Annotated in this window: 48 protein-coding genes and 1 tRNA gene; 27 read left to right on the plus strand and 22 right to left on the minus strand. The window is 49.3% G+C overall.

All coding sequences use genetic code 11. The annotated features are described in order from the left end of the window. Positions 1–106 precede the first annotated feature (106 nt). From OGV94_RS03520 to phoH, 5 genes are all read left to right on the plus strand, one after another. Positions 107–1,132, plus strand: a complete 1,026-nt coding sequence (locus tag OGV94_RS03520; protein WP_286522466.1) for an IS110 family RNA-guided transposase — start codon at positions 107–109, stop codon at positions 1,130–1,132. A 720-nt stretch (positions 1,133–1,852) separates the two neighbouring features. Then, positions 1,853–2,686, plus strand: coding sequence for an iron uptake transporter permease EfeU (efeU, locus tag OGV94_RS03525; protein WP_043015860.1), 834 nt, complete (start codon positions 1,853–1,855; stop codon positions 2,684–2,686). A 58-nt stretch (positions 2,687–2,744) separates the two neighbouring features. After that, positions 2,745–3,872 carry an iron uptake system protein EfeO gene (efeO, locus tag OGV94_RS03530; protein WP_043015861.1) on the plus strand — a complete coding sequence of 376 codons (1,128 nt, stop codon included), beginning with the start codon at positions 2,745–2,747 and terminating at the stop codon, positions 3,870–3,872. Positions 3,873–3,877: 5 nt separating this feature from the next. Continuing rightward, positions 3,878–5,161 (plus strand): iron uptake transporter deferrochelatase/peroxidase subunit, encoded by a 1,284-nt coding sequence (efeB, locus tag OGV94_RS03535; RefSeq protein ID WP_043015862.1) that lies wholly within the window; start codon positions 3,878–3,880, stop codon positions 5,159–5,161. A gap of 522 nt (positions 5,162–5,683) precedes the next feature. Further along, positions 5,684–6,472: a phosphate starvation-inducible protein PhoH gene (gene phoH / locus OGV94_RS03540; RefSeq protein WP_003036052.1), complete on the plus strand. Its 789-nt coding sequence runs from the start codon at positions 5,684–5,686 to the stop codon at positions 6,470–6,472. 175 nt (positions 6,473–6,647) lie between these two features. Here the strand turns inward: phoH and OGV94_RS03545 are convergent, their stop codons facing one another. The 6 genes from OGV94_RS03545 to OGV94_RS03570 are packed head-to-tail and all read right to left on the minus strand — an operon-like array spanning position 6,648 to position 12,902. Then, on the minus strand, positions 6,648–7,865 hold the full coding sequence (locus OGV94_RS03545; protein ID WP_087050880.1) for an amino acid deaminase: 1,218 nt from the start codon (positions 7,863–7,865) through the stop codon (positions 6,648–6,650). Continuing rightward, positions 7,862–9,346 (minus strand): sodium:solute symporter family protein, encoded by a 1,485-nt coding sequence (locus OGV94_RS03550; protein WP_043015864.1) that lies wholly within the window; start codon positions 9,344–9,346, stop codon positions 7,862–7,864. Before OGV94_RS03550 ends, OGV94_RS03545 begins: the two co-directional genes overlap by 4 nt. 36 nt (positions 9,347–9,382) lie before the next feature. After that, positions 9,383–9,775 carry a RidA family protein gene (locus OGV94_RS03555; RefSeq protein WP_043015865.1) on the minus strand — a complete coding sequence of 131 codons (393 nt, stop codon included), beginning with the start codon at positions 9,773–9,775 and terminating at the stop codon, positions 9,383–9,385. 12 nt (positions 9,776–9,787) lie between these two features. Beyond that, positions 9,788–11,227 carry an N-acyl-D-amino-acid deacylase family protein gene (locus tag OGV94_RS03560; RefSeq protein ID WP_043015866.1) on the minus strand — a complete coding sequence of 480 codons (1,440 nt, stop codon included), beginning with the start codon at positions 11,225–11,227 and terminating at the stop codon, positions 9,788–9,790. Next, entirely contained in the window at positions 11,224–11,868 is a 645-nt protein-coding gene (locus OGV94_RS03565) for a 2-dehydro-3-deoxy-6-phosphogalactonate aldolase (protein ID WP_286522602.1), read from the minus strand. Before OGV94_RS03565 ends, OGV94_RS03560 begins: the two co-directional genes overlap by 4 nt. Next, positions 11,865–12,902 (minus strand): 2-dehydro-3-deoxygalactonokinase, encoded by a 1,038-nt coding sequence (locus OGV94_RS03570; RefSeq protein WP_286522604.1) that lies wholly within the window; start codon positions 12,900–12,902, stop codon positions 11,865–11,867. Before OGV94_RS03570 ends, OGV94_RS03565 begins: the two co-directional genes overlap by 4 nt. Positions 12,903–13,151: 249 nt before the next feature. Between OGV94_RS03570 and OGV94_RS03575 the strand changes: the two genes are divergently transcribed. Then, complete coding sequence (locus OGV94_RS03575) at positions 13,152–13,922, plus strand: IclR family transcriptional regulator (protein WP_043015867.1); 771 nt, start codon at positions 13,152–13,154, stop codon at positions 13,920–13,922. A gap of 130 nt (positions 13,923–14,052) precedes the next feature. On the opposite strand, the gene OGV94_RS03580 is transcribed toward OGV94_RS03575, so the two are convergent. Then, positions 14,053–14,140 (minus strand) — tRNA-Ser (locus OGV94_RS03580). A gap of 235 nt (positions 14,141–14,375) precedes the next feature. On the opposite strand from OGV94_RS03580, the gene ghrA reads away from it, so the two are divergent. The 4 genes from ghrA (at position 14,376) to OGV94_RS03600 (ending at position 17,424) form a co-directional block, all read left to right on the plus strand. Continuing rightward, the gene (ghrA, locus tag OGV94_RS03585) at positions 14,376–15,314 is read left to right on the plus strand and encodes a glyoxylate/hydroxypyruvate reductase GhrA (RefSeq protein WP_286522606.1); all 939 of its coding nucleotides are present in this window, start codon (positions 14,376–14,378) and stop codon (positions 15,312–15,314) included. A 211-nt stretch (positions 15,315–15,525) separates the two neighbouring features. After that, positions 15,526–16,263: a phosphatase gene (locus OGV94_RS03590; protein WP_043015869.1), complete on the plus strand. Its 738-nt coding sequence runs from the start codon at positions 15,526–15,528 to the stop codon at positions 16,261–16,263. A 23-nt stretch (positions 16,264–16,286) separates the two neighbouring features. After that, the gene (locus tag OGV94_RS03595; RefSeq protein ID WP_047412164.1) at positions 16,287–16,841 is read left to right on the plus strand and encodes a TorD/DmsD family molecular chaperone; all 555 of its coding nucleotides are present in this window, start codon (positions 16,287–16,289) and stop codon (positions 16,839–16,841) included. A gap of 100 nt (positions 16,842–16,941) precedes the next feature. Next, a complete protein-coding gene (locus tag OGV94_RS03600) occupies positions 16,942–17,424 on the plus strand; it encodes a DUF1097 domain-containing protein (RefSeq protein WP_047412162.1) in 483 nt (160 codons plus the stop codon). Between the two features lie 45 nt (positions 17,425–17,469). Here OGV94_RS03600 and csgG read toward each other — a convergent pair whose 3' ends face one another. From csgG to csgD, 4 genes are read right to left on the minus strand one after another with little or no spacing between them, the layout of a single operon-like run. Beyond that, positions 17,470–18,303 (minus strand): curli production assembly/transport protein CsgG, encoded by an 834-nt coding sequence (gene csgG / locus OGV94_RS03605; protein WP_003036082.1) that lies wholly within the window; start codon positions 18,301–18,303, stop codon positions 17,470–17,472. A 25-nt stretch (positions 18,304–18,328) separates the two neighbouring features. Beyond that, positions 18,329–18,742 carry a curli production assembly/transport protein CsgF gene (csgF, locus tag OGV94_RS03610; RefSeq protein ID WP_043015872.1) on the minus strand — a complete coding sequence of 138 codons (414 nt, stop codon included), beginning with the start codon at positions 18,740–18,742 and terminating at the stop codon, positions 18,329–18,331. A gap of 25 nt (positions 18,743–18,767) precedes the next feature. Next, on the minus strand, positions 18,768–19,160 hold the full coding sequence (gene csgE, locus OGV94_RS03615; RefSeq protein ID WP_043015873.1) for a curli production assembly/transport protein CsgE: 393 nt from the start codon (positions 19,158–19,160) through the stop codon (positions 18,768–18,770). A 4-nt stretch (positions 19,161–19,164) separates the two neighbouring features. Then, complete coding sequence (gene csgD / locus OGV94_RS03620; protein ID WP_003036091.1) at positions 19,165–19,815, minus strand: biofilm master transcriptional regulator CsgD; 651 nt, start codon at positions 19,813–19,815, stop codon at positions 19,165–19,167. Positions 19,816–20,573: 758 nt separating this feature from the next. Between csgD and csgB the strand changes: the two genes are divergently transcribed. The 6 genes from csgB (at position 20,574) to OGV94_RS03650 (ending at position 24,451) form a co-directional block, all read left to right on the plus strand. After that, positions 20,574–21,029: a curli minor subunit CsgB gene (gene csgB / locus OGV94_RS03625; protein ID WP_043015874.1), complete on the plus strand. Its 456-nt coding sequence runs from the start codon at positions 20,574–20,576 to the stop codon at positions 21,027–21,029. A 40-nt stretch (positions 21,030–21,069) separates the two neighbouring features. After that, on the plus strand, positions 21,070–21,519 hold the full coding sequence (csgA, locus tag OGV94_RS03630) for a curli major subunit CsgA (RefSeq protein WP_043015875.1): 450 nt from the start codon (positions 21,070–21,072) through the stop codon (positions 21,517–21,519). Positions 21,520–21,580: 61 nt separating this feature from the next. Beyond that, positions 21,581–21,913, plus strand: coding sequence for a curli assembly chaperone CsgC (gene csgC / locus OGV94_RS03635; protein WP_043015876.1), 333 nt, complete (start codon positions 21,581–21,583; stop codon positions 21,911–21,913). A gap of 151 nt (positions 21,914–22,064) precedes the next feature. Then, complete coding sequence (locus OGV94_RS03640; RefSeq protein WP_043015877.1) at positions 22,065–22,385, plus strand: YmdA family protein; 321 nt, start codon at positions 22,065–22,067, stop codon at positions 22,383–22,385. Positions 22,386–22,485: 100 nt separating this feature from the next. Then, the gene (gene ymdB / locus OGV94_RS03645) at positions 22,486–23,028 is read left to right on the plus strand and encodes an O-acetyl-ADP-ribose deacetylase (RefSeq protein ID WP_047412151.1); all 543 of its coding nucleotides are present in this window, start codon (positions 22,486–22,488) and stop codon (positions 23,026–23,028) included. Then, positions 23,012–24,451 (plus strand): phospholipase D family protein, encoded by a 1,440-nt coding sequence (locus OGV94_RS03650; RefSeq protein WP_286522608.1) that lies wholly within the window; start codon positions 23,012–23,014, stop codon positions 24,449–24,451. The genes ymdB and OGV94_RS03650 overlap by 17 nt, the downstream gene beginning before the upstream one ends. A 24-nt stretch (positions 24,452–24,475) precedes the next feature. On the opposite strand, the gene mdoC is transcribed toward OGV94_RS03650, so the two are convergent. Then, on the minus strand, positions 24,476–25,636 hold the full coding sequence (gene mdoC / locus OGV94_RS03655; protein WP_087050874.1) for a glucans biosynthesis protein MdoC: 1,161 nt from the start codon (positions 25,634–25,636) through the stop codon (positions 24,476–24,478). A 271-nt stretch (positions 25,637–25,907) separates the two neighbouring features. Between mdoC and mdoG the strand changes: the two genes are divergently transcribed. The 3 genes from mdoG to OGV94_RS03670 all read left to right on the plus strand — a co-directional run bounded on the left by mdoG (position 25,908) and on the right by OGV94_RS03670 (position 30,267). Next, on the plus strand, positions 25,908–27,443 hold the full coding sequence (gene mdoG, locus OGV94_RS03660) for a glucans biosynthesis protein MdoG (RefSeq protein ID WP_087050897.1): 1,536 nt from the start codon (positions 25,908–25,910) through the stop codon (positions 27,441–27,443). Further along, complete coding sequence (mdoH, locus tag OGV94_RS03665; protein ID WP_032941800.1) at positions 27,436–29,964, plus strand: glucans biosynthesis glucosyltransferase MdoH; 2,529 nt, start codon at positions 27,436–27,438, stop codon at positions 29,962–29,964. The genes mdoG and mdoH overlap by 8 nt, the downstream gene beginning before the upstream one ends. Positions 29,965–30,039: 75 nt before the next feature. Beyond that, positions 30,040–30,267 carry a YceK/YidQ family lipoprotein gene (locus OGV94_RS03670; RefSeq protein WP_047413529.1) on the plus strand — a complete coding sequence of 76 codons (228 nt, stop codon included), beginning with the start codon at positions 30,040–30,042 and terminating at the stop codon, positions 30,265–30,267. Here OGV94_RS03670 and OGV94_RS03675 read toward each other — a convergent pair whose 3' ends face one another. After that, positions 30,268–30,645 carry a MysB family protein gene (locus OGV94_RS03675; RefSeq protein WP_043017882.1) on the minus strand — a complete coding sequence of 126 codons (378 nt, stop codon included), beginning with the start codon at positions 30,643–30,645 and terminating at the stop codon, positions 30,268–30,270. It abuts the gene before it with no gap. Between the two features lie 692 nt (positions 30,646–31,337). Between OGV94_RS03675 and OGV94_RS03680 the strand changes: the two genes are divergently transcribed. Continuing rightward, positions 31,338–32,669, plus strand: a complete 1,332-nt coding sequence (locus tag OGV94_RS03680) for a sensor domain-containing diguanylate cyclase (protein ID WP_213733558.1) — start codon at positions 31,338–31,340, stop codon at positions 32,667–32,669. Between the two features lie 61 nt (positions 32,670–32,730). On the opposite strand, the gene mdtG is transcribed toward OGV94_RS03680, so the two are convergent. Continuing rightward, positions 32,731–33,951: a multidrug efflux MFS transporter MdtG gene (gene mdtG, locus OGV94_RS03685; protein ID WP_043015885.1), complete on the minus strand. Its 1,221-nt coding sequence runs from the start codon at positions 33,949–33,951 to the stop codon at positions 32,731–32,733. Positions 33,952–34,106: 155 nt separating this feature from the next. Beyond that, positions 34,107–35,027, minus strand: coding sequence for a Kdo(2)-lipid IV(A) acyltransferase (locus tag OGV94_RS03690; protein ID WP_043015886.1), 921 nt, complete (start codon positions 35,025–35,027; stop codon positions 34,107–34,109). 220 nt (positions 35,028–35,247) lie between these two features. Between OGV94_RS03690 and trhO the strand changes: the two genes are divergently transcribed. Continuing rightward, positions 35,248–36,300 (plus strand): oxygen-dependent tRNA uridine(34) hydroxylase TrhO, encoded by a 1,053-nt coding sequence (gene trhO, locus OGV94_RS03695; RefSeq protein WP_043015887.1) that lies wholly within the window; start codon positions 35,248–35,250, stop codon positions 36,298–36,300. 45 nt (positions 36,301–36,345) lie between these two features. On the opposite strand, the gene OGV94_RS03700 is transcribed toward trhO, so the two are convergent. The 7 genes from OGV94_RS03700 to pyrC all read right to left on the minus strand — a co-directional run bounded on the left by OGV94_RS03700 (position 36,346) and on the right by pyrC (position 41,295). Next, positions 36,346–36,921 carry a YceI family protein gene (locus tag OGV94_RS03700; RefSeq protein ID WP_043015888.1) on the minus strand — a complete coding sequence of 192 codons (576 nt, stop codon included), beginning with the start codon at positions 36,919–36,921 and terminating at the stop codon, positions 36,346–36,348. Position 36,922: 1 nt separating this feature from the next. Beyond that, a complete protein-coding gene (locus OGV94_RS03705; RefSeq protein ID WP_043015889.1) occupies positions 36,923–37,489 on the minus strand; it encodes a cytochrome b in 567 nt (188 codons plus the stop codon). A 261-nt stretch (positions 37,490–37,750) separates the two neighbouring features. Next, complete coding sequence (locus OGV94_RS03710; protein ID WP_003846814.1) at positions 37,751–37,864, minus strand: YceO family protein; 114 nt, start codon at positions 37,862–37,864, stop codon at positions 37,751–37,753. Positions 37,865–37,915: 51 nt separating this feature from the next. Further along, on the minus strand, positions 37,916–39,034 hold the full coding sequence (gene solA, locus OGV94_RS03715; protein WP_286522611.1) for an N-methyl-L-tryptophan oxidase: 1,119 nt from the start codon (positions 39,032–39,034) through the stop codon (positions 37,916–37,918). Positions 39,035–39,342: 308 nt separating this feature from the next. After that, positions 39,343–39,597, minus strand: coding sequence for a biofilm formation regulator BssS (gene bssS, locus OGV94_RS03720; protein ID WP_003036154.1), 255 nt, complete (start codon positions 39,595–39,597; stop codon positions 39,343–39,345). Positions 39,598–39,937: 340 nt separating this feature from the next. Further along, complete coding sequence (dinI, locus tag OGV94_RS03725; RefSeq protein ID WP_043015891.1) at positions 39,938–40,183, minus strand: DNA damage-inducible protein I; 246 nt, start codon at positions 40,181–40,183, stop codon at positions 39,938–39,940. 65 nt (positions 40,184–40,248) lie between these two features. Beyond that, a complete protein-coding gene (pyrC, locus tag OGV94_RS03730) occupies positions 40,249–41,295 on the minus strand; it encodes a dihydroorotase (protein ID WP_047412125.1) in 1,047 nt (348 codons plus the stop codon). A gap of 275 nt (positions 41,296–41,570) precedes the next feature. On the opposite strand from pyrC, the gene tssK reads away from it, so the two are divergent. The 6 genes from tssK to OGV94_RS03760 all read left to right on the plus strand — a co-directional run. Continuing rightward, positions 41,571–42,911, plus strand: a complete 1,341-nt coding sequence (tssK, locus tag OGV94_RS03735; RefSeq protein ID WP_286522613.1) for a type VI secretion system baseplate subunit TssK — start codon at positions 41,571–41,573, stop codon at positions 42,909–42,911. Then, positions 42,908–43,555, plus strand: a complete 648-nt coding sequence (gene tssL, locus OGV94_RS03740) for a type VI secretion system protein TssL, short form (protein WP_181633914.1) — start codon at positions 42,908–42,910, stop codon at positions 43,553–43,555. The genes tssK and tssL overlap by 4 nt, the downstream gene beginning before the upstream one ends. Positions 43,556–43,708: 153 nt before the next feature. Beyond that, entirely contained in the window at positions 43,709–46,009 is a 2,301-nt protein-coding gene (locus OGV94_RS03745; protein WP_286522615.1) for a type VI secretion system Vgr family protein, read from the plus strand. 2 nt (positions 46,010–46,011) lie between these two features. After that, positions 46,012–46,926 (plus strand): hypothetical protein, encoded by a 915-nt coding sequence (locus OGV94_RS03750; protein ID WP_286522617.1) that lies wholly within the window; start codon positions 46,012–46,014, stop codon positions 46,924–46,926. A gap of 13 nt (positions 46,927–46,939) precedes the next feature. Continuing rightward, a complete protein-coding gene (locus tag OGV94_RS03755) occupies positions 46,940–50,029 on the plus strand; it encodes a T6SS effector BTH_I2691 family protein (protein ID WP_286522619.1) in 3,090 nt (1,029 codons plus the stop codon). 10 nt (positions 50,030–50,039) lie between these two features. Then, the coding region (locus tag OGV94_RS03760; RefSeq protein ID WP_353622565.1) for a DUF6708 domain-containing protein at positions 50,040–50,560 on the plus strand (521 nt) is incomplete at its 3' end.

Consider the following 50,560-nt stretch of genomic DNA (forward strand, 5'->3'; position numbering starts at 1 on the left):
TCAGGGCGCGCTTTGCAGGGATAATGAGATGGACGCTCCAGATTTTGCGGCATCAAAGTACCAGACTGGATCGTTGCAATACGTCCTGAAAATGAGGAGCGTCCACATGAAAGTATCAACTCTTGGTATCGACCTGGCAAAGAACGTTTTCCAGCTTCATGGTGTCGATCACGAAGGTCATACTGTTTTGCGTAAGAAGCTGACCCGGGCTAAGTTCGTTCAGTTTGTCATTCAACTGGAACCTTGCCTGATGGGCATGGAAGCCTGTTCATCCAGCCATCATTTTGCACGGTTATTCAGTCGCCACGGCCATGAGGTAAAACTCATTCCTCCGCAATATGTGAAGCCCTATGTCAAAACGAACAAGACGGATGCAGCAGATGCTGAAGCTATCTGCGAAGCGGTAACCCGCCCGAATATGCGTTTTGTACAGATAAAAACCGAAGAGCAGCAGGCCGTTTTAGCGTTACACACTGAACGGGGAATACTTATCCGTGAGCGGATCGCCTGTTCCAATAGTTTAAGAGCCACACTTGCTGAGTTTGGTATTACGATTGCAGCCGGACAAAGCCATTTAACCCGTGAGCTGCCAGCCATTCTGGAAGACGGCGAAAATGGTTTATCTCCCTTTGTCAGAACCAGCATCTACAGACAGGCTCACCATATCCGGGAACTTGAGGAGCAGGTTAAACAGGTAGAAGAATCTCTGGCCTCCTGGTACAGAACGCAGGAAGCCTGCAAGAGAATGGCCAAAATCCCGGGGGTTGGCATGCTAACGGCCACTTATGTGGTGGCAGCAGTGGGTAATGCCCGACAATTCAGCACCGCAAAGCAGTTTGCTTCATGGCTGGGGCTGACACCAAAGGAGCATTCCAGCGGCGGGAAACAGCAACTGGGAGGGATCAGCAAACGTGGCGATGGCTATTTCCGATACCTCCTGGTTCACGGCGCACGCGCACTTACCGCCTGGGTCAACCGGAAAGGCTCAGTTGAGGAGAACACCTGGCTTCAGGGATTGCTTGAGCGAAAGCACTACAATGTAGCTGTTGTCGCCATGGCGGCAAAAACATCAAGAATTATGTGGTCAATGTTGACACGTAACACGGAATATCAGCCTCGCCAGCCCGCCTGACACAAGGTCAGACAGTCTGACGAGGTGCTGAAAAAGAGTTAACGTCCTGGTAGGTGCAGGTGACTTCAGAAGATGGCAAAACAGGTAAGACCGCAGGCAGGATACACCGAGAGGTAGCAAGGGCAAGTCAGCCCGCAGAGGATGATTGGTACCTGCCTGGCGGATTTCATCATGGTTCGGGATAAATAAATCCCATCAGAAACCGGATATATGGCTGCATCTACCCGTTTTATCACTTAACTGAAAAATAAATTGCATCCCGGGAGCGTCCATATATGCTACCTCGCGCCCGGCCCGGTCGCCTGGAGGAATAAACGGAGGGGACCGCGGAGCGGCAATTTTCCCGCCGGGAGCCGGGATTGTAAAGGGCGTGGCGGAGAACGCCCTTTACACGTTCACAGGAATCGGTGCTTCAGAGAAACGATGTACATGAGGTGAACGGAATCCTTTCTCTGAAATAGCATGTTCATTACCTTCGCGAATACAGGTTGATGCTTTCTGATACACAGGCGTTAACTTAATGACATTGCCGCATGTGGGGGCTTTTATTACCTACGCTGCAAGCTCGCTATAACCGTTACCCGCCTAACTGTTTACATTAAGTCATCATTCTCAAAACATTCTGCTTGAGTTTTTCTTTACTGTAATGATAATCACTATCACTGTAATTTACTTTTCTTTTCATCAATTGACCGAGAATAACGTTTAAGGGTTCTTCGCATGTTTGTTCCATTTCTAATTATGTTGCGCGAAGGGTTAGAGGCCGCGCTGATTGTCAGCCTGATTGCCAGCTACCTGAAACGGACTCAGCGTGGTCGATGGATTGGTGTGATGTGGATTGGTGTTCTGCTGGCGGCAGCGTTATGCCTGGCGTTAGGGGTTTTCATCAACGAAACCACCGGTGAATTTCCGCAAAAAGAACAGGAGCTGTTTGAAGGCATCGTGGCGGTCATTGCCGTGGTGATCCTCACCTGGATGGTGTTCTGGATGCGTAAAGTTTCGCGCAACGTCAAAGTCCAGCTTGAACAGGCTGTCGATAACGCGTTGCAGCGTGGCAACCATCACGGCTGGGCGCTGGTGATGATGGTCTTTTTTGCCGTTGCCCGTGAAGGGCTGGAGTCGGTGTTCTTCCTGCTGGCCGCATTCCAGCAGGATGTAGGTATCTGGCCGCCGTTAGGCGCGATGCTGGGACTGGCTACCGCAGTGGTACTGGGATACCTGATTTACCTCGGCGGCATTCGCCTCAACCTCGGGGCATTCTTTAAATGGACCAGCCTGTTCATTTTGCTGGTGGCTGCCGGTCTTGCCGCTGGGGCGATCCGCGCTTTCCACGAAGCCGGTTTGTGGAATCATTTTCAGGATGTGGCGTTTGACCTGAGCAGTGTGCTGTCGACGCATTCGCTGTTTGGCACATTGATGGAAGGCATTTTCGGCTATCAGGAAGCGCCAAGCGTGAGTGAAGTTGCTGTTTGGTTTATCTACCTGATTCCGGCGTTGATTATGTTTGCGCTACCGCCGCGTTCAGGCACTACGGCATCGCGTACCGCACCTTGATCAAAACGCGATGCAGAATATCTTTTAGTTACAACATACTTATTTATAGGGCCAGGTTATGACGTTTAATTTTCGCCGTAGTGCGCTGCAGTTGGGTATTGCCGCGCTGTTTGCCTCCGCTTTTACTGCACAAGCCGCCGATATTCCGCAGGTGAAGGTCACGGTTAACGACAAACAATGTGAACCGATGACGATCACGGTAAACGCCGGGAAAACGCAGTTCATCATCCAGAACCACAGCCAGAAAGCGCTGGAGTGGGAAATTCTTAAAGGCGTTATGGTGGTTGAAGAACGCGAAAACATTGCGCCAGGCTTTAGCCAGAAAATGACGGCTAACCTGCAGCCCGGTGAATATGATATGACCTGCGGTCTGTTGACTAACCCGAAAGGTAAACTGATCGTAAAAGGCAGTGCAACAGCGGATGCCGCACAAAGCGATGCTCTGCTGAGTCTGAGCGGCGCGATTACCGAATACAAAACCTATGTGACAGCAGAAACCGCGCAATTGGTTGCGGGGACCAAAGCCTTCACCGATGCGATTAAAGCCGGCGATCTGGAAAAAGCGAAATCGCTGTACGCGCCAACCCGCCAGCATTATGAACGTATTGAACCGATTGCTGAACTGTTCTCCGATCTCGACGGCAGCATCGATGCGCGTGAAGATGATTATGAGCAAAAAGCTGCCGATCCCAAATTCACCGGCTTCCACCGCCTGGAGAAAGCGCTGTTTGGCGACAATACCACTCAAGGTATGGACAAGTATGCCGACCAATTAAACAGCGATGTTCTTGACCTGCAAACGCGTATTAGCGAGCTGGCTTTCCCACCGTCTAAAGTGGTTGGTGGGGCAGCAGGGCTGATTGAAGAAGTCGCTGCCAGCAAAATCAGCGGGGAAGAAGATCGCTACAGCCATACCGATTTGTGGGATTTCCAGGCCAACGTCGATGGTGCGCAGAAAATTGTCGATCTCCTGCGTCCTCAGTTACAAAAATCCAATGCTGAGCTGCTGGCGAAGGTGGATGCGAACTTCAAAAAAGTCGATACCATTCTGAGCAAATATCGTACCAAAGACGGCTTTGAAACCTATGACAAACTGACCGAAGCCGATCGAAATGCGCTGAAAGGGCCAATCACGACGCTGGCGGAAGACTTGTCGCAATTACGCGGTGTTTTGGGTCTGGATTAAGCACTATGCAGCAAGATAATGAAAACGGCGTGAGCGAACCGTCACGCCGACGTTTACTGAAAGGGATGGGCGCCCTGGGTGGCGCGCTTGCGCTTGCCGGGGGATGTCCGGTTGCCCACGCGCAAAAACCGCAAAGTGCACCGGGAACGCTGTCCCCTGATGCACGTAGTGAAGCGCAACCGTTTTATGGCCAGCATCAGGCGGGCATCCTGACGCCGCAGCAGGCATCGATGATGCTGGTGGCGTTTGATGTTCTCGCCAGCGATAAGGCCGATCTCGAACGTTTGTTTCGGTTGTTGACCAGCCGGTTTGCGTTTCTGACCACCGGCGGACCGGCTCCGGATACGCCGAATCCGCGTCTTCCCCCTATGGATTCAGGTATCCTCGGCGCATACATTGCGCCAGACAACCTGACGATGACGTTGTCAGTCGGCTCCTCGCTGTTCGATGAACGCTATGGCCTGAAATCGCAGATGCCAAAAAAGCTGCAAAAAATGACCCGTTTCCCGAATGATTCACTGGACGCGGCGCTGTGCCATGGCGATATGCTGCTGCAGATTTGTGCCAACACGCAAGACACTGTCATCCACGCGCTGCGCGATATCATTAAACATACGCCCGATCTCCTCAGCGTGCGCTGGAAACGTGAAGGGTTTATTTCCGATCATGCCGCGCGTAGCAAAGGTAAAGAGACCCCGGTTAATTTGCTTGGCTTTAAAGACGGCACCGCGAATCCGGACGCTACGGATGCGAAGTTGATGCAAGACGTGGTGTGGGTTACGGATGGGCAGGGCGAACCTGCCTGGGCGCAAGGCGGAAGCTATCAGGCCGTCAGGCTCATTCAGTTCCGCGTTGAGTTCTGGGATCGTACGCCGCTGAAAGAGCAGCAAACGATTTTTGGTCGCGATAAACACACCGGCGCGCCGCTGGGTATGCAGCATGAGCACGATGTACCTGACTATGCCAGCGATCCCGAGGGTGAGGTGATTGCGCTCGACAGCCATATTCGCCTGGCGAATCCGCGCACGAAAGAGACCGACTCCAGCCTGATGATGCGCCGTGGCTACAGCTATTCGCTCGGTGTGACCAATTCCGGTCAACTGGATATGGGACTGTTGTTTGTCTGCTATCAACACGATCTGGAAAAAGGCTTTTTGACGGTGCAGAAACGCCTGAACGGCGAAGCGCTGGAAGAGTATGTCAAACCGATTGGTGGGGGATACTTCTTTGCTTTGCCGGGTGTCAAAACTGCAGATCGCTATCTGGGACAGTCTTTGCTCGAAGCCTGATAATTATGCCCCGTTGTACAGCGGGGCTTTTCCTGACATCTTGATGAATCAACAAATTATTTTTTATGATCGGTATGGAACTGAAATAATTCTGTCATCTCTGGGCAAGAAACTGTCTCTGGTGATAAGATAGAATTTAAGTTAACAACAAGTAAAAATATTGTTGCATTAACGAAAGGTTATGATGTAATTATAAGTAATAGCGGTAGTTCCCGGCGGTGATAGTCGTTCACTATGGAGATCGCGAATGGAAAAGTCCTGTATTGGACACGTTTTTCACAGTAGTCGCAGTACTTTACGCGGACGTTTCTCTTCCGGTAGCCTCCTCGTCACCGCTAAATCTCTCTCTCATTCACTTCTTATCCTTGTTACTGACGCCCTGTACGGTGCGCGTAGCTGTGCGTGGCGTCTTATCCGAAAGCAAGCAATGGCTTACAAGGAAGCCAACCCTCAGATGTTCGTGCGCATAATCGTGCCGCCAACGGCGCGTGTGATGTATACCTACAACTCAAGGTGCTATCCATGGGAAGACAAAAAGCAGTGATCAAAGCTCGTCGTGAAGCAAAACGTGTGCTGAGGCGGGATTCGCGTAGCCATAAGCAACGTGAAGATGAATCGGTCACCTCGCTTGTGCAGATGGGCGGCGTAGAAGCGATTGGTATGGCGCGTGACAGTCGCGACGCCACGCCAATCACGGCGCGAAATGAAGCTCAGGCGCACTACCTGAATGCTATTGAGAGTAAACAGCTGATCTTCGCCACCGGTGAAGCCGGGTGTGGTAAAACCTGGATCAGCGCGGCAAAAGCAGCAGAGGCTCTGATCCACAAAGACGTGGACAGGATCATTGTAACCCGTCCAGTTCTGCAAGCTGATGAAGACCTTGGCTTCTTACCTGGGGATGTTTCCGAGAAGTTTGCTCCCTATTTTCGTCCAGTGTATGACGTGCTGGTGAAACGTCTGGGAGCCTCCTTCATGCAATATTGCCTGCGACCTGAGATTGGTAAGGTGGAAATCGCGCCGTTCGCCTATATGCGTGGACGTACATTTGAAAATGCAGTGGTTATTCTTGACGAGGCTCAGAACGTCACTGCTGCGCAAATGAAGATGTTTTTAACCCGCCTCGGGGAGAATGTGACGGTGATTGTGAATGGGGATGTGACCCAGTGCGATCTACCAGCCCACGTTCGCTCAGGGCTTAGCGATGCGCTGGCCCGTTTCGAAGAAGATGATATGGTTGGGATTGTTCGTTTCAATAAAGACGATTGCGTCCGCTCTGCGCTCTGTCAGCGGACGCTTAACGCTTACAACTGATAAGTACGCCGTCTTCAAGGCCCGGGAAACCGGGCTTTGTTATTTGACGTTAACACATGACTTTCTTTTGCTGCTCCCGTAGCTGACGCAGGCCTGGTAAAACGGTTACTGTTTAGGCCGAATAAGGCTCTTGCCATTCGCTACTTGCGCTCTTTATTACCAGAATTGAGAGTATTTAAAATGCTGTGCGCAGTTCCTCCAACACATTGTATTCCTCATCAACTAAATACAGGGCTTTCCATTTATCAAAGGTCAGGCAGGGGTGGGACGTGCCAAAAACAATAATGTCACCAACCTGGATGTTGCAGCCTGGCGCCAGAGATAGCATACAGTGTTGATCCATTATTCCTGTACTGGTGATTGCACCGGATTGAAATGGCAGCGCTTTGCCATTGCGATACAGGGCTACCGGTTGGGGTAATCCTGCATCAAAAGCTGCATCACGTTTGCCAAAATTGACCACGGCAAGTGAAGGTTCCGGTACCGACTGCACCATAGCCATCAGTTCCAGGGCGGGGGCTAAATCGCCGCCCAGATGGCTGGCAATGCTGTCGCGTGCCATTAATTCCTTTTGCGCCTGCTGGTAAATACCATTGTCATGCGTAATGTAACAACCCGGACGAATAACTATCCGGCAATGGGAGGGGGTTTTTGCTGCCAGCCAGATGTTACATACCACGTCATACCAGACGGTACCTGCGCCAGTGAGAACAAACTCGCCGTCGACATATTTTTCCATCTGACACGCCAGCAGCGCGGCGTCGCAAAGCAGCGTTTCAATTTGCGGCTGGGGATCGTGGCTGTGCAGCACGCCTTCATATAGTTCCAGTCCACGCAGGCGCAAACCTGACATCTGTGAAATTTCGGCGGTAAGCGCGAGCGCTTCTGCGGTCGTGCGGCATCCGCTGCGCCCGCCAGAAACGCCCAACTCGACCAACACATCCAGCGTTTGCTGATGCTCGTTAAAGAATCTGGCCAGCGTTCTGGCATTGTCCAGGCTGTCGACCAGACAGAGATAATCAGCGTCCGGATATGTGTTTTTTAACTGTGATACCAACAGCATGTTGGCTTTGCCCACCAGTTGGTTGGCCATCAGCACCCGCTGGATACCACATGCCATGGCTGCCTGCGCCTGCCAGGCGCTCCCTACGCCAATTGCCCATGCGCCCGCTTGCTGCTGCTGACGGAATATCCATGGAGTCATGGATGTTTTCCCGTGGGGAGCCAACGATACGCCTCGGGTATCTGCGTAACGCTGCATCCACAAAATATTGTTCTCCAGCGCCTGGGCCTTTATCACCGCGGCGGGCAAACAAACATCCTCATTCAGCACGCAGGCCCGGGCGGAAGAGGGGGTCAGCATAATGGCTGATTTATGTGCGGCAACTGTCATTCTGCGCTCCTTACGGGCGTTGCGTCCGAACGTGGCGTATGGCTGGTGTTTTCACGTTCATCAGTGATCATTTTTAGCACCTCTTCACGGGAGAGCTTATTCTGCGGCGTCAGCAACGTTACCACCACGGCGGCAACCAGGCTGACAGACAGCGCAGGAATCACCGGATTACCTAATGCTTTTGACCATACCGGTGAAAGGATCACCGCCAGCGAGGTCAGGCTTCCTCCCAGCAACGCGGCAATGCAGCCCTGCCAGTTAAAACGCAGCCAGAATTTGCCCAGTAATACGGTGACGCACATACCGGACATGATCATCGAGATCATTTTGGTGATGTAGCCAATGATATCGTTCGAGGTCAGGGCAAAAACCAGTGCCAGCGCGATGACGCACAGCAGGAAAATGCGTGACAGGTTAATTGCTTTTTCCGGCGGCGGCATTTTGCCTGTCACCATGGTGTATATATCACGCAGAATAATGGAAACCCCGGCGATGGCATCCGAGCTGCCGGATGACAGGTTAGCGGACATCCCTGCTATTAACACCACCATGGCCAGAACATACGGGAGCGAGTTTGTCGCGTAGAGGAATGCAAAACTCGGATTTTCAAGACCAGGATCCATCACATGGGTAGCCATACCGATAATCGCGGGAAGGAAAGAGAATCCCATGTAAAGCAGACCCGTTATCACAAACGATTGACGAATCGCGCGGGTCGAGGCCGCAGAGTATATGCGCTGGCGGTATGATGGCGTTGCCAGCACGCCAATGCCAATAACGATCGACAGCGAAATGGCGGGGAGAAGTCCCAGTTTGCCGATCCCAAACAGCGTGAATGCCTGTGGATCGGTCTTTGCGACCACGACATCCCAACCGCCGACGTAGCTGACGGACATTGCTGCTAACATGATAAACCCAAGGAACAGAACAATGGATTGCAGCGTGTCGATCCAAGAGACGGCTTTGTATCCGCCAATTCCGACGTAGAAAATAAAACCCACGGCGATAATAATTTTTGCTGTGGTGATATCGATGTTCGCTGCCCATGCTAAATACAGGCCGCCGCCGAGGATATGCGCGCCCAACCAGCCAATCGATGCGAGAAAAATCAACAGTGCCACCAGATTTTTGACGATTCGGCTACCACCTGTGTAATAGCAGATCTCCTCGCTCATGGTCATGAAGCGCATTTTGCGAACGGGCGCAAATAGCCAGGCTGTCAGCAGGATCCCCGTCGCGCCGCCAATACCGTACAACATTCCCGCCCAGCCGTTACTGTAGCCAAAGCTGACAGCGCCGATGCTGGAACCTGTGCCAACCATTGTACCGACGGTCGAACCCAGGGTTAACAGCATGGGTAACTTTCGCCCGCCGAGAATAAAATCCTCCCCGGTTTTTTGATGGCGAGTCACGTACCAGCCAACAAACATCATGGCGAAGGCGTAGATCAAAAACCACATCAGGAAATTTTCGTGTAGCATAATAGATCCTTGTTACTGAAGAGTGATCGTCAACAGTCAGCTTTTGAATTTTGAGTTGAAGCAGGTGATGTCTACTTCGACCATACAGTCGACGACCAGGTCGGCAACGCAGCACACGCGAGCCGGTGGATGTTCGGCAAAGAAGCTTTTAAAGACCTTGTTGAACGACTGGAAGTAACGGGCATCGGTAAGAAACACCTTCATATGCACAATATCTTCTTTGCCGAACCCGGCTTCAGTCATGATGTCGAGGCAGTTCTGAATGGCCTGCGTTGACTGCGCAACGATGCCGCCATCGATGATTTCACCATCGACCATTGGCGTTTGGCCTGAGACATACAACCAGCCGTCGGCAGCAACCGCTCTGGAAAAGGGTAATGCTTGTCCGCCAGTCCCTTCAGAGCCTTCAGTTCCGTATCGTTTAATCATTTTTATCTCCCGTTATTGTTCTTTTCTGCTTAAGAATTTGCCTGCGCGCAGGCCTGTCATTTGCTTATGGCTCCAGGTAAGGACGCCGTTAACGAACACGTGTTCAATCCCGTCGGCTGTCTGCTTAGGGTTCTGGAAGGTGCCGGTTTCGTTGATTTTCTGCGGATCAAAAATGACAAGGTCAGCGAAATTACCTTCCCGGACCAGTCCACGTCCCGTCAGGCCAAAACGCCAGGCGGACATGCCTGTCATCTTGTGAATGGCCGTGGTGAGTGGAAAGAGCTTCTCGTCGCGACTGTAGTGGCCGAGAACGCGTGGAAAGGTTCCCCATAAACGTGGATGTGGGTTGGGGTCGCACGGCAGACCGTCTGAGCCCACCATTGATGAGGGGTGTTGTAAAACCCGGCGAACATCGTCCTCGTGCATCTGAAAATAGATTGCGCCAGCAGGCTGCAACCGGGCGGCTGCGTGGTGAATATCTGTCTCCCACTGTTGCGCTATCTGTTGCAGTGTTTTACCGGACATCTCCGGATACGGTGTGGACCACGTGATCAGGATGTCGTAGTCCTCAGTGACTTGTTTCAGGTCGAGGTTGGAAGAGCCAGCTCGGTAAGGATAGACATCGCAGTTGATCTCCTGGCGTTGCTGATATTTCTCGATCAACGCAAGCGTTTCAGTGGTTCGTCCCCAGTTATTGGCACCTGCACATTTATGATGGGAGATCTGAACGGGAACCTGGCCATGACGACCGACCTGGAATGCTTCCAGCATGGCATCGATAATACCGTCGTATTCTGTGCGCATATGGGTGGTATAAAGGCCCTGATGTTCAGCGAGTAGTTCGGCGAGCGCGCAGATCTCTTCTGTAGAAGCATTAACGGCATTGCCATACGAAAGACCTGTACTCAAACCCAAGGCACCCTGCTGCAGGGCCTGATTAAGCGTCTCGCGCATACTGTTGATATTGTTTTCGTTGGCGGGTTCAAGCAGTGATTCCACGCAGTTATTGCGCAGCGTGGTATGACCAATCAGCGTGGCAACATTCACTGAAGGAGTTACAGCATTGATGCGCTCACGATAACGGGCAACGTCCGGGTAGTGAAACTCGTCCAGTTCACCCAGCAAATTGATTGGGTCCGGCACCTCATCTTTTAGGGTTGCGCAGGCGGCGCTGATACCGCAATTTCCGACAATAATGCTGGTGACGCCCTGGGACGTCTTCTCGATATAGTCTGGTTTTCTGATGACAACCAGATCGTCATGGGTATGGACATCAATGAACCCTGGGGACAGCACTAACCCGCGACAATCAATAATATTTTCTGCAGCGGTGGTGATGGATGGCGCGATAAGGACAATCCGATCCCCTTCAACCGCGACATCAGCCTGGTATTCCGTATTTCCTGAACCATCAACGACGGTGGCGTTTTTGAACAACCAGTTAATCTTCATATGTGCTCCATAGTTCGGGAGGATTGGGTAATAAAATGCTGATAGGCGGCGATAAAAGCCTGCGCCTGTTGCTGGGTGCGAGTGGGGGATTGTCCGGCACGATAGAGATCGCTGCCGAGCCCGGCTCCAGCACAGCCTGCGTCAAGATAGAGTTGAATGTTGTCTGGCGTGATCCCGCCAACCGCATACAGCGCGGTATGTGAGGGCAGGACAGATTTCAGTGCCCGTACATAATCCGGTCCAAACTGGCTGGTGGGGAACAGCTTGATTTGCTGAGCGCCGGCATCAATGGCACTGAATGCTTCCGTTGGCGTCGCGCAGCCCGGCAGAACCTGCATCCGATGTTCCAGTGCCCGGCGAATCACATCGGGTCTGGTATTCGGGGTGACAATCAGCTGGCAACCTAATTGCGCCAGGCGGTCCACATTTTCTACGTTGAGGACAGTACCCGCCCCGATTGTGGCCTGCTCGCTATATGTATGAACGGCCTGCGCGATGCTGACTTCCCATTGTGGAGAATTCAGCGGAATTTCAATCGCGCGGAAACCAGCCGCAATCAGTAAAGGAATATGGATATCAATTTCTTCAGGCCGTATGCCGCGCAAAATAGCGACAAGGGGGGCGATGTTATGGTTATTCATGTTGGAATTCCCTGATGTAGGACACTGGAAAATGGCGGCTGGCTAACGGTGTGGCGGCAGAGAATTGTTTCCATAAGGGCGAGGGCGCCAACGCCAGATAGAGGGCGCAGAGGATCGTCATCTGCCTGTACAATGCTGCCGGTAAAAAAAGAATCGGTAGAAATCAGCGATGCCAGCGCTTCTTTAAGCACTTGTTTACCGCTGATGATGATGTTGGTTTCAGGTGAGAGATTCAGGGCCATACTCTGCTTTATCGCCTGCAGGTCAGAGTAAAGTGTTGCCCCCAATAAATAGCTGGCTCTCTGGTTATGCGTGGACTGAGTAAACAGATCGAGCAGTCGCACGGTGAAGCAACTGCGCGCCAGCCCTACCCGGCGGCAGGATGCAGCCCCTTTTAGCAGGTAGTCGTTGTCCAGTTTGGTGACAAACTGGCCGTCGAGTGAATTCGCCAAAATGGTCTGATGAGTGAGGACATCCAAAAGCTCTCCTGCCATTGTGGTAACGCAACTGACGATCTGCTTTTTTTCATCCGTCAGAATAAACTTGGAGTGGGAACCGGGAAGCACGATCAGTGCCGGCCCTTTAACGTTGTGTTGCATCAGCAGACCAAATGTTTCAACTTCTTCGCCACGCATAACGTCCATGGCATCAATGTTTTCGACATCTACCGTAGCCACCGCATTTTTAACGCCAGGAATAAACCAGATGGGTTGTGCTGAAACTTCTGGGATTGTATGCGCAACGGTTCCCTCAACCAGGTCGTTGAATGAGACAGGTACGCTGAGGTGCGGGACGCAATAGAGTCCAACGTCTGACGTGATCATCCCTGACGCCACAATCTCATAAGGTTCGCTGATACCTGCCAAAGCGCGATCCAGGGCTTTTTTTACACCGTTAATCAGCTTGTTTCGATTTCCGGTTATCGCCGTATCACGCACTCCGACGGACTCACTGGTATCTGAAATTACCCGGCTATCCTTCCAGACACGGACTCGTGTGTTGGTCGTACCGGCGTCGATAGTGACAATAAGCATGCCGTTTCCCCTGCGTGAATTTTGTTTGGAATGACGTTCCGTTTATTTGAGGTTATTGATCAATTAACGGAATGTCATTCCGTATTTTTTGATTTGGTGATAGGATTCACAGAATACGAGGACGGTTAACTGCGTCGTAGATCGCAAATTACATGGTTAAAAAAGAGGTAACTGTCTAAAAATGAATGTGTTTTGCGGGTTATGGCATTACAGTTACAATAACGGAACTTTTTTATTGGGGATGAATGAATGTCAAACGGTGAAAATGCAAATTCCTCCGGTGTTGACAAGGTTCTGACGATCCTGGAAGAGATTAGCGAGCATTCCGACGGTATATCTCTGGCGGAGTTAGTCAAACGAACCGGGATCGCAAAGACCACAGTATTTCGTACGCTGGAGACGCTCAAGGAACGACAGTACGTTATGCAGGATAACGGAACTGAGCGTTATCATTTGGATCTGAAAAGTCTTGAGTTGGGAATCAAAGGATTGATGAACGTGAATCTGGTAGAGGTATCTATTCCTTACCTGAAAACGCTCTCAGCAAAAACCGCAGAAACCTGTTTTCTGGGGGTCTATAACAGTGGTCATGTTGTGTATTTGTATAAGAGTGAGGGAACGCTTTCTATACAGACTAATGCCCGTCTTGGTGCCAGATTGCCTGCATACTGTACAGGGATTGGCAAAGCGTTATTGGCTTTTCAGCCGTTGGAAGAGATTGATCGGGTGCTGAGTGAGCCGCTTATCCCATTTACTGAGAAGACGGTTGTTGATCGTGTTTCGTTGTATGAAACTCTGGCCGATATTCGGTTGAAGGGGTTCTCGCTGGATAATGAGGAAAATGAAGAAGGGTTAACGTGTGTCGCCCGGCCTGTGTTTAATTATACCGGTACCGTCATTGGCGCACTCAGCGTGGCAGGCCCCACGCACCGAATGCAGCGTAAAATTGATGATGTTAATGATGAACTGGAGCTGGTCTGTTCACTCATTTCTCGACGGTTGGGTTTTATTAACCGCTAACACAACACGCTTTTATGTAAAAGCCTGCTGTTATGTAACATACAGGCCGGATAAGGCGCTAATGCCGCATCCGGCAAATGAAATACGCGAAAAAAAAGCCCGTACTTGCGTACGAGCTCTTCTTTAAATATGGCGGTGAGGCGGGGATTCGAACCCCGGATACGTTGCCGTATACACACTTTCCAGGCGTGCTCCTTCAGCCACTCGGACACCTCACCATATTGTTGTTCCTGTGCTACCGGAACGGGCGCTAATTTAGGGAAATACCGCTCCGGCGTCAATCAACTTTTTGAAAAAAACGTGCATTTACACAAACTTCAATCAATATGCAGCTTAAATAAGCGGGAATTGTTTTTTTTGCCAGCATCCTAAAATTTGTTACTCTGATGTTCCCTCGGAAAATGATGATAATAAGTGCGAGAAAGTTCCGCATAACAATGTTCAGGAGACTCTATGGATATAATTTTCTATCACCCAACATTCGATACGAGCTGGTGGCTTAATGCGCTGACAAAGGCCATACCTGGCGCGAACGTCCGTGAGTGGAAAACGGGTGATAATGCGCATGCTGACTACGCGCTGGTCTGGCATCCTCCGGTTGAAATGCTCGCCGGAAGAAAATTAAAAGCCGTATTCGCGCTGGGGGCGGGCGTTGATTCTATTCTTAGTAAACTGAACGCTCATCCGGAAATGTTGGATGCTTCGATCCCACTTTTCCGTCTGGAAGATACGGGTATGGGCCTGCAAATGCAGGAATATGCGGTCAGTCAGGTACTGCACTGGTTTCGCCGCTTTGATGATTATCAGGCATTAAAAAACCAGGCGAAATGGCAGCCGTTGCCAGAATATTCCCGCAATGAGTTTAGCGTCGGGATCATGGGGGCAGGGGTATTGGGCGCAAAAGTTGCAGAAAGTCTGCAAGCATGGGGGTTCCCGCTACGCTGCTGGAGCCGCACGCGTAAATCCTGGTCTGGTGTGGAAAGCTTTGCCGGTACCGAGGAACTGGGCGCGTTTTTGAGCCAAACTCGGGTGCTTATCAACCTCCTTCCCAATACAGCAGAAACCGTAGGCATTATTAACGCGAGTTTACTCAACCAATTGCAGGACGGAGCCTATGTGCTGAACCTGGCGCGTGGTGTTCATCTCAATGAAGACGATCTTCTGGCATCACTGGACAGCGGCAAAGTGAAAGGCGCTATGCTGGATGTCTACAGCCGCGAACCGCTGCCGGAAACCAGCCCGCTATGGAAACATCCGCGTGTGGCAATGACGCCGCATATTGCCGCGATAACGCGCCCGGCAGAGGCGGTGGACTATATCTCCCGTACGATTATGGGCCTGGAAAGTGGCAAATCCGTCACCGGTCAGGTCGATCGCGTGCGGGGATACTGATGGTAACCCGGCAAGTGCCGGGTTTCAGCTAAACTACCCGTCATACTTCAAGCTGCATGTGCGTTGGCTACGTTTGTTCCCCCGCAACACTTACTGCAGTAAGTGATGTGGGTGTCACTCCCTTGCCGCCTGCCTGCAACTCGCATTATTTAGGGTATTAATGCCGGCGATACCTGCTATCCTTGACGGAAAATGACTACAGGAGAGAGTTATGTATCCCGTTGACCTGCATATGCATACCGTCGCCAGCACCCACGCCTACAGCACCTTAAGCGATTACATCGCTGAAGCCCGTCGCAAAGGCATCAAGCTGTTTGCCATTACCGATCATGGACCGGACATGGCGGATGCGCCTCATCACTGGCACTTTATTAATATGCGCATTTGGCCTCGTATTGTGGACGGCGTAGGGATCCTGCGCGGCATTGAGGCGAATATTAAGAATATTGAAGGCGAAATTGACTGCTCAGGTCCTATGTTTACCTCCCTGGATCTGATCATTGCGGGCTTCCATGAGCCGGTTTTTGCACCTCACGATAAAGACACTAATACCCAGGCGATGATCGCCACGATGGCCAGTGGTCATGTGCACATCATCAGCCATCCGGGAAATCCAAAGTATCCCGTTGATATCACGGCGATTGCGCAGGCGGCGGCAAAATATCAGGTCGCGTTGGAAATCAATAACTCCTCGTTTTTGCATTCACGTAAAGGCAGTGAAGACAATTGCCGCGCGGTCGCTGCGGCTGTGCGTGATGCCGGGGGCTGGGTGGCGTTAGGATCGGATTCACATACCGCTTTCACATTGGGAGAATTTGGCGAATGCCGTAAAATTCTCGATGATGTAAATTTCCCGGAAGACAGAATTTTAAACGTCACACCCAAACGCCTGCTGGCGTTTCTGGAATCGCGAGGCATGGAGCCGATCGCGGAATTTGCTGAACTGTAATTGTTACTAACTGGAATAAATGAATGAACGAGTTTTCTATCCTGTGTCGTGTACTGGGCTCGCTGTTTTACCGCCAGCCTCAGGATCCTTTACTGGTTCCCCTGTTTACCCTGATTAGCGAAGGTAAACTCTCCGCCAACTGGCCGCTGGAACAAGACGAATTACTTACTCGCCTGCAGAAAAACTGCGATATGCCTCAGTTGGCTGCGGATTACAACGCGCTTTTTGTCGGCGACGAGTGTGCGGTGCCGCCTTATCGTAGCGCCTGGGTAGAAGGGGCGAAAGAATCTGATGTTCGTGCATTTCTTTCTACCCGCGGCATGCCGCTGGCAGATACGCCTGCAGATCATATTGGTACGCTGTTGCTGGCGGCTTCATGGCTTGAAGACCAGTCTGCGGAAGATGAAAGTGAAGCACTAGAAACCTTGTTTGTGGAGTACCTGTTGCCCTGGTGTGGTTCGTTCCTTGGCAAAGTTGAAGCGCACGCAAACACGCCATTCTGGCGTACCATGGCACCGTTAACGCGTGATGCTATTGGCGCGATGTGGGATGAATTGCAGGAAGATACGGAAGAATAAATGTGATGTAAGTCACTTTAAACTGCAACGCAATTCATCACTTGCATAAATTGTGTGCACGATCTCATTCCTATGCCGTTTTTCTGCTAAGATACGCGGCATGAACATACTTCTCTCAATTGCAATCACAACGGGCATTCTCTCTGGGATCTGGGGATGGGTGGCCGTTTCTCTTGGCTTACTCAGTTGGGCTGGCTTTCTGGGCTGCACGGCCTATTTCGCCTGTCCGCAGGGTGGGCTGAAAGGGCTGTGGATCTCGGCGTGTACGCTGCTAAGCGGTGTGGTGTGGGCGTTGGTGATTATTAACGGTAGCGCGCTTGCCCCACATATGGACGTTATTGGTTATGTCATAACGGGAATCGTCGCGTTTCTGATGTGTATCCAGGCAAAGCAATGGTTGCTTTCATTTGTGCCAGGCACGTTTATTGGCGCATGTGCAACGTTTGCAGGGCAGGGGGACTGGCAGTTGGTCGTGCCGTCTCTGGCGCTAGGTCTGGTATTCGGCTATGCGATGAAAAACAGCGGGCTGTGGCTGGCGTCTCGCCGTGAAAATCGACTATCGTCTACGCTGACCAGTAAATAAAAAAGCGTGAGGGGTTCCTCACGCTTTTTATGCCAGAGAGAGCACTCAGGATTCCGGAGGTACCGACATATGGCGGTATTTAACCAGAATGTCATTATCAACCTGTTTCTTGTCCTGCAAATCCCACAATCCGCGATCAATCCCATCATTAATCAGGAAGATAACACCGGTTTCGATTGCTGACATCAGACACAGCATGACCGGTTCGTTAGAGGTGTAACCAATTTCACCTTCCAACAGTCGCTGGTAGTCAATGAAACGGAATACCCCAGCCTGTACTTCATAAGATAAAATAGTTTTGCTGGTATTCACCGATGAGAGAATTTCGCCGGTGCTGACGTTAACCACGCGCAGGTTCACCGCTATCTGGTCGAGCTGGTATTGCGTATCGGCGCCAATACCGAAATAGCGTGCACCAACACCTCCCGATTTAACGTTGCTTTCATAACCAATAATTGACCCTTCCACCATGACGTTTGCTGCGGTCAAAGATTGCAAAGGGATGCGGTTATTAATGGCAACAGTGCCGTTTTCCTGAGCCGCACGAATGATTTTTCGTTCGTTAAGCAGGTTCTGTAACCCCTGACGTTCCAGTGGGACGAACCAACGAGAATCCTTCAACGCGGTGACTAGCATAGCCGTTGCGCTTTGCGGGACGGCGGTTGAGAAGTTACTCGCAGGGTAAGGTTTAAACTGACCCGTTTCATCCTGGATATTGTAAACCGACACAAAGATCTTACCTGTAGGCATGGGCAGATGCGTCAAGTCTTTATAGCTTTGGGCTCGGGGCATTAATGTCGGCTTAGCGGCTTCTTGCGGCGGGGCTGTTAGACATCCGCTGAGTAAAATTACTGCCACCATGATAAGTAAGCGCTGCATGATTTTTTCCTTTCGTGGCTATAATTTAGAAATCGGTCGACTGATTTTGTAAACCCGACACTTCGATAGTCGACGTTCTCCCCGTTTTCCTGTCCGTGACATTCAGTTGCAGTTGCCCATCCCGGTTGGCGATATCAATGATAAAATCATTGGTTACCATCCTCCCCGGCTTACCGGTATTGATATTGGTGAGTAAGCCACCGAGTATTTGCGACTGTATCGCCTGGGTAAAGTTATCCAGCGCAGATGGCGTTTCAATCCCGAAATCATCGCCACTCGGATCTTTATACGAGTTTTGTGCCTGGGCGCTGTTGAGTAAAAAAGAACCGTTGTTTGGGTTGCCACCAAAGTTAGGGTTGCGGAACTGGAACGTCATATTTCCGGCCCAACTTAATGGTGAAATCAGCATGAGCAAAACCACTGCATGTTTGACACGCATGAAAGCCTCCGGACAAAATCATGTTTTAGAATTCATCGCGCGCTAAATCGCTCGTGCTTAATAGTGTTTGATCTATTTGCCGACGATTTAATGCTTCCTCAGTTTCTGCCAATGCAAAGACCACAATTTTGTCGAAGTCTCTTTTCGTCGGGAATAAAAAAGTCTGGAAGATAACGTCCTGATTGACCGTTATGGTGATCCAACTTCCCCAACGTGCACTGGGTCTTTCATTAATGGTTAAGTTTCCTGTGTACTCGCTTTCCCACTTGTCACTAAAGGCCCGGTAGAAATCATGGCCAATGGAAGAGACCGTGTGGTCAGTTAACAGTCCGGGAACCTCCACCTCTACAGCCGCGTGTAGATTCCCGGCAGCAAAGAGCAAATTTGCTGCCACAATCCAGGTCAAATAGCGTTTCATGGCTTTATCGCCTGAGGTTATCATTGGCCCACGAGACCGCCTGCGTACGATTTTTGACAGCTATCTTTTTGAAAAGATTATAAAGATGTGTTTTCACCGTATTTTCACTAATAAATAGTGAACGTGCGATTTCAATATTTGAGGCACCGATACGCAGTTTATTAAGGATCTCTTTTTCACGGTGAGTAAGTAATGCCGACTCCGTGCTGTTATAGCGGTAGTTCCCGGAATGCGTGATTAGGTAGCTGGCTAGCTTTTGCGAGAAGTAGCATTCGCCACGCAACACCCCTTGCAATCCGCTGACTACACGCTGTTCATCTTCAGTTGCGTAGAATACGCCATTGATGTGCGGCCAGTTTTCAATATCCCGGTAAGGATAATCATCTGGGGTATTCAACAATAAAGTCTTTATATTGTTGTTTTTTCTGCTCAAATTATCTTGCCAGTAATGGATCAGTTTTTTATCTGCCTCCATCATATCCAGTAAAACAATGCAGCTGGAGGAAATATCATCCAGAGAACGTTGAATATTATGTAGTTTTCCGGTTAACGCCAGCGACTGCTTTAAATGCTGTAATAACGCAGTTGCCTGCAGGGATGGTTTAGTGATCAACAATAATGTATGACCATGAATACTATGGACTTCATTAAACATGATGAAACTCCACTTTTTAGTCGCACACCTGACAGCTGTCTCTACTAAAATAGAGGCACCAGAAGTACTGACAGATGTTGCACTGCTGTGTAGAAATAAAATATCGACCCAATGGGGTGAAAATATTAAAACAAATGGACTTCAACTGATTTCAATCTAGCTATTACAAATCTTAAAGCAAGTGTTAAACATGTAACTGGATGTAAATTTATATATTAAATTGTGATTTTTGGGTTTTTGTGTAGTTTAGATTTGATAGTAAAGTTGTACATTTTAGCGTTATTGCATAGATTTAAAAAATCATACAAATTATAATATGTTGTTGATTTTTAATGGTTAAAACTATAATTAGATGGTTTTAGATTTCTAATGAATTCTGATCTTTTTGTCTCACTTTAAGTTGAACAATTTTAGATAGAAAAAAATGATGCTTGTCACGACTTGTACCGAGCACTATCCCGGAACCATCTGCAAGGCCCAGAAAACGCGGGAGAGGCGTTTTTTTGTTACTGCATAGAAATTCAATCTTCAGGTTACAGAAGAAATAAAAAACAGCGAAGTAATGGTGTTCTCTGCTGTTAATTAGTACTTTGGTGTGAATCTGGATATAAAAATACAACTGGCGGGTGAGTTATTTAAAATGTTTCAACGGACATACTCTTCATCGTAACGTGGCGTTAACAAATGTAAGTCACGTTAACAACAATTTGAGTGGTAAATAATTTAACCTTATGTACGACCAGGTCCAGGGTGACAACATGAAAAACAAGTTGTTATTTATGATGTTTACAATGCTGGGTGTGCCTGGGATTGCATCCGCAACAAGTTATGACTTGGCTAATTCAGAATATAACTTTGCGGTAAATGAATTAAGTAAGTCTTCATTTAATCAGGCAGCCATTATTGGTCAGGTTGGCACTGCGAACAGTGCAAATATTCGCCAGGGGGGCTCGAAGTTATTGTCGGTTATTTCGCAAGAAGGTTCTGGTAACCGAGCGAAAACAGACCAGACGGGATCATATAACTTTGCATATATTGATCAAACGGGTAGTTCCAATGATGCGAGTATTAAACAAGGGTCATACGGTAATACGGCGGTGATTATCCAGAAAGGCTCTGGTAATAAAGCCAATATTACTCAGTACGGTACACAAAAAACAGCAGTTGTGGTGCAGAGACAGTCGCAAATGGCAATTCGCGTTACTCAACGCTAATCCATTAACGACGTTTAAATCAATCCGATGGGGGTTTACCATGAAACTTTTAAAAGTGGCAGCATTCGCAGCAATCGTAGTTTCTGGCAGTGCTCTGGCTGGTGTTGTTCCGCAATGGGGCGGCAATCATCATGGTGGCGGTAGTAACTATGGCCCGGACTCTTCAATGAGTATCTACCAATATGGGACTGGCAACGTAGCGAATGCTCTGCAAAGTGATGCACGTAAATCAGATGTCACCATCACACAAAACGGGCGTGGCAACGGGGCTGTAGTGGGTCAGGGCGCTGATGACAGTACCATTAACCTGAAACAGACTGGCTTCCAGAACAGCGCTACTATCGATCAGTGGAATGCTAAAAATGCTGATATTAGTGTAACCCAGTTCGGTGGCCGTAACGGTGCGCTGGTTAATCAGACTGCGTCTGACTCCAACGTTCTGATCCGCCAGGTTGGATTTGGCAACAACGCCACAGCTAACCAACACTAATTCAGTTTTATGACTGATAATAAACAGGGCGTGAGCCCTGTTTTTTTTTCGGGAGAATAAGATGCATACGTTATTACTCATTGCCGCGCTGGCAAATCAAATAACATTTAATACAACTCAGCAAGGTGATATGTACACCATTATTCCTCAGGTGACGTTAACCCAGCCTTGCGTATGTGAGGTTCAGGTCCTTGCCGTACGCAAAGGGCAGGGGGGACAAAGCCAATCGCAGCAGAAAACAAGCCTTTCGGTCCCTGCTAATCGGCCGATTGAATTAACCAAACTGAGCTTTAATATTTCACCTGAGGATTCGGTCAAAATTATCGTTACCGTTTCAGATGGGCAGTCTCTGCATCTATCACAACAATGGCCTGACTCAAACAGTCATCCATAATTTTTTGCTTTATTTGCATTAAGGGTGTGGCTGGGAATGCGGTGCTGTTCTATGAATATAGAAACGTGTGAACGTTTGTATTTGATCGTTAATCGCAGCGGTGAAGGATCATTTCGATCCCTCAAGGATGGCTAATCATTGAGGAACCCTTATGTGTACATTATTAAAGCGTATTTTAAGTGCCAGTTTGTGTACTTTTTCTCTTTTGACTCTCCCCACAATGGCGCAGCAAATCACAACCGGCGGGGTTATTCATTTTCGCGGTGCAATCGTTGAATCGCCTTGCGACGTGAACACCCAGCAGCAGCAAATTGAATTATCATGTATGCGTGACGGCACTACCCGGAATAGCCTCTACAATCAACAACAGCTCGCGACAACCTCTCAGAACGTGCAACAAATTGCCACAGTCAAAATGCACTACCTCAATGAACAAAAAAACATGGCAATTCTTAATATTGAATATAAATGAGTCGCTGTGGCGTAGATATGCACACTTGCGGTTAAAAAGTGAGATTTCAAGGAAAACCCTGCTGTACACTTAACGAATAGTGTTTTGTCAGGGGGTACTTATGCAATCGCGTGTTCATGTGTTACATGGCGATATTACGACGGTCGCTGTTGATGTGATTGTCAACGCGGCCAATTCATCACTACTGGGCGGCGGTGGCGTTGATGGCGCGATCCATCGCGCTGCCGGACCCGCATTATTGGCAGCCTGCAAACAGGTAATCCAGCAACAAGGAGAATGTCCGACGGGGCATGCGGTTATCACTCTGGCGGGGGACCTTCCGGCAAAAGCGGTCATCCACACCGTAGGACCTGTCTGGCAAGGTGGAGGTCATCATGAGGCCGAACGACTCGAGGAAGCTTACTTAAACACGCTGCAACTGGCCCTGGCTAATGGGTATCAATCCATTGCTTTTCCGGCGATCAGCACCGGGGCTTATGGCTATCCCCGCGCCGCAGCGGCAGAAATAGCGGTAAAAACGGTGTTGAAATTTATTACCCGCCGCGCACTTCCTGATCAGATATACTTCGTGTGCTTTGATGAAGAAAACGCTCAACTTTATAAGAGGTTGCTAACACAACAAGGCGATGATAACACGGACTGATATGACCCGACTTGAGCGCGCCATCACGCCACTTTGCGAAAACCACCCGGGAGAATGCGGCATTCTTGCGTTGGATGATAGCCTCGATGCGTTTGCAGCTCGCTATCGGTTAACGGAAATGGCGGAACGTACCCTTGATGTGCAGTATTACATCTGGGAAAACGACATGTCCGGGCTATTGCTATTTTCCGTTTTGCTGGCTGCGGCGAAGCGGGGCGTCCGGGTGCGTTTGTTGCTGGATGATAACAACACGCCAGGTCTGGATGACACGCTGCGTCTGCTGGACAATCACCCTAATATTGAAGTTCGCCTTTTTAATCCCTTTTCCTTTCGCATTCTGCGCGCGCTGGGCTATTTAACCGATTTTGCCCGGCTTAATCGGCGCATGCACAATAAAAGTTTTACCGCTGACGGTGTCGTGACTCTCGTTGGTGGACGTAATATTGGCGATGCTTATTTTGGCGCGGGTGAACAACCGCTGTTTTCCGACCTGGACGTCATGGCTATCGGACCGGTTGTCAAAGATGTTGCGGATGATTTTGAGCGTTATTGGCACTGCCGCTCGGTTTCAACGTTGCAAAACGTGCTTGAGATGTCTGAGTCAGATTCTGTGCAACGTATCGAGCTACCTGAATCCTGGTATAACGATGATATTACCCGTCGCTATCTGCATAAGCTGGAAACCAGCCAGTTTATGTCCAGTGTCGATCAACGTTCGCTGCCGCTGATTTGGGCGAAAACACGTTTGCTGAGCGATGATCCTGCAAAAGGAGAAGGGAAAGCGCCGCGCCACTCGCTATTACCGCAGCGTTTGTTTGACGTGATGGGCTCGCCAACCGAACGTATTGATATTATTTCTGCCTACTTTGTGCCGACTCGCGCCGGCGTGGCGCAGCTCCTGAGACTGGTAAGAAAAGGCGTCAAGATTGCTATTTTAACCAATTCACTGGCGGCGAATGATGTGGCGATCGTCCATGCTGGCTATGCGCGCTGGCGAAAAAAACTGCTGCGCTACGGTGTAGAATTGTACGAACTTAAACCGACCCGCGATCGCGTTTCGGTCGTTCACGATCGTGGATTAACAGGTAATTCAGGCTCCAGCCTGCATGCGAAAACGTTCAGTATTGACGATCGAAAAGTGTTTATCGGCTCGCTTAATTTTGATCCCCGTTCGACGCTACTCAATACGGAAATGGGATTTGTGATTGAAAGTGAAGTGCTGGCCGGATTGATTCATAAACGGTTTATGCAAAGCCAGCGTGATATGGCCTGGCAGCTGCGTCTTGATCGTTGGGGAAGAATTAATTGGGTTGACCGACTTGCCGGCAGTGAACAGGTATTAAAAAAAGAACCCGCCACAGGATTCTGGAAGCGGGTTCTGGTAAAGCTGGCATCCGTGTTACCCATTGAGTGGCTGCTTTGAGCCACACGATGAATGCGAGAAAATCTAGCCTGCCACGGCCTTGTTTTTATCCTGCTTCACGGGCGGTTTACCCGAGAAGAGAAACTTCAGCACCGGTATACGTAAATGGATTTCGTACAGTATGACCGCAATCCCAACCACAAACAGCAAACCGCAAAGAAAACCCAGCAGATTCGACGAGATATGCGGTGTGATGTAAGCGCCAAAAAACAGCGTTAACGGGTGGTGCACCAGATAGATAAACAGCGACGCGTTGACAAAATAAGTCACGCGGGCCGACTGGAAATTAAGCAAACGGTGACCCAACGAAAAGACGACGTTCACCATCCACAGTCCCATGACCATGGTAATGACATATTCGGTTTCATACATCCAGGCATCACCATTGCCGTAACGCTGATTGAGCAGGTATGCAACAAATGCGAATGCAGCGCCCAGGGTGCAACCGCGCGACGGCGTGGTAAACAACGCCTTCAGATTCGGGTTGATAAACGCCAGTGCGCCGAGCATAAAGAAAGGCACATAGAACAGCGTTTGCATAACGATAAAATTGAACATGCCATCGCTGAGAATCGAAGGGTAAAGGATGAAAATCGTCCTTCTGACGGCGGCATAGCCGACACCCAACAAGATAAAAATCAGCGTTAATTTAGCCATTGACACCGCAGGCGCGCTGGCGGAATCGCTTTGCGTAAGCCTGTTTTTCATCAGGGTGAACACCCACATGCTCACGGTCGTTAACACCACCAGAACCAGTAGAAACCACAGATGGGAAATCAGCTCCCAGGCCAGCGCATTGTACTTATCGTAACCGCTGAGAGTATGCCAACTGTCTGCTTTTCCCTTTACATATTGCAGCATGATAAATTGCGGCAGCGTAAGCAATGGAATGGCGGTGAGCATTGGGATCCCCACGCGTTCTACACGCACCTTCCACCAGCGCTTTAAGGGATAGCGCAAAAACAGCATGTAGGAAAAATAACCTGAAATGACAAAGAAGACCTGCATGCGAAAAGCATGGATAAAGTCGTTAAACAGAGTCAACCACCACGACGGTTCCGCGCTGTTCACGTGCCAGGTGTGGGTCGAGTAAATCAATGAAATATGGAATGGGATCCCTAACAACATTAGCCAGGCACGGATGGAATCAAGAAAATATTCGCGTGGTGGTGATACAGAGCTCATAGACAGTTATGTATTCTCAGACTTTTCGTCTTATCCCTAAGACGAATAATGGTTACATTCGAGGGCAACCCTACACGAAGTCCAACAACCTGTCTCCAGGATAAGCACGCAAAGTGAAAACAGGTAGTTGAACCTGATTAAACCATGAGCCAGCGCGCGAACAATACAGGGATTCAGTTGTCGGAATACCCGATTATCCATTAAAATGGATCGGATCAATATAAGCACACAAAGGGGGAAGTGCTTACTAATTATGAAACATAAACTACAAATGATGAAAATGCGTTGGTTGGGTGCAGCAGTTATGTTAACGCTGTACACATCATCGAGCTGGGCGTTCAGCATTGATGATGTTGCAAAACAAGCTCAATCCTTAGCCGGTAAAGGCTATGAGGCGCCAAAAAGTAACTTGCCCTCCGTTTTCCGCGACATGAAATATGCGGATTATCAGCAGATCCAGTTTAACCGCGATAAAGCCTACTGGAGCAATCTCAAGACCCCATTTAAGCTCGAGTTCTACCACCAGGGTATGTACTTCGACACGCCGGTCAAAATCAACGAAGTTACCGCCACCGCGGTGAAAAGAATCAAATACAGCCCGGATTATTTTAATTTTGGCGATGTTCAGCATGATAAAGACACGGTAAAAGATCTCGGTTTCGCCGGGTTCAAAGTGCTGTATCCGATCAACAGCAAAGATAAAAACGACGAAATCGTCAGCATGCTCGGTGCCAGCTATTTCCGTGTTCTGGGTGCAGGCCAGGTCTACGGTCTGTCTGCGCGCGGTCTCGCGATTGATACCGCTCTGCCTTCTGGCGAAGAGTTTCCCCGCTTCCGTGAGTTTTGGATCGAGCGTCCGAAACCAACTGATAAACGTTTGACCATTTATGCCTTGCTGGATTCTCCGCGTGCAACCGGAGCGTATCGCTTTGTCATCATTCCTGGCCGTGACACGGTAGTTGATGTTCAGTCCAAAGTTTATCTGCGTGACAAAGTAGGCAAGTTGGGCGTAGCACCGTTAACCAGTATGTTCCTGTACGGACCAAACCAGCCTTCTCCGGCGACTAACTATCGTCCGGAACTGCATGATTCTAACGGTTTGTCCATCCACGCTGGCAACGGCGAGTGGATTTGGCGCCCGCTGAATAACCCGAAACATCTGGCGGTCAGCAGCTTCGCCATGGAAAACCCGCAAGGTTTCGGCCTGCTGCAGCGTGGCCGTCAGTTCTCTCGTTTTGAAGATATCGACGATCGATACGATCTGCGCCCAAGCGCCTGGATCACGCCAAAAGGTGACTGGGGTAAAGGTAAGATTGAGTTAGTTGAAATCCCAACTAACGATGAAACTAACGATAACATCGTTGCGTACTGGACGCCGGATCAACTGCCAGAAGCCGGCAAAGAGATGAACTTCAAGTACACACTGACGTTCACGCGTGATGAAGACAAGCTTCATGCGCCTGATAGCGCCTGGGTACAGCAGACTCGTCGTTCTACCGGTGATGTAAAACAGTCCAACCTGATTCGTCAGCCTGACGGTACCATCGCGTTTGTGGTGGACTTTACCGGCACAGATATGAAAAAGCTGCCGCAGGATACCCCGGTTACCGCACAAACCAGTATTGGCGACAACGGCGAAATCGTTGAAAGCACCGTGCGCTACAATCCGGTATCTAAAGGTTGGCGTTTGATGCTGCGCGTGAAAGTGAAAGACGTGAAGAAAACCACTGAAATGCGTGCTGCCTTGGTCAATGCCGATCAGACGCTGAGTGAAACCTGGAGCTACCAGTTACCTGCCAATGAATAAGACAACTGAGTATATTGACGCAATGCCGCTTTCGGATATCGAAAAAGCGGCACTGCCGAAAACTGACATCCGCGCCGTTCATCAGGCGCTGGATGCCGAGCATCGTACTTACTCGCGCGAAGATGATTCACCGCAGGGTTCTGTAAAAGCTCGCCTTGAGCAAGCATGGCCGGATTCTCTGGCTAAAGAGCAGTTGGTTAAGGATGATGAGGGCCGCGATCAACTGCAGGCGATGCCAAAAGCAACGCGTACCTCTATGTTCCCCGATCCCTGGCGTACCAACCCGGTTGGCCGTTTTTGGGATCGTCTGCGTGGGCGCGATGTGACTCCGCGTTATCTTTCTCGGTTGACGAAAGAAGAACAAGAGAGTGAGCAAAAATGGCGTACCGTAGGCACCATTCGCCGCTATACGCTGTTGATCTTAACTCTGGCGCAAACGGTCGTAGCAACCTGGTATATGAAGACGATCCTTCCGTATCAGGGGTGGGCATTCATTAATCCTGTAGACATGATGGGGCAGGATTTGTGGGTCTCCTTTATGCAACTGCTGCCCTACATGCTCCAGACCGGCATTCTGATTTTGTTCGCCGTGCTTTTCTGTTGGGTATCAGCGGGATTCTGGACCGCGCTGATGGGCTTCCTGCAACTGCTGATTGGGCGAGATAAGTACAGCATCTCCGCCTCAACGGTTGGTGACGAACCGCTGAATCCCGAACATCGTACGGCATTGATTATGCCTATCTGTAACGAGGACGTAGACCGCGTATTTGCGGGACTTCGCGCCACGTGGGAATCGGTCAAAGCAACGGGCAACGCTGAGCATTTCGATGTTTATATCCTGAGCGACAGCTACAATCCTGATATCTGCGTGGCAGAACAAAAAGCATGGATGGAGCTGATTGCCGAAGTGCAGGGCGAAGGGCAGATTTTCTATCGCCGTCGTCGTCGTCGTGTGAAGCGTAAAAGCGGCAACATTGATGACTTCTGCCGCCGCTGGGGAAATCAGTACAGCTACATGGTCGTGCTGGACGCGGACTCCGTGATGAGCGGCGACTGTCTGAGCGGGCTGGTGCGCCTGATGGAAGCGAATCCAAATGCCGGGATTATTCAGTCTTCACCGAAGGCTTCCGGTATGGATACACTGTATGCACGCTGCCAGCAGTTTGCGACCCGTGTTTATGGACCGCTGTTTACCGCCGGGCTTCACTTCTGGCAATTGGGTGAATCGCACTACTGGGGTCATAACGCGATTATTCGCGTGAAGCCGTTTATCGAGCACTGCGCACTCGCGCCGTTACCGGGCGAAGGCTCATTTGCGGGCTCGATCCTCTCCCATGACTTCGTGGAAGCGGCATTGATGCGTCGTGCTGGTTGGGGCGTGTGGATTGCCTACGATCTGCCGGGCTCTTATGAAGAGCTGCCGCCGAACCTGCTGGATGAACTCAAGCGTGACCGTCGCTGGTGTCATGGCAACCTGATGAACTTCCGTCTGTTCCTGGTGAAGGGGATGCACCCGGTTCACCGCGCGGTGTTCCTGACTGGCGTTATGTCCTATCTGTCGGCACCACTCTGGTTTATGTTCCTCGCGTTGTCGACCGCATTGCAGGTGGTGCATGCGTTGACTGAACCGCAGTACTTCCTGCAACCGCGTCAGCTATTCCCGGTATGGCCGCAATGGCGACCTGAACTGGCAATCGCGCTGTTTGCCTCAACGATGGTCCTGCTGTTCCTGCCGAAGTTGCTGAGTATTTTGCTCATCTGGTGTAAAGGAACGAAAGAGTACGGTGGGTTTATCCGCGTTACGCTGTCGCTGCTGCTGGAGGTTTTGTTCTCCGTCCTGCTGGCGCCGGTGCGTATGCTGTTCCATACCGTCTTCGTCGTGAGTGCTTTCCTCGGTTGGGAAGTGGTGTGGAATTCGCCGCAGCGTGATGACGATTCGACCCCGTGGGGTGAAGCGTTTATGCGTCACGGGTCTCAGTTGCTGCTGGGGCTGGTGTGGGCGGTGGGTATGGCCTGGCTGGATCTGCGTTTCCTGTTCTGGCTGGCGCCGATTGTCTTCTCGCTGATCCTGTCGCCGTTTGTGTCCGTTATTTCCAGCCGTTCTACGGTTGGGTTACGTACCAAGCGCTGGAAGCTGTTCCTGATCCCGGAGGAGTATTCTCCGCCGCAGGTGCTGGTGGATACGGATACCTATCTGGTGATGAACCGCAAGCGTACGCTGGACGACGGTTTTATGCATGCGGTGTTTAACCCGTCATTTAACGCACTGGCAACGGCAATGGCGACTGCGCGTCACCGTGCGAGTAACGTACTTGAGATTGCCCGCGACCGCCATGTGGAGCAGGCGCTGAATGAAACGCCGGAGAAACTAAACCGTGACCGCCGCCTGGTGCTGTTGAGCGATCCGGTGACGATGGCGCGTTTGCACTATCGCGTCTGGAATTCACCTGATAAGTATTCTTCATGGGTGAATTACTATCAGGGGCTGACCCTGAATCCGCTGGCACTCAGGAAAAAATAAGCGTTATGTAATGTGAAAATACCGGCCTGGTGCCGGTATTTTTTTATACTGAATAAAAGAGGCGGGAGATATCAGGTGCGAATAGTAGCCGTGGGAATTATGGTGATCTTCTTGAGCGGATGCGGCAGCATTATTAGCCGAACTATCCCAGGACAAGGGCACGGAAACCAATACTATCCTGGTGTGCAATGGGACGTACGCGACTCCGCGTGGCGTTACGTCACCATCCTCGACCTGCCATTTTCGCTGGTATTTGATACGCTGCTGCTACCGCTCGACATTCACCATGGACCTTACGAATAACTATCGCTCGTCCCATTCATCGGCTGCGGTCTGACCTTCTTCGGTATCCAGGGGAGGCTCCAACTGGAATTCACCTTCATCCCATTCGTGAAGCGTGTTTTCTTCCTGCCACTCCTGACGAATCTCAATTTCATCGTAGTCACCATCAAAAACACTTTGCGCGGCTTCGCCACTCAACATTGGCAGGCATTCACCATCTACATCATCCTCGTCAGCAAAGAATTCCGCCTGCCACATAATGTCACCATCCTGTAGCACGTATTTTTGGACGCTTAGCTGTTGAACGCTGGCGTCGTCTGACTCAAGGTCAGGGTTATCAGCGAGAAACACTTCCCGAGCCGCATCAATAGCCTCTTCCAGCGTGGCATAAAAATTCATGTCATTCTTTGCCATATTCCTTCTCCTAAGGCGAACAATAAAGGGTGATGATTCAATCTATAGACGGCGATTCGCAGAGCGTCAAACCCGTTGGCAGCGTGGCTAACTCAATCAGATGATCACCGCCTGCAATGTCTATGAAGCTGGATAAAAGTAATCTCGGTAGTTTATGCAAAAATTTACATTGGCAGATACTGAAGCCGACGTAATATCAGGAAAAAAAATCAAGAAAAAATAGTAATGTATGTGGTTTGCAATGTAGTAATGAAAATCAAAAAAATAAAAGCGGACGTCATATAAGAAAACCTTTATCACCAACAGGCTTTTGCTAAGGTTTTGTGTGGATTCCTGCAGGCAGTCATGCACTGAATTTTTTATAACACTCTTAAATCAAAGGAGAAAATTAATTTTACGGTCAGGAGTATTGCATATGCAATTATTGAAAAACAATAAACCAGCAAGCATCAATGGTAATGCTAAGGTATCCTTAGTGTATGGACTTTGTTAAAGCTTTGATGAGCGTTTCAAAAGCATACATAATAATAGATGATTAATACCAGATGTTATAAATCTATATAAAATCATTAATTTGGGAATGAATCAATATCATTGAACTTGTGCTGTTATAATGTTTGCAAAAATTAATGCTTTAATATATAAAATGCAGAATTAAGAATTCTCCTAAGGTTGTTATGGATAACAGTAATTCAAATAATGGAAGGTTGATGGCTTTCTATGTAGTCTGTTTGGCTGGTTATATTCTAGGGGGGGTGTGTCTTACACAATTTAAATTAACAATACAGAGTGTACCGCAAACAGTATATTTAATTATAATTGTAGGCCTATTCTTTTTATACGGAATAATTTTCCTGTTTATGTTGTTCCAGTATCTTTGTAGAAAAGATCTCACCTGCTTAATGATACTAGGAATGGCATTTCTTGGGAATGATGTTTTTTTTGCTGAGACTATCTACATCGTTCAAAATTTGATTAATGACAATGTTTCGATCGAAAAAAGAACAAACGATATTGCTATATTCTATTATTTTCGACAGGTCAGTTTTATAGCATTGTTATTCATATCTTTAAAGTCTTACAAAGAAACTTCGACAGTTATTGAAACCAACGAAAGAGAACCTTGCTATATCGTTCTGGCTTTTTTAATCATGCTGGTAATCGCTGTTGTGGCGCACATTCTGGCCAGTTACAACCCTAATTTTACAATCGAGATCACAAGCCTGAAACCTGATAATGTCACGGTGCACTGGCATATTGGGTATATTTATTCACTTATTGTGTCCTGGAGTCTGGTTCTGTTGTATTTAATCATTAAAACCAGAATGAAAAATATATTGTGGAAAAGCATAGGGTTGCTGTGTTGCTCGGGAATATTAACCAACGTACTACTTCTGAGTCTGGATGAATACAGCATGTATATTTGGTATGTCAGCAGGGGCATTGAGGTGATAAGTACCCTGTGTATAATATCAATACTTATGTACAACACCTTCATTATCCTGAAAAAAGAAACGGATTCAGCTATTAAAGACGCAATGACGAAAATATATAACCGTAAACTGTTCTACAGGTCATTAAAATCAGCGTTAGCAAAAGGCGTAGTGAGTGTAATGGTGTTGGATATTGATAAATTTAAACGGATTAACGATACCTACGGTCATCAGGAAGGTGACAGAGTAATAATCAGTGTTGTCAATATTATCAATAAATCAATTAGGGATACGGATATTTTTGCAAGGGTAGGTGGCGAAGAATTTGCGATCCTGCTTAAGTGTAACGATAAAGATGAAGCTATTGTGATAGCGGAACGGATTAGACGGAATATTGAGAATGGTACGGCAATACCAAATGCGTATGAGTTGAAAGAAAAAATGACGATAAGTATTGGCGTATATTGTAGCAAAACTGCTGATGAATCAGCGGACAAAGTCGTTTCATATGCAGATGCTGCGCTGTATGAGGCCAAAAATACTGGCAGGAATAAGGTATGTTACTATTACAATTAAGACTTAAATGAGTGTCGGGTGAAAAATATCATTCGATTCTGAGAAGATAAATACACTCAAATCATCCTGCGGCCTCAGGACTCCGGCGACGGCGCAGGCTATTCCATGAATAGAGGGCGTTAAATAGTACGACGCCCGCGGTCACACAGAAGACGGCGCGAAAACCATAGTTGGCAGATATCGCCGCCCCCATTAATGGTCCTGTTACGTTGCCGATGTCGCGAAATGACTGGTTATAACTGAAAATCCGCCCGGCGATCTGATTCGTTGAGTTATAGACCAGCAGCGTTTGTACCGCCGGGAGCAAAGCCCCATCGGCGGCACCCAATAAAAAGCGCAGAACCCCCAATTGCCAGGGCGTCTGTACGAATGACATTGGAATAAGTAACAGCACGGAGATGACCAGAGCCACAATCAGGATCTTCTCCGGGCCAATTCGATCACCGAGTTTACCAAGCCTTGGGGCGCTTATTAACGCAGCGACACCCGGAACGGAGGCAATCATCCCGCTGATAAAAGCGATGTTACTGACGTTACCAGCCAGCTCGCGAACGTACAGCGTCAGAATGGGTGCAATAGAGCCGGTTGCTACCTGAATGATAAGCGTAGTGACAAACAGGCTCAGCACCAGTTTTGGGTTCTTTAAAGAGGTTACCACTTCGCGAATGTGCAGCATCTCTTTCTTGCTTACCGCCTGGAAACGCTCGCGGATAAAAAATAGCGTCAGGATAAAACAGACCAGCAGCACGCTGGCAGTGATGAAAAATACCGGGCGTAAACCGTACTGATCCGCGAGCAGCCCGCCGGCTAACGGTCCGAGCAGCGCGCCGCTGACGCCTCCGGTTGAGAGCGTACCCAGCGCCCAGCCGCTTTTGTTGCGCGGAACCTGGGTAGCGATCAGCGCATTAGCGTTGGGAATGAAACCGCCGAGAAGACCTAACAGGGCGCGCAGGATCAAGAACTGCCAGATATTTTGCGCCAGGCCCATCAGCAGCATCACAATAGCCATGCCCAACGCGGAACGCAGCAGCATGATTTTTCGCCCTTTGCGATCGGCAAGGCCACCCCAGAAAGGAGAGGCGATGGCGGAAAAGAGAAACGTGATGCTGAAGACCAGGCCTGACCACATGTTCAGGGCGCTATGACCCGTGACGCCCAGACTCTCGACATAGAGCGGCAAAAAGGGCATAACCAGGCTAAATGCTGCGCCGGTTAAAAAACAACCCAGCCAGGCAACGGTGAGGTTGCGTTTCCAGTTTATGGGAGCATCTGAGGGTGACATAGCGTTCCGCAGTGTGACGCGCTGTTTGCGCTATCGATTGAATATAAGTAAGCAGACTAATTATGCGCCTGGTTGATAGTTGCTGCAATGCGGATAGCAGTTAAACCTAAAGCGGGCAGGGAAAGTGTTGCAGCCCTCAGGGCTGCAACAGCGATTTAATACAGGGAAGGGGAGCCTTCGGGGCGCGTCTTGAAGCGACGGTGCAGCCACATGTACTGCTCAGGAGCCATCATGATGCATTGCTCAACAATCTTATTCATCCACGCAGCCGTAGTTTCCGCGTCGTCTAACGGCGGAGAACACTCCGGAGGCAGCATAATCAATTGATACCCTTTACCGTCAGGCTTGCGGCGAGGAACAAACGGGACCAGACAGGCATTGGACATACGCGAAAGCATCCAGGTCCCGGAGGTCGTTGCGGCTTGTTCAACAGCAAAAAGCGGTACGAACACGCTGGCGCGAGGACCGTAGTCATGATCCGGCGCATACCAGACCACTTCGCCTTTTTTCAACGCTTTAATCATTCCTTTCAGGTCTTTACGGTCGAGCATTGATTTATTCGAACGCATACGGCCCCAGGTTTGTAGCCAGTCGAGCAGCGGGTTGTCGTTAGGGCGATACACACCAATACCTGGCTCCTGCAAACCAAACTGACGCGCACCCAGTTCAAGGGTCAAAAAGTGCAGACCCACCAACAAAATTCCCCGCTTTTGTGCCTGAACGTCGCGGATATGCTCCATCCCGATAACTTCCGTCCAGCGTGAAATACGCTTGTCGGACCAAAACCAGGCCATTCCGGTTTCCATCACGCCCATGCCAACGGACTCAAAGTTTTTGACGATCATCTGCTGGCGTTCCTGCTCGCTCATCTGCGGAAAGCACAGTTCCAGATTGCGGGATACAATTTTTACCCGACGTTTCATCAAACGTAACGCCAGGCGACCTAATGCGCAGCCCAACTTATAAAGAATCGGGTAGGGTAACTGCACGATTAACCAAAGGATGCCAATGCCCAGCCAGGTTAACCAATAACGTGGATGCAGTAACGCAGCCGAAAACTTGGGTAAATTCGTCATGTCTATCCTGTCTTCAAACGACCAATTCCCTGTATTGTCGCATTTTTTCGTGCATTTCAAAAATTTGTGACGGGAGAACGGTGATTAAACCAACAATTGTTGTCGCGCGTTTATATTGAAGTAAGAAATGTAGCGCAAAATGTGTGGATGTAAATTGGCGATGTTTGCTTTATGATGCCGCCGATTTCCATTTACTTCCAATTTGCAGGATACGTACACCATGCCAGTGTTACACAACCGCATTTCGAACGACGCCCTCAAAGCCAAAATGCTGGCCGAGACTGAGCCGCGCACGACGATCTCATTCTATAAATATTTCACTATTACCCACCCTCAGCACACACGTGATGCACTGTACCAGATGTTCACCGCATTGAACGTCTTCGGGCGCGTCTATCTTGCTCATGAAGGAATCAACGCACAAATCAGCGTACCGCAAAGCAACGTCGAGACATTTCGCCAGCAGCTTTATGCGTTTGATCCCGCATTAAACGGATTGCGTCTGAATATCGCGCTGGATGATGACGGTAAATCGTTCTGGGTGCTGCGTATGAAAGTACGTGAACGCATCGTGGCGGATGGGATTGACGATCCGCAATTTGACGCCAGCAACGTGGGGGATTACCTGAAGGCGGCAGAAGTAAACGCCATGCTGGACGATCCTGACGCGGTATTCATTGATATGCGCAACCACTATGAATATGAAGTGGGCCATTTCGAGAATGCACTGGAAATTCCGGCAGACACGTTCCGCGATCAGTTACCGAAAGCGGTTGAAATGATGCAGGCGCATAAAGATAAAAAAATCGTTATGTATTGCACGGGCGGGATCCGTTGTGAGAAAGCCAGCGCCTGGATGAAACACAACGGATTTAGCAAAGTCTGGCACATCGAAGGCGGTATTATTGAATATGCCCGCAAGGCGCGTGAACAGGGACTTCCGGTACGTTTTGTCGGTAAAAACTTCGTTTTTGACGAGCGTATGGGCGAAAGAATTTCTGAAGATGTCATTGCGCATTGCCATCAATGCGGAACGGCGTGCGACAGCCATACCAATTGCAAAAATGATGGCTGCCATCTGTTGTTTATCCAGTGCCCGGCCTGCGCGCAGAAGTATAACGGCTGCTGTAGCGAGTTGTGCAGCGAAGAGAGTGAGTTGCCGGAAGAAGAGCAACGTCGTCGTCGCGCTGGCCGCGAAAATGGCAACAAAATCTTTAATAAATCCCGCGGTCGCCTGAATACCAAGCTGGGCATTCCGGATCCCACGCAATAAAATGATGCCGGCTGAGGGGTAAGACCTCATCCGGCAACTCATGTTTTACTTCTGCTGGACACCTTCCACTGAGATTATCAGATCCACTTCCTGTGACGCCGGACCGAGATCGGTGGTGATGTTGAAGTCCTTCAGTTTAATTTTCCCTTGTGCTTCAAAACCAGCGCGCGTACCGCCCCACGGATCGCCGCCCTGACCTATCAGCTTCGCGTCCAGCGTAACCGGCTTAGTGACGCCGTTCAGGGTCAGATTACCGGTGATATCCAGATCGTTCCCTTCTTTTTTCACGCTGGTGGAGCTAAACGTCGCCTGTGGGAATTTGGCCACGTTAAGGAAATCTGCGCTGCGCAGGTGCTTGTCGCGTTCAGCGTGATTGGTGTCAACGCTGTTGGTGTTGATGGTCACGTTGACCTTATCGGCTGCGGGATTTTTCTCATCAAAGGTAAATGTACCGTCGAAATCTTTAAAGGTGCCGTACAGCCAGCTGTAACCCAGATGCTGGATACGGAAATTAACAAAGGCATGCTGTCCTTCCTTGTCAATCTTGTAATCTGCCGCCACGGCCGAGCCAGCGGTGAATAACAAAGCGGCGAGTGTCAGTCCAGGCAGGTTTTTTTTCATTTTAAGCTCCATTGTCAGATGACGATTTTCCCAACATGCGATTGAGGGTATCGTCGTGATCGATAAAGTGATGTTTCAGGGCCATCAGTCCGTGCAGAAGCGATAAAACCACCACGGACCATGCAAGCCACAGGTGCAGGCTACCTGCGAGGTCGGCCTGAGCGCCCGCATTGGCAAGGGTCGCTGGGATGTCAAACCAACCAAATACGCTTATCGCTTTGCCATCAGCGGTGGAAATCAAATATCCACTGATGACAATAGAAAAGAGCAATGTGTATAGCGCGAGGTGACCCACTGCCGCAGCGATGCGGGTTAAACGGGAATAATTTGTCAGCGCAGGAGGTGGAGGGGAGAGCAATCGCCAGACGACGCGGATGACTAATCCCATCATAAGCAGAACGCCGATGCTTTTATGCAGTTCAGGGGCCTGGTGATACCAGCCGTCGTAGTAGCTGAGCGTGACCATCCATAAACCCAGCGCGAACATGCCATATACAACAATCGCAGTCAGCCAGTGTAATACGGCAGACACTATGCCATAGCGTTGTGGACTATTATTGAATTGCATAAGCACACCGTTAGATATTTCAGAAGTGAATGAAAATGGCGCGGAAAAGACATTAATGCAACTAATAAATAACAATGGCGCTGATATTTATTGTTAACTCAAAATAATTGATTGACTTGTGAAGTTATCATCAGGCATTTAGAGAGGAATGCGAGTATCAAGGCCTGCTTTCGGGGTTTGTAGGTTTTTTTCTTATTCAATTTAATGCAATGAAAATTCAACTAACATCAGTTTATGTCAATTAATGTCAGCGTAATGAGATCAAAAAAACATAATATATATAACATCCATAATTGCCAGTAGCGACCATAAAATAATGTAGAGCATAAAATGCTCGCGAATATTATTAACCAGATAGTGAAAGATGCGGCGCATCGATGTTATTCCTGTCATTAAAAATGGCCTCACCAACGAGGCCATCATTTATTATCGCTTAAAACGGCTTAGCCTGAAGGGGGTCAGGTCAAAGTCAGACTGTTTGTCCTGGGCGAAGTTTGCCGCAATCTCTCCCAGCACGGAGGCAAACTTAAAGCCATGTCCGCTCAACCCGGTTATGATTAGCGTGTTGTCATGCTCCGGCAGAGTATCAATAATAAAGTCTTCATCCGGTGAGTTATCATAGGTGCAGGACGCACCGTGCAGACAGCAACCAACGCCTGGCAGAATTGTGCGCAGGAATGGGAAGGCTTCAGATCCATCGCTGGCAACAGCGGCAAACGGCTTACGCTCTTCTGTAGAATGAATTACCTGTCCACCATTGTGCTTGCCAATTTTTAGCTCATCGTTTTCTGCCGGGAAACCGTAATACTGATCGCCATTTGGCAGCTCTCCGGTGAAGGCAGGGAAGTTATTCTTGACGCTGTAACGTCCATCGGCCTGATACCATGCGAACACCTTGCGCACGGGCTGTATCGGAAGTTCGGGGACTAAAGCCTGCACCCAGGTACCGGCGCTGATCACCACTTTTCGCGCGTGATAGTCACCGTCGGCGGTTTCTACCGTGACGCCATCATCACCGTGACGAATTGCGCTGACCGGGCATTTAAATAGCTGCGCGCAGCCTGCTTCTTCCGCCAGACGGATCCAGGTTTTAATCGCTAACTCACTGCGTAAAAAACCTGACTCGGCTTCAAACAGGCCGATATAGTTTTCAGGTACGCGAATCTCCGGCCAGCGCGCCATGATGGCTGCAGCATCCAGTTGTTCAACGTTGAGTTGCCACTGTTTTGCGCTTTGTGCCGCGGTCGCTAAGAAGGTTGAATCTGCCGGGCCGAGGTTGATTACACCAGAGCGAACAAAAATCGGTTCTTCATTTTGGGTGGACAGTTCATCCCACAATGTCTGCGCCCGCAGTACCAGAGGAACGTATTTTTCGCCTTCGCCATAAGCATGACGAATTAATCGAGTGTCGCCGTGGTGGCAGCCCTGCTGATGCGGGGGCATATGCGCATCGATCATCAGAACCTTCAGACCGGCGCGAGTGGCATAGTATCCGGCTGCGGCGCCTACCGAACCGCTGCCAATAATGATTAAGTCGTATTTCATCCGCTTCTCTCTGCAATCGCGATAGTATACCTTAAATAATTCGAGTTGCAGGACAAAACGGCCCGGCCGTTTTGAACAGCGCTCGCGCTGGCCCCGAAGGGGTGAGGCCGTAAGGCCGAATCACGCGGCAACGCAGCGAATCCCTGGGAGCGTACATTAGTACGTGACCAGGGTGAGCGAGGAAAGCCAACGCACATGCAACTTGAAGTATGACAGGTATAGCAGGGTAAATAACTGACCCGGAATATTCAACCTGGAAATAAGAAAGGCACCGATAAGGTGCCTTTTGATGGTTGGATGTATCAGGTTTAATGTCGCTGATACTCATTTACCTGGTAATCGCCGGATTCAATTTTAGCGATTCCTGCTTCTAATATCGAAATAAATTGCCTGGCAACATCAGTGGTTAACCAGAGCGTTTGCCCAACTTCAGTCCCATCCGGATCTGGACGATTCGGGGTCTGGTAATGCAAACGCAGCATCAGCGCATCGTAGCTATCAACGGTGCTGATGTCCCATCCTACAAGCGGATGAGTCTGAATGACTTCATTATTCTTTTCCATCATGCCCCCTAATTCGTGTTACTAGACAACGGTTTTCGAGGTTCAATGCGTTTTTTTCTGAAGCAACTTCAGTATATCAATAAATAAGGGTATTCATTGGAAATTTAAAGAGGGGAGCGCATAATTTTTTTGTTTTCAGCGTTATCTGAGTAAGAAACCAACATGTTATTCATTTTTTTTTAGCATGTTGCACAATTATTTTGGTGTTGTGGTTAAAAGATGACCAGAAATTGATTATTAAAATATTAGTTTGCCAGCAGGAATTCGCTATTGATTTAAAGATGGCGTGTATAAAAAAGCCGGGGCGACCCGGCAAACAAACATCACTGCATATCATTATTTATTCATTGATGAACCAGTCATCCGCGCTTTCCCACGTCTCCTGGAGGATCTCGCTGATACGTTCTTTGTCTTCTTTGCTCGCACCAATAACCGACAGATTGTTTGCGCCAGCATAACGCACGGATACGTTACCTTCGTTATCCGGAAAATGGTGCTGAATACGGCGGGAGAGTTCACCTGCCAGCGCGTCAATTGCGCCGGCGGGTAGTGGTGAAGTTTTAGCAATAGTGACTTCAATACGCATAGTAGCCCCCTGTGGAATATACTGTTTATTTATACAGTTAATCGCCTCAGTTGGCTACACTTATTTTAATTTTTTACTGACCAGCGTACCGTTTCGCCACCCAGGAAAGGCACCAGCGTATCATCGTCCAGTGCAATGCTCTCCGGGACCTGATGCTCCACGCGCTCCAGCTCAATAAAGGTCTCATTCACTGGCAAACCATAGAACCGTGGGCCATTGAGTGAGCTGAAGGCTTCGAAATACGCCAACGCATTCATCTCTTCAAACACGGTGGCATAGCTGCCCAGCGCGGTCGGCGCATTAAAGCAGCCCGCACAGCCACAGCTAGACTCTTTACGATGACGCGCATGCGGCGCAGAGTCGGTACCAAGGAAGGCGCGGTTAAACCCGCTGGCAACCAGCTCTCGCAGCGCCTGTTGATGGACGTTACGTTTGAGGATCGGCAGGCAGTACAGGTGAGGGCGAATCCCACCGACCAGCATGTGGTTGCGGTTAAACATCAGGTGCTGTGGCGTAATGGTCGCAGCCAAAAGCTCGTTACCGTCGCGCACGTAGTCGGCAGCATCTTTAGTCGTAATATGCTCGAACACCACCTTCAGCGCAGTTAAACGCTGACGCAGTGGTTCCATCACCGTTTCAATAAAGCGTGCTTCACGATCGAAAATATCGATATCCGCATGCGTTACTTCGCCGTGCACCAGCAGCGGCATACCCAATTTTTCCATCCGTTCCAGCACCGGCATGATAGCGTCAATAGAGGTTACGCCATGCGTCGAGTTGGTGGTGGCATTGGCCGGATAAAGCTTTGCGGCGGTGAAAACGCCTTCGTTAAATCCACGTTCCAGTTCGTTGGGATCCAGCGTATCCGTTAAGTAGCAGGTCATTAATGGCGTGAAGTCGTGTCCGGCAGGTACCGCGTCAAGAATTCGCTGGCGATAAGCGATAGCCGCGTCAACCGTGGTGACGGGCGGAGCCAGATTCGGCATGACAATGGCGCGGCCATACACTTCACTGGTATAGGGCACGACAGTTTTTAACATGTCGCCATCGCGAAAGTGAAGATGCCAGTCGTCTGGGCGGCGGATCTTTAAAACCTGGGATGGTGCAGTCATCAATATGCTCCGGCTGAGGATAGTCTTTTTTGCCGGAAACAAAGGATAAGCGGAAACGTTTTCGTTTGCACGAAAAAAAGCGCGCTGTCTGTAAGCGTCACCAGCAGTATCACACTGCCAACACGCCAAATGTTTAATCGTTAATTAAGACTTAATTTTTTTATTTCATTGTGTAATTATATATATTGATATAATTAATCATAAAACAAATGATTTTTATTAATCTATTTTATTTCTGGATGTTTGAATAAAAATGTTATGGCACAGGAGGTGCAATGAAGATTTTTCGTCCGCTATGGACAAAAGGGATCCTCCTTTCTCCCCAGTATTTTCAACAGCAAACGTTGCTTAATTCCCGTGATGACCAGGGTATAGCCCAAATGAGCGTTATGCATCCGTGGGGGGTATGGCGTGCAGAATTTGATTCACAAGTACTGACACAAGGGCAACTGAAACCCCTTTGTCTGAACTTACGATTTCAGGACGGTACTCAGATAGATACTGAGCAGATGGATGCCCTACCTCCAACGTTAACGTTGACGGGGGAGACAAACGAAGCCACAGTGCTGTTGGCCCTTCCTCAGTTTTATTCGAATGACCGTAATTGCCTGCAACCGGAAGACATTGCTGAATATCCGGTGCGTTACCGCCAGGTGTGGCGCGATGTACGCAACCAGTTTGATGATGACATAAAGCCGATGGCGGTGATGCAACATGAACTCACGCTACGGCTTTCAACTCAGGATAATGCCAATTACCTCACCTGCCCGGTGGCTCGGATATTAAAAGACGTACAAGGTAACTATGTCCTTGATGGGACGTTCATCCCTCCGCTGCTGGCGATGCACGGTAATCACGGGTTGTGCGACAAGACAGAGATGTTATTGACGCAACTGCGTGCTCGCATTATCCGTTTGTTGGCAATGCGTCGGGAAAGTAATGAGCGGATGGCGGATTTTGCTGTAGCAGACGTCTCGTTATTTTGGCTGCTCAATGCGCTAAATACCGCCGAACCCGTCCTGGGGATGTACCAGCGTTTCCCACAGGTGCATCCGGAACGCGTGTATCAGGAGTTGGCGCGGCTGGCGGGGGCGCTGCTGACGTTCTCGCTGGAACATGAGATTGGCGTTATCCCATTGTATCAGCACGATGATTTAAGCAACACGTTTTTGCCGTTGTTCAGGTTGTTGAACAGATTGTTGGAAACCAGCCTGCCATCACGGGTCATCGCCATTGATATGGAACGCGATCTTCGTCTGCATCAATGGATCGCCCGACTACACGATCCCCGTCTGCGTGAAGGTGCTGATTTTTGGTTGTCGGTGCGTTCATCCCTGCCAGCTGCGCAGCTTTATAACCAGTTCCCACAATTATGCAAGGCGGGGAGCCCGGACGATGTAAACCAGGTTGTGAATATTGCGCTAAATGGCATCCCGCTGAAAGCGCAAACTCACGTCCCGGCGGCGATTCCCCTGCGCCTGGAAAATCAGTATTTCTCCCTCGATCTCAATCATCCGTCGGCTCAGCGAATGCTGGACTCTGGCATCTGCGTATTTTATGTACCGGGCACGTTGGGTGAACTCGAGCTTGAGCTGTTTGCGGTGTTGCGCACATGACCTTCAACGTCGATGAATGTCTGGCCGATATTTGGCTTCAGACCGTTAGATTACGGCAGGGGGAGCAGTTTGCTACCGGGGAAGGGCGGCGGTTGTGGCAGATGTGCGCGGATAATGTGACGTGTGTGCGAGAGGTGACGCGTACGACGGGGTTAACCGAGGAAAACATTCTGCACATCACCTATGCCTGTTGTGCACTGTTGGATGAGGCGGTGAAAAGTCGCGAGGTACAGGATGATGCCAGTCTGGTGTGGTATCAGTCCCCGCTCCAGACGCACTACTTCAACACCCTCGACGCCGGAGAAGCGTTGTATGAGCGGATGCGTGGTGTTCTGCGCGAGCCGGCACCGGAACCAACGGTGCTTATCTGTTTCCATCGGGTATTGATGTTGGGATTTCTCGGTGGACTGAGTCCGGACGCACCAACACGGACAGCGTTACTCAATGAACTGACATCGCATATTCCCGCTTTTCAGTTTCAGGAATCACAGCCGGTACTTAATACCTTACCTGCGCGAAGCTCGCTGGGTTTATGGCTGCGTGACGTCCGAATTCGGCTGATGTTGGGCCTGTTTGCGGTGGGACTACTCTGGTGGGGGCTGGACTGCTGGCTTGACTCACTACTGGTCAGTTTCGCCGCATAACACAGGCGAATGGCAACGTTGGGCTTCGCCAATTTCATGTGTTGATCAGTAGGGACATTCAACGCGGTTACTGAGAACGGGGAAGTATTACCTTAATGGGCATAGGGTTACGGCCATGGGCGGTAGCGTGCCCGAACGCCAGGAGGGCACAAAATGTTGTTTGATCACAACCATAACAAACTGACTATTCGTGGGCTGGACGTGGAACCAGACGTTCTGGCTTTCAAAGGACATGAATATCTCAGCCAGCCTTTTCGGTATGACATTCAGTTCACCAGCACTAATCATGGTATTACGCCGGAAACAGTATTGATGCAGGACGCTTCGTTCAGCTTGTGCGCACCGCCGGAACAGGGGATGGCGGTGATGACTCCGCAGCGCACATTGCATGGGGTGATTACCGCATTTAAGTGTCTGTCTGCCTCACGTGACGAAACGCATTACGAGGTGCGACTGGAACCCCGTCTGGCGCTACTTTCCCGCAGTCATCAGAGCGCGATTTTCCAGGATATGTCCGTCTCGCAGATTACGGAAAAAATCCTGCGTGAACGTCATGGTCTGCGCGGTCAGGATTTTGTTTTTAAGCTGAATAATGAGTACCCACGTCGCGAACAGGTGATGCAGTACGGCGAGAATGACCTGACGTTTCTGTCACGGTTGCTGGCGGAGACCGGGATCTGGTTCCGTTTCGCGGCAGATTCACGGCTGAAAATTGAGGTGATAGAGTTTTACGACGATCAGCAGGGATATGAACAGGGAATCACTCTACCGCTGCGCCACCCGTCCGGTATGTACGACGGCACAGTTGAAGCCGCATGGGCGCTGAATTCGTCGCATTCGGTGGTTGAAAACACGGTTACCACCCGAGACTACAACTACCGTGACGCCCAAAGGGACATGGACAGCGCGATGGATGTCACTGCGGGCGACAAAACTACCCGTGGTGAAGCGTATCATTACGCAGATAATTTTCGTGAGGCCGGTAGCCCGCAGACTATTGAGAGCGGGGGATTTTATGCCCGTATCCGCCACGAACGCTATCTGAACGGGCAGACGCGACTGGGGGGCACCAGCAACAGCGTAACGTTAATGCCTGGCCAGGCGCTGAAGGTTACCGGCGGTGAGGCTCCAGATATGTTTGCCCACGGCGTGGTCATCACCGCGATTCATACCCGTGCCGCTCGCGACCGTAGCTATACGCTGGAGTTTGAGGCAATACCCTGTTCTGAACGTTACTGTTTTCGCGCACCTTCGCCGGAGAAACCTGTGATGGCGGGCACTTTGCCTGCACGGGTGACCAGTACCCAGCCAGGCGATCTCTACGGGCATATCGATAAAGACGGACGCTATCGGGTCAATTTACTCTTTGACCGCGATACATGGCCCGCCGGGTACGAAAGTCTGTGGGTGCGTCAGGCCAGACAGTATGCTGGAGATACCTATGGTTTTCATCTGCCACTGCTGGCCGGCACGGAAGTGGCTATTGCGTTTGAAAATGGCGATCCGGACCGGCCATATATCGCCCATGCACTGCATGACTCCGCCCATCCTGACCATGTCACCATCCGCAACAATAAACGCAATGTCCTGCGTACCCCTACGAACAACAAATTCCGCCTCGATGACACCCGTGGGCAGGAGCATATCAAGCTCTCGACGGAGTACGGCGGAAAGAGCCAGCTAAATCTGGGTCATATCGTGGACAGCGGCAAGCAGAAACGGGGGGAAGGGTTTGAGCTGCGCACGGACAAATGGGGGACGATACGCGGTGGACAAGGGCTGTTTATCAGTGCCGATATGCAGGCAAAGGCGCAGGACCTACAGCTTGAAATGAAAGCGGCGCTGGAAACCCTGCAACAGGCGCAAGGACTGGCGCAATCGCTGAGCGAGGCGGTGAAAACGGCCAACGCAGAGCTGGCACAAGTAGCAGCGCAAAAAAGTCTGATGGAAGGGTCGCTAAAAGATTTACAGCAAGCGGCTTTGCTGTTGAGCGCACCTGCGGGTATTGCACAGGTATCTCCGGAAAGTATTCAAATTAGTACGGGTAATAATTTTATTCAGACCTCGGCTGAAAACAGTGATTTCAGCGTGTTCAAAAAGTTTACCGTCGCTGCCGGGGAGGTTATCAGTCTGTTTGCTAAAACGTTGGGGATTAAGATTTTTGCCAACAAAGGCAAGGTTGAGATACAGGCGCAAGATGACCACATGGAGCTTACTGCCATGAAAGATATGAAAATACAAAGTAAGGACGGGGAGGTTTATATCTCGACGGCGAAAAAAATTACATTAGCATGCGATAAAACGGCACTCATTATTGAACGTTCAGGCGTGACCATTAAGACATTGGGTGATGTGAATGTGAAAAGCGCTACGTTTAATCGTCAGATCCCACAGCCGTATAATTATACGCCCCCGGAACTTCCTCCCGGTGCGACCTGCAAGGAGCGGACGTAATCGTGAGCAACTATAAACAGTTTCAATCGGATGATATATGTAGCGATTTTAACGGGCGGTACCAAAATGAATATCGCTATTTACTGGTCGATCCGTTAAAAAATGTCACTTTTTTAAATGATTTATGCCTAAGTAATTTAAAGGAAATATATGGCGCTGAAAACGTCAAACCCGTACTACGTCCTGATCTTCGTTACTCTCCGGAATCTTGTCCACATTTGATATTACTGGCCGCACCCGGAGAGGTGTGTTCAACCGCCGTGATTAATGAAGTTGTAAGATATGGAACCTATGAGCGGAAATATAATAAGCGCTATATTTGTGGGCTATTGAGCAGCGCTTGTGGGCTTCAGGTGTTGTCGCAAAAGATCGCACATAATTGCCGAACTCTTGGTGACCAGATAACTACAGGTTATTCATTACCCTTTTTTGAGCCATTGCGTATGGAGCTTTTGTATCTAACGCAGTTATCTCCTGTGATTGAAGAGGTTCTTTGGCCAATTTCAACCTGGTGGTATATAGCCTATACGGGAAAACTCAACGGCCTGAACAGCATCGAAGCAACGACAGCAGGTAAACTGACGTGGGGAATGCAGGAAGGCCAACTGAATATCAGGGATATATGGCGCATATTATATGCCTGGGATAATGGGAAAACGATCCTACCGGATAACGCAGTTTATCTGGCTGCACAAGCCTGGAAAGAAGTCGGTAAAATAGGATTGCATCAGTTGCGTGATAAAACTTATCTCGCACTAAATGCACTCAATTTTCCCGTTGATATAACCCGTCATTCAACCATTGCGTCTCTTCTACAACAGGCGAGAGAAAATCCCTCGCTACTGTTGACGCAGTTACTTCAGACATTACCCGATTCAGTCTGGCTGGAACTGGAACAGCAAAGCACCGTTCAATAAGGAATGTTTATTTATGTCGCTTAAGGATCAATCTCAAGATAATGCCGCAGCAGCAGATCAGTCTGCCCAGATTCCGTCAGATTGTAAGGTGTGTCAACGAGAAGGCATTCCGGTTCTTCCCCTGCGGATTGCTGTTGTACCCAACGGGATGGTCTCTTCTGGTTGGCAACCTAACATTCAGCCACAACCTGCACCCTCGCTGAAAGGAGGGGAATATAAATATGCCTTAAGAACGTTGCGCATGGGATATCTGTACGTACTTTTAAAGCCTAAAGAAAGTAATGGCGATAAAAAAACATGGCAGGGTTATGAAGTTACAACAGAAGGCGCATTGCGGCAATTTGAAGCCACTCTGATGCCTGAATGTGATGCGGTAGAATCGCTTTGCAGCGCCTGTCGCACGCAAGGGCATTGCAATGCGGGAAGTTTTATCAATTTTGATACCAAAAAATACAGCGAAGCGTGGCTGGCATTTAGCAGCGATCCCTGGAGCGATGACGTTTTAAGTCAGTATGAGAAAGAACCGTCCGAAGAACGCTTTACGCATATTATTCTGGATAGTCTGCAAAGCGCGCCGTCTGCTGAAAAAGGCGAATTTGCGATCGATAGCGCGTTGTCATCATTGAAAGAGAAGGTGGCTGAATATGCAACCTTACTTTATCCCTGGCTGGAGAAGATTAATGAACCCGAGGGAGGAATGCATGGATTTTACTCACGCCAGGATGAGTCCACCTCATTTGGCGATTATGTTGATCGCATTACGCAGCAATACCAGTGTCCGCCGGTGGCAATTACCCTCACAGACAGTGTAGGGATTATTCAGGAGTTAAAAGCAGGGCAACTGCAGTTGGTGAGCGCCATGGAAGATTATATTAGCCAACCAGAAACCATGCACAAACATATCATCGCCCTGGCAATTGAAAACTATCTGGCGGGGTCGGAAGAGAGTATTAAGCAAAACAGCAAAACCCGCTGTGTGTATACCTCTTCCCCGTATCCTGCTGCTAACAGTGTGGAATGTATTGATAAAGACGAGGTTGGCCGCCAGACGTGGGATGAATACTTTACGCGTTTACAGCAAAGTTATGATGAAAAAGGGCGAGCCGATTTTGCAAAAACCTATAAGGAAAAGGTGGAATCCCTTCAACAGCGCATTGACAATGTGGGTAAAGATTTAGCTCTCTGGTATGTCGCGCCTCTCTGGAAATATGTTATCGATAATGACTATTCAAAACAGCAGGATCTGCTCGAATGGTATCGCCAGTTCACGACGGTCACTACCTGCCTGCAGGGAGGGGCAATTGATGATAGTACCCGTGATGTGTGGTGTACATGGTTCGGCGACACTAACAGTCCTGTATATAAAGGACTGCTAGGATATAGCACTGATGATTACAGCAGCATCTACAGCGGGCTAAGCGTCTATTCTTATTTGAAAGTTATTGTTGGTGCGGATGAAATCGGTAATACGCTAAAAAGCGACAGAATCCAGGCGATGTTTAACACCCGTATTCTGGCGATGAATGGCGCGTTTAGTCGGGGAATTGACAAACTGGATGATGCGACCCGACACGGGGTCATACGCATGCTTCAGGGGGCTGGGTATGTCGCCACGGGGCAAACGGTGACGCTTTTTTCCTTATCGATGACCATAAGAGAGTTCCAGCAGTTTTATCAGGAATATGGCACGCGCCTGGGCATGGAGGTTGCCAAAAATTCATCCCCGTTTAGTGGCACGATTCGTCAGGGAGGCGTGACAAGCACGCGTTCAGCCGTAGGATATTTGTTGGCGATCACGGACAACGAGTTGCTGGGCCAGCGGATTAATATGCAACTCAGCAGTATGGTTGCTTTAGAAAACCTTTTTAAACCGCTGCGTAAGTCCGGAGTGAGTCCTTCATCAGTAACAAAAGCGCCGATTACTCACCAATCACATGTCGGCAATTTTGCCAGTGAACTCCGTATATCGTCACTTTCATTGCTGGATAAAACCGAGTCCTCTCTGCGCACGGTGGATGCGGCGCAATGGGAAAATATTCGCAGCAACATCATCAGTGAACGAACCGGGCGATTGGTGAGCGGTAATGCTATAGGTATGGTGCTGTCTACGGCCATGCTAGCATTCCAGACTTACGATCTCTGGGAAAATAACCGAGCACTTCAGTTTACCGACGGTAAATTTAAGCAGTTAACGAACTATCTGATGATCGCCAGCGCGGCAACGGAAATCGCCGGTTTTGGACGTATGTTAACGAAAAAAGGCCTCTGGCAAGTGCTGGGTAAGGATGTCCATACACTGATTAAAGCGGGCGGTGTTCTGGCAGGAGTAGCTTCGGTAGTGGATGGGATAAGGATGTTGTTTTCTGCTTGGGATGCTAATAAACAGGGAGACACGAATTCAGCAATCTTTTACTTTTTCGCGTCTTTATCAACGGTTGCAGGTGGGGTTATTGCAGGGTTTTATGCTTACTATGGTGTATTCACACTTTTTGGCCCCGCAGGGCTGGCACTGGCATTAATTTTATTAGGCGCTGCATTAGCGTTTCGGGGCGATCAGTTACGCAGTTCACCGATTGAAATCTGGCTGCGGCGTTGCTGCTTTGGTCTTCGTCGCGAAGCAGATGATATTCCCTGGCAGGCTACGAGTCTGGAGGATTTAAACAGCGCCTTAGCCGATTATAACGCAATTATCTCCGGTATGCGGGTTCAGGTCGCCTTTAGCACAGTCTCTTCTATTCCTGGTGGTGGTGGAACCTACCGACAAATTGAGTCCAATATTACGTTACCCGGTTATAATAGTGAATTATCTGCCTATGAATATCAACTGCAGGCATTTGCTGCTGATGGTAATGCACTATCAGTGACGTCAGAATCGCATGAAATGTTCCCAGGTCAGGATGATAAATATCATAATGAAGCCGAGTATTTTTTTAAAGGTTATATTGAGCATGAAACGGATGAAGATAACAGTTTTCTGATTATTAAAAATGGCGGATGGGTTTCATCGTTTTCATACAATAGGGCAGTGTTAACGGTGAGCTACTGGAAAAATAAATATAACGTTGAGGATGTGCTTTCATTAACGCTTAATGTAAAAGGATGAATATAATCACATGGCTAAAAAACCAGGCAATAAAGTAAAGCGTCGCGCATCACTTTCCGCCTCTGACAATAAAAAAAAGAAACAGCATACAGCAAACGTTGAAACGCAACGCCCCAAAAACCCTTTTTATCGCCGTTCCGTACTGATCCCGCAGGCGGAAAGATGGCAGGAGGATCTGCCGGTTCAGTGGCTGGAGCACGATGTTGAACCCAATGCTATCTGGCTGAATGAAAAGAATGATATCTGGCTGGAAATTCCCCGTTATGAGAATCAGATCTCATGGGGCGGCGGCGATATTTTTGCCTTCCTTTTAGTGCCATTTATACTTTTTTACTTAATAGCTCCTTTTGTAATTAAATGGGATGTGAGTATTTTTTTAGGCTCTTTATTAACTTGTGCTTTTTTTATATCTTTCTTTAAATTATTGATCAGAATGACCTATCACACGCCACGCGGTACGCCCGTGCGCCTAAACCGTAAGCGGCAGAAAGTCTATATTTACGAACATCACCGCAGCAGCTGGAATCCGTG

Origin of the sequence: Citrobacter sp. Ce006 (genome assembly GCF_030336535.1) — a bacterium.
Classification (GTDB): domain Bacteria; phylum Pseudomonadota; class Gammaproteobacteria; order Enterobacterales; family Enterobacteriaceae; genus Citrobacter; species Citrobacter europaeus.

Bases quoted from the DNA above. Each gene is read 5' to 3' on its own strand.
- OGV94_RS03600 (WP_047412162.1), top strand. From the start codon at position 16,942: ATGAACATACTTCTCTCAATTGCAATCACAACGGGCATTCTCTCTGGG.
- OGV94_RS03570 (WP_286522604.1), bottom strand. From the start codon at position 12,902: ATGCTTATTGTCACTATCGACGCCGGTACGACCAACACACGAGTCCGT.
- csgC (WP_043015876.1), top strand. From the start codon at position 21,581: ATGCATACGTTATTACTCATTGCCGCGCTGGCAAATCAAATAACATTT.
- csgG (WP_003036082.1), bottom strand. From the start codon at position 18,303: ATGCAGCGCTTACTTATCATGGTGGCAGTAATTTTACTCAGCGGATGT.
- solA (WP_286522611.1), bottom strand. From the start codon at position 39,034: ATGAAATACGACTTAATCATTATTGGCAGCGGTTCGGTAGGCGCCGCA.
- efeU (WP_043015860.1), top strand. From the start codon at position 1,853: ATGTTTGTTCCATTTCTAATTATGTTGCGCGAAGGGTTAGAGGCCGCG.
- mdoH (WP_032941800.1), top strand. From the start codon at position 27,436: ATGAATAAGACAACTGAGTATATTGACGCAATGCCGCTTTCGGATATC.
- mdtG (WP_043015885.1), bottom strand. From the start codon at position 33,951: ATGTCACCCTCAGATGCTCCCATAAACTGGAAACGCAACCTCACCGTT.
- csgB (WP_043015874.1), top strand. From the start codon at position 20,574: ATGAAAAACAAGTTGTTATTTATGATGTTTACAATGCTGGGTGTGCCT.
- OGV94_RS03545 (WP_087050880.1), bottom strand. From the start codon at position 7,865: ATGACAGTTGCCGCACATAAATCAGCCATTATGCTGACCCCCTCTTCC.
- bssS (WP_003036154.1), bottom strand. From the start codon at position 39,597: ATGGAAAAGAATAATGAAGTCATTCAGACTCATCCGCTTGTAGGATGG.
- mdoG (WP_087050897.1), top strand. From the start codon at position 25,908: ATGATGAAAATGCGTTGGTTGGGTGCAGCAGTTATGTTAACGCTGTAC.
- OGV94_RS03675 (WP_043017882.1), bottom strand. From the start codon at position 30,645: ATGAATTTTTATGCCACGCTGGAAGAGGCTATTGATGCGGCTCGGGAA.
- OGV94_RS03595 (WP_047412164.1), top strand. From the start codon at position 16,287: ATGAACGAGTTTTCTATCCTGTGTCGTGTACTGGGCTCGCTGTTTTAC.
- csgF (WP_043015872.1), bottom strand. From the start codon at position 18,742: ATGCGTGTCAAACATGCAGTGGTTTTGCTCATGCTGATTTCACCATTA.
- OGV94_RS03560 (WP_043015866.1), bottom strand. From the start codon at position 11,227: ATGAAGATTAACTGGTTGTTCAAAAACGCCACCGTCGTTGATGGTTCA.
- OGV94_RS03680 (WP_213733558.1), top strand. From the start codon at position 31,338: ATGGATAACAGTAATTCAAATAATGGAAGGTTGATGGCTTTCTATGTA.
- OGV94_RS03590 (WP_043015869.1), top strand. From the start codon at position 15,526: ATGTATCCCGTTGACCTGCATATGCATACCGTCGCCAGCACCCACGCC.
- tssL (WP_181633914.1), top strand. From the start codon at position 42,908: ATGACCTTCAACGTCGATGAATGTCTGGCCGATATTTGGCTTCAGACC.
- OGV94_RS03565 (WP_286522602.1), bottom strand. From the start codon at position 11,868: ATGAATAACCATAACATCGCCCCCCTTGTCGCTATTTTGCGCGGCATA.
- efeO (WP_043015861.1), top strand. From the start codon at position 2,745: ATGACGTTTAATTTTCGCCGTAGTGCGCTGCAGTTGGGTATTGCCGCG.
- OGV94_RS03705 (WP_043015889.1), bottom strand. From the start codon at position 37,489: ATGCAATTCAATAATAGTCCACAACGCTATGGCATAGTGTCTGCCGTA.
- OGV94_RS03550 (WP_043015864.1), bottom strand. From the start codon at position 9,346: ATGCTACACGAAAATTTCCTGATGTGGTTTTTGATCTACGCCTTCGCC.
- OGV94_RS03650 (WP_286522608.1), top strand. From the start codon at position 23,012: ATGATAACACGGACTGATATGACCCGACTTGAGCGCGCCATCACGCCA.
- csgA (WP_043015875.1), top strand. From the start codon at position 21,070: ATGAAACTTTTAAAAGTGGCAGCATTCGCAGCAATCGTAGTTTCTGGC.
- tssK (WP_286522613.1), top strand. From the start codon at position 41,571: ATGAAGATTTTTCGTCCGCTATGGACAAAAGGGATCCTCCTTTCTCCC.
- pyrC (WP_047412125.1), bottom strand. From the start codon at position 41,295: ATGACTGCACCATCCCAGGTTTTAAAGATCCGCCGCCCAGACGACTGG.
- OGV94_RS03520 (WP_286522466.1), top strand. From the start codon at position 107: ATGAAAGTATCAACTCTTGGTATCGACCTGGCAAAGAACGTTTTCCAG.
- OGV94_RS03690 (WP_043015886.1), bottom strand. From the start codon at position 35,027: ATGACGAATTTACCCAAGTTTTCGGCTGCGTTACTGCATCCACGTTAT.
- ymdB (WP_047412151.1), top strand. From the start codon at position 22,486: ATGCAATCGCGTGTTCATGTGTTACATGGCGATATTACGACGGTCGCT.
- mdoC (WP_087050874.1), bottom strand. From the start codon at position 25,636: ATGAGCTCTGTATCACCACCACGCGAATATTTTCTTGATTCCATCCGT.
- dinI (WP_043015891.1), bottom strand. From the start codon at position 40,183: ATGCGTATTGAAGTCACTATTGCTAAAACTTCACCACTACCCGCCGGC.
- OGV94_RS03575 (WP_043015867.1), top strand. From the start codon at position 13,152: ATGTCAAACGGTGAAAATGCAAATTCCTCCGGTGTTGACAAGGTTCTG.
- phoH (WP_003036052.1), top strand. From the start codon at position 5,684: ATGGGAAGACAAAAAGCAGTGATCAAAGCTCGTCGTGAAGCAAAACGT.
- trhO (WP_043015887.1), top strand. From the start codon at position 35,248: ATGCCAGTGTTACACAACCGCATTTCGAACGACGCCCTCAAAGCCAAA.
- ghrA (WP_286522606.1), top strand. From the start codon at position 14,376: ATGGATATAATTTTCTATCACCCAACATTCGATACGAGCTGGTGGCTT.
- csgE (WP_043015873.1), bottom strand. From the start codon at position 19,160: ATGAAACGCTATTTGACCTGGATTGTGGCAGCAAATTTGCTCTTTGCT.
- OGV94_RS03555 (WP_043015865.1), bottom strand. From the start codon at position 9,775: ATGATTAAACGATACGGAACTGAAGGCTCTGAAGGGACTGGCGGACAA.
- OGV94_RS03710 (WP_003846814.1), bottom strand. From the start codon at position 37,864: ATGCGCCGCATCTTTCACTATCTGGTTAATAATATTCGCGAGCATTTT.
- csgD (WP_003036091.1), bottom strand. From the start codon at position 19,815: ATGTTTAATGAAGTCCATAGTATTCATGGTCATACATTATTGTTGATC.
- OGV94_RS03745 (WP_286522615.1), top strand. From the start codon at position 43,709: ATGTTGTTTGATCACAACCATAACAAACTGACTATTCGTGGGCTGGAC.
- OGV94_RS03755 (WP_286522619.1), top strand. From the start codon at position 46,940: ATGTCGCTTAAGGATCAATCTCAAGATAATGCCGCAGCAGCAGATCAG.
- OGV94_RS03640 (WP_043015877.1), top strand. From the start codon at position 22,065: ATGTGTACATTATTAAAGCGTATTTTAAGTGCCAGTTTGTGTACTTTT.
- efeB (WP_043015862.1), top strand. From the start codon at position 3,878: ATGCAGCAAGATAATGAAAACGGCGTGAGCGAACCGTCACGCCGACGT.
- OGV94_RS03700 (WP_043015888.1), bottom strand. From the start codon at position 36,921: ATGAAAAAAAACCTGCCTGGACTGACACTCGCCGCTTTGTTATTCACC.